A 56,022-nucleotide genomic window follows, 5' to 3' on the forward strand; every position below is an offset into this window, starting at 1 on the left:
AAATCCTCCGCCCTATTCATTAAAACTATTGAAACACAAAAAACCCCAGAAAGGGGCACTTTTTTATCAGTGTCCACTATCTGGGGTATAGTTCACAACTCGGAAGAGGTTTCTTTCATTACTTGCTTTCAATTGATTGGATAACTTTGCGGGCGATATCTGTATAAATTTGTCCGAGCTTATGGTCTTCATTATAAATTGACGGAGCGAAGTCTTCTTCATTCCAATCAGGCTGCTGAAGAGGCAGCTGGCCCAGCACTTCTGTCCGCAGTTCCTCAGCAAGCTTTTTACCGCCGCCTTGACCAAATACGTGCTCTCTTTCACCAGTCAATTGGCTCTCGAAATAGGCCATGTTCTCGATAACACCCAGGATTTCATGCTCAGTACGAAGTGCCATAGCACCCGCCCTCGCAGCAACAAATGCGGCTGTAGGATGCGGAGTTGTCACAACGATCTCCTTGCAGGATGGGAGCATTGTGTGCACATCCAGTGCCACATCTCCTGTTCCCGGCGGCAAATCAAGAAGAAGGTAATCCAATTCGCCCCATTCTACTTCATTGAAGAAGCTGTTCAGCATTTTGCCAAGCATTGGGCCTCTCCAGATAATTGGAGCATTATCTTCTACAAAAAATCCCATTGAGATTACTTTTACTCCAAAGCGTTCAACCGGCAGAATCCTTTCTCCTCTGACCACAGGGCGCTTTGTAATACCCATCATGTCCGGTACGCTGAATCCATAAATATCGGCATCGATCAGACCGACCTTTTTTCCTAAACGGGCCAGGGATACTGCCAGGTTTACAGATACGGTGGATTTGCCGACTCCGCCTTTTCCGCTGGCAATCGCAATAAATTCAGTTTTATTTCCAGGAGAAAGCAGTCCTTTGTCTTCTTCAGCCGCTGTCTCTCTATATTGTGAAAGCACTTCATCAGGAAGCTCGCTGAAGCGTATGCCAACGGTTGCCGCTCCTGCTTCTTTTAGAAGATTGACGATTTGAGTCTGAAACTGAAGCTGTTCAGCTGTACCTGTCTTGGCGATTTGAATCTTGACGCTGACATGGTTCTTTTCTTCCTTTATTTTAATTTCTTCAATGGCGTTAAGTTCGCCCAATGTTCTATGTATAAATGGTTCCTTCAAGCCGTTTAAAGCTTCTTTGACTTTCTGTTCAGTTAACATACATTGCACCCGCCTTCTGAATTCGTTTCCATTTTAGTATAACATATTGAATATTCTATACTGTTAATTCTATCACACCAGGAATACATTCACTATTTCCCTGCATCATTAAAAGAAAAGGCACTTTTCTAAGCGCCTTTTCATTCCCATGTTTCGGTCAGTTCTTTTTCATTGGTGTAGTATCGCATGATTCCATTGTAAATGGAGGCAGCGATTTTATCCTGATATTCATCAGTTTTCAGATTGGCCCGCTCCCCCGGATTTGATAAGAACCCAACTTCTACTAAGACACCTGGCTTTTTGGCGTATTTTAAAATGAAAACATTGTTTAAAGGCTTCGAATTCCGCTTGGTATTCTCCAGGTTGCTGCGGAGTTCGTCCTGTATGAATTTTGCCGCTTTGGCATTTTCCTTAATCCCCGGTGCATAGAAAGTCTGCGCCCCGCTCCACCTGGGGGAAGGAATTGAATTTAAATGAATGCTGACATAAAAATCAGAATTAGAAGTATTTATCATTTCAAGCCGTTTCTTCAGGTCTTCTACTTTTCTCCGGCTGTAGCCCCTGGTTCCCTCTGGTGCGAGGTCTCTGTCTTCCTCCCTCGTCATCAGCACAAGAGCTCCCTGCTCCTGGAGGTAATCCCTAACTTTTAATGATACATCCAATGCGATATCTTTCTCGAGTGCCCCTTCATCGCCTGCCCCGCCATCCGGGCCGCCATGGCCGGGATCAAGCAAAATGATTTTTCCTGTTAAAGGCAGATTCCACGATTCCCAGGAATCATCATCCGTAAAGTCATATTGCAAAATGAGAAAAAGGACAATAAGCCCGATCGCAAACCCGCCTATTTTTAATTTTTTCTTCATTTGTCCCAATCAGTCCCTCCTGCTTATCCTCATTTCAATATATGGGACAAGATGGAGATCTAGAACTTCGATCAGGACACCCCTTTAATCATTGAACTTTTCAGTGGAGACGCAATTTATGCCTTCTCTCCCCTTTATTAAAACCTTCCGACCACCAGCTGTTTACATATTGCTCACACATATAATAAAGGGACTCGCTCATAACCGCTTCCGAACCATGACCCCAATAAAGGAAAAAGTTATATAGGGTATCCACTAAATGCTTATACTCTTTTTCACATCTATGGCGGACCTGATCCAGCGATTCGCCAAAGCGCCCAAAACGACTGTAATTGGCCCCCAGCAAATAGGCTTCAATCGCAACATCATAGCAGGCCTCCTCAATGCCGGCATTCATCATTAGACCGGAGACAAATCTGGAAGAGCCAAAAAATTGCTGCACTTTCTCTTTTAACGCTTTTATCGAAATTTCCCGAAGGACTGATTTTTCATATTTGATTTGCTTTTCTCTTTTTTTCTCTTTAAACGTGTTTATTACAGTCACTGCTTTCTCACCCCTTGAAGATAGTCTTTATCTGCAGCGGGAGAGAAATGCAAAAAGCAGCCGCGAATCGGGCTGCCAATTTTTTATGGGTTTAGTTACGAAAAGCAACAGCCAGAGCTGATGATTTTAAAAACGCTTTTTATCGGATCTGTCCATTTCCTGACATGAGATATTTTCGGGTTGTTAATGCCGGCAGTCCCATTGGGCCTCTCGCATGGAGTTTCTGTGTGGATATGCCGATTTCTGCACCGAAGCCAAGAGCCCCTCCGTCCGTGAATCTGGTCGAAGCATTATGGTACAATGCTGCAGCATCTGTCAGCTGCATGAACTTTTTGGCTGTTTCTCCATTTTCCGTAATAATCGCCTCAGAATGCTTTGTTCCGTATCGGTCAATATGATCGATGGCCTTTTCAAGGCTATCTACGGTTTTTACCGCCAAATCCAGGCTTAAATATTCATTTGCCCAATCGTTCTCGCCCGCTGGCACCACATCAGGCAAGGCCTTTGCCGCAGCCACATCTCCATGTACAGTTATACCGTGCTTCTTCAGAGCTTGTGCAAGCAAATCTTTATGCTGGTTAAGCCATACTTCATGAACAATCAGCGTTTCTGCTGCGTTGCAGACAGCCGGACGGTCTGTTTTGGCATTAACAAGGATTTTGATCGCTTTTTCAGCATCTGCTTCCTTATCCACATAGATATGGCAGTTTCCAACACCTGTTTCAAGAACAGGCACTGTTGCATTCTCAACCACTGCCTTAATAAGGGATGCGCCGCCTCTCGGAATCAAGACATCAATATACTCTTTCATTGTAAACAGCTTCTTTGTCGCTTCTCTGTCTGCTGTGGCTATAAATTGAACAGCTTCTTTAGGTATCTTCGTTTTTCCAAGAGCGGCATGAATGATCTCAACTATAGCCTGATTCGAATTTAGGGCTGATGATCCGCCTTTTAGGATAATGGCATTTCCTGATTTCAAAGCCAGACCTGCAGCATCTGCTGTTACATTAGGTCTTGCTTCATAAATCATGCCGATGACACCCAGCGGAACACGGACCTCTTCCACCTTCAGTCCATTATCCAAAGTCCATTCAGACATCACGTCTCCAACCGGATCGGGAAGTTCAGCTACCTGGCGAAGGCCAGCTGCAAATTCATAAACCCGCTCTTTAGATAATGACAGCCGATCCATATATGCCTCTTCGAATCCTTTTTCCTTCCCGTTTTTTAAATCGGCCATATTGGCTGCAAGAATGGATTCATATCCAGTCTCCAAAGCAGCAGCAACTGTATGGAGCGCTTCGTTCTTTTCTTCCGTTGTTAAAATACTTAATGTTTTGGCAGCCTTCCTGGCCTTTTTTGCCTGTTCTTCTATATTATTTGTTTTAACTGCTGGTGCAGTAGTCATTGAATCCCTCCTATAGTTTAAACAAGTGCCGGCAGCTTAAAGTCGCGGGAACATACAAACGTTTCCTGAGCAATGGCCGGCTCATGCTCTTCATCTGCTGTATGGTCGCTTAACTGCTCGTTTGAATAATTAATGCGGCCGAGACCGATTTCTTTTCCCTCTTCATCCAGAATGCGGACAACTGCGCCATCCTTAAATCGCCCTTTTACTTCCTGAATATCAGAGCGATACAGGTTTTTTTGATGATCCACAATCGCCTCTATCCCATGGGAGCTGATGGTCACCTTGCCTTCAGGGCCTGAGTGGAATGCAATCCATTGCTTCTGATTGTCCAGATTAAATGCATCCGGCTCCGGCTTGAAGTAGGTTCCTTTCGCCTTGCCTTCCACAGCTTCCATTAAGATATGTTCCATACCTGCTTTTCCTAAAAAGGAGTCAATTCCAGCAGCCATCGCAATTTTCACTGCCTGGATTTTTGACTTCATGCCGCCTGTTCCTACAGCACTTCCAGATCCTCCTGCAGCAGCTTCAATTTCAGGTGTAATGCTGTGGACCCTCTCCAGAAGACATGCATCAGGTTTATCATTTGGGTTGCTGTCATATAGGCCGTCAATATCTGATAAAATAATCAATAAATCAGCATCAATCAGACCGGCCACTTTTGCCGCCAGGGTATCATTGTCCCCGAAGCGCAAACGGTCAACCGTAACCGTGTCATTTTCATTTATAATCGGGATGATTCCGCGCTCCAGCAGCACATTCATGGTGTTATGCATGTTGCCATAACGCTTTTCATCGGAGAAATCGCTTCTTGTAATTAAGATTTGTGAAGCTACATACCCATGAGATAAAAAGAGTTCTGAGTAAGATTCCATTAATAAGCCCTGGCCAATTGAAGCTGCAGCCTGTTTTTCCGGAAGGGAAGAAGGACGGTCAAGGCAGCCAAGCTTCCGATAGCCTGCAGCTACAGCACCTGATGAGACAACAGCTGTTTCATAACCAGCATCCTTCAGCTCGACAATTTGCTCTGCAAGTTTTTCAAGCTTTCTGCGGCTGATCTCCCCATGCATGCTTGTTAGTGAGCTGCTTCCGATCTTAATAACAACTCTTTTTATCTGCTTTTCTTTAATCAACATCCAATACCTCCTGTAAACTTATAAATCCCATCTCCCTTAGGAAGTGACAAGGGCGCCTTCCAATTCTTCGCTGATCTCCTTTGAACGTTTAGCGGCATGCTCCACTGCCTGTGTGATGGCTTCGCCTCCATTGTATTTCCTTAAAGCTTCAAGTCCTGAAGCAGTTGTGCCATTTGGAGAGGTCACTTTCTCTCTAAGAGAAGTTGGAGCTTCTTCCTTTTCAAGCACCATCTTAGCTGCTCCAAAAATCGTCTGGGCTACAATTTTTCGCACGGTCTCTTCGTCCATGCCCTTTTGCATCCCAACCCGCTCCATATTTTCCATCAAGTAATAGAAGTAAGCAGGGCCGCTTCCGGCTAATCCCGTAAAAACATCCATCTGGTTTTCATCGATGATATACACTTCCCCCATGCATTCCAGCAATTCCTTAACCAATTCCACATTGGCCAGGCTGGTATTCCTGCCTGCCACGACGGCCGTCGCAGATTCCTGAATCATGCTTGAAGTATTTGGCATCACACGCACAACCTGCTGTCCCGGATTTAAATGGTCTTCCATGAACTCAGTTGTAATGCCTGCCAAAACAGAAAGAATCACCTGGTCAGGATTTAACTTATCTTTAATCGAACGCAGAGCTTCCTCTGCACCTTTTGGTTTCATGGCTAAAATGAATAAATCTATCTGCTCAAATGGAAGCTCGCTTTGCGGCATCGCAATCACACCATACTTATCATGAATCTCTTTCAGTCTGTCTGCATTGCTCTTATTCGTTACAAATACTCGATCGGGTGACATTTTCTCTGCTGTTATGACTCCCGAAATCATTGATTCCGCCATTGACCCTGCACCTAAAAAGGCAATCGTTTTATTGGCTAACATGGACATCCTCCTTTAAATGAACAAACTGTTCGTATAACCGTTCGTATTTTATCAACGTTATCTATCGTAACATGCTCAAATACATATTCAAGGGTATTAGGGAAAGAGGGGAGGATATGGGCGAGATAGTGAATGAAAACGCTAACATCATCTGCCTAAGATTCGCTGAGGCTCTCTCAGCGTGAATAATCCCCTCTCAGGCTCATATTTGCAATAATATAATTTCCATTTTCTCAATAGTGTACAAACAAGACCCGGCCAACTGGCTGAGCTGCGCGAATAAAAAAGCGCCAGATAAATAAAATAAGAAATAAAAAAACTCCCAGCCGAAATAGCTGAGAGCTTTGATAAGCAAATATTAACGCTTTGAGAACTGAGGAGCACGACGAGCACCTTTAAGACCGTATTTCTTACGCTCTTTCATACGTGCGTCACGAGTTAATAGTCCTGCGCGCTTTAATGTTGGACGGAATTCCGGATCTGCTTGAAGCAATGCACGAGCGATGCCGTGGCGGATTGCGCCAGCTTGACCAGTGTATCCACCGCCGTTTACATTTACAAGAATATCGTAGCTGTTAACTGTTTCAGTAGCTACAAGCGGCTGTTTTACAACTTCACGTAAAGCTGCAAAAGGAATGTAATCTGTGATTTCACGACCATTGATGATGATTTTACCGTCGCCTGGAACTAAACGAACACGTGCAACGGAGCTCTTACGACGACCAGTACCAATATATTGAACCTGTGCCAAGTTAATAACCTCCCTAAAAATTATCCACGAAGTTCGTAAACTTCAGGTTGTTGTGCTTGGTGCTTATGTTCGCTACCAGCATATACGTGTAATTTCTTGAACATTTGACGACCAAGAGAGTTCTTTGGAAGCATGCCTTTGATTGCAAGCTCAAGCATTCTCTCAGGGTAGTTTGTACGCATTTCAAGAGCAGTTCTTGTTTTTAGACCGCCTGGGTGCATGCTGTGACGGTAGTAGATCTTGTCAGTAAGCTTTTTCCCAGTAAGTTCGATTTTTGAAGCATTGATAAGAATTACATGATCACCAGTATCAACATGTGGTGTATAAGTTGGTTTATGTTTACCACGTAGAATTGATGCAACTTCACTAGCAAGACGACCAAGAGTTTTGCCTTCAGCATCAATCACGTACCATTTACGTTCGATATTGTTTGAATTCGCCATAAACGTTGTACGCATCAGTTTCCCTCCTAATAATTCCATTCATAATCATTTTTTGGTTTATCTATTCGACACAATAAGTTCCGGGGCTTATCGTGGTTTTAATAATAATACCATATGCTATAATATAACTTTGACAGTCCAATGTCAAGCGAATGTTACACCTGGTTTAGTTGTTTTGAAATCTTTTTTTATGTGAGTTTGGCTTTACAACGCGCCCTCGCGGTTCCTCAATTTTTTTTTCCAAAATTTTAATAAAAAACTTTCCACAAATATAAACCTTGGGGAGGCGCTGTTTTTCCTGCAGCTGATCTGTTTTTTTCCTTAAGAACAGATGGCATGGAATCGGGGTCTCTTTCCCCTGAGCCAACTTCAAGAAGTGTGCCGGCCAGGATGCGGACCATATTATATAAGAATCCGGTGCCTCTAAAGCGGAAGATGAGCATATCCCCATTTTCGTGCACCTCTATCTCCTGAAGTTCCCTGACCTTATCCTCCACTTCCGTTTTAGCGGAGCAGAAGCTGGTAAAATCATGTGTCCCTATTAAATCCGCTGCTGCTTGTTTGATTGCGTCCGTATTTAAGGGATAGGGGTACTGATAGGCATAATGTCGTTTAAAAGGGTCTCTCCTGGATGATCGATGCACAAAGTACCGATATTCCTTCCCTTTCGCATCAAAACGGACATGAAAGTCATCAGGCACTGTCTCAGTCCCTATTATGGCCACCTCATCCGGCAGCAGGGAATTAAGGGCGATTTCCCATTTTTCAATAGGAATATTCAAAGGGGAATCGAAATGGATCACCTGGCCCCTTGCATGGACACCCGCATCGGTTCTGCCTGAGGCAGTGACCTTAATGTCTTCTCCTTTATGAAGCTTCTTTAAGGCCCTTTCCAGCTCTCCCTGAACAGTCCGCTTGCCAGGCTGCACCTGGTAGCCTGCAAAATGGGTGCCGTCATATGTTATATTACATTTAAATCTTTGCATAGGGTCACCTCATTACGTCCTCAGCAGGATTAACACCAGGGTCAGGGCTGCAAGCATTGCAAGCATTGCCGTATCCTTTAGACCCCAGCTAAGCTGCCTATATTTCGTTCTGCCTTCCCCGCCTCTATAGCCGCGTGACTCCATCGCTACAGCAAGCTCCTCAGCCCGCTTAAACGAACTGACAAACAAAGGGATCAAGAGAGGAATAATGGCTTTAATACGTTCTTTAATCGGGCCGCTGGAAAAATCGACTCCCCTGGCTGTCTGAGCTTTCATAATTTTATCCGTTTCCTGCATGAGTGTGGGGATAAAGCGAAGAGAAATCGACATCATTAACGCCAGCTCATGCACCGGAAACTTGATTTTATTCAATGGGGCCAGCAGGCTTTCCAGACCATCCGTTATTTCAATCGGAGTCGTGGTCAAAGTCAGAATGGAAGTCATCAGAATGAGCAGGAAGAAGCGCAATGATATGAAAATCCCCTGTCTCAAACCTTCTTCATAGATTGTAATCCATCCTAAACGGAAAAGAACTTCACCCTCTTTTGTCAAAAACAAGTGGAGGAATAATGTAAAAATAACTAGCAGAAGGACCGGCTTTAACCCTGTATAGATAAACCGGATCGGCACCTTGGATAAAGCAATCATCAAAAAGGTGTAAACCGTCAGTAAGCCGTATGTCAGCATATTATTTGCCAGGAAGACAATGCACACGAATAAGAAAATGAGGACTAGCTTAGAACGGGGATCCATCCTATGCAGGACAGATTCGGCCGGAACATAGCGCCCAAAAATCATTTTATCCATCATTTTGGCGCCCCCCTTTTCATCGCAGCAGCAATCTCATCCGTCAATTCATCCATGGTCAGACATGTCTTAGAGAAACGGATGTTAAGTGAATTTTCCATTTTCAGCTGAAAACGGACAACCTCCGGAACATCGAGGCCAAGCTTAAGCAAGCCTTCCGGAGAAGAAAAGATTTCTTTAGGCGTTCCCTTTCTGTACACTTCTCCATTGTGCATGATGACAATCTGATCAGAATAGCGGGAGGCGTCCTCCATACTATGTGTCACGAGCACTGTCGATAGCCCTCTTGTACCATGCAGGCTGTAGAACATATCCATGATTTCTTTTCTGCCCCGCGGGTCAAGCCCTGCAGTAGGCTCATCCAGGACAATGACATCAGGCTCCATCGCCAGCACTCCGGCTATCGCCACCCGTCTCATCTGGCCGCCTGACAGGTCAAATGGGGACTTGTGTAAAATTTCCTCCGGCAGGCCAACCTGCCTGATGGCCGCTCTTGCTCTTTTTTTGGCTTCCTCTTCTGACACTCCGAAGTTCATCGGACCAAAGCATATATCTTTCTCGACCGTTTCCTCAAACAGCTGGTGCTCAGGAAATTGAAATACGATGCCGACCCTTTGGCGGATTTCCTTCAGGTTTTTCTGTTTCTTTTGCGAGGTGATCAGACGCTCTCCAATCACTACCTGGCCATCAGTCGGTTTAAGCAGGGCATTTAGATGCTGGAGGACAGTCGATTTGCCTGATCCGGTATGACCGATGATTGCCAGAAACGTGCCTGCTGGAATATCGATGGAAACATTTTTTATCGCCAGGCGTTCAAATGGCGTATTGACCTGATACCGGTATTCTACATTTTGGAGTGAGATGTCCATAATTCTTCCACCAACTCTTCTTCAGATAAATAATGCCTTGATAACGGCAATCCTTTTTCTCTTAAGATCTTGCTTAGCTTCACAGGAAAAGGAATATCCAGGCCCAGCTTTACAAGCTCTTCATCCATTTGAAAGATTTCCTCAGGTGTGCCTTCCCGATATAACTGTCCTCTATTCATAACCAGGATGCGGTCAGCCTTTGCAGCTTCCTCCAAATCATGTGTGATGGAGATGACTGTCATATGATAGTCCTGCTTAAGCTCTCTGACGGTTTCAAGCACCTCTTCACGCCCTCTTGGATCAAGCATGGAGGTTGACTCGTCCAGAATAATAATATTCGGCCTGAGGGCGATGACGCCGGCAATGGCCACCCTTTGTTTCTGGCCGCCAGAAAGATGGTGCGGCTCTTGATTGAGAAATTGTGCCATTTTGACTTTCTCCAGTGATTGCGCAACACGCTGAACCATGTCATTTCTTTCAATTCCATGGTTTTCCAAACCAAAAGCCACATCATCCTGTACAGTCGTTCCGACAAACTGGTTATCCGGATTCTGAAAAACCATACCGATCTTCTTTCTGGTTTCCCAAACGGTCTCTTCGGTCAAAGGAATTCCGCCTACTGTAATGCTGCCTTCCAGAGGAAAGTGCAGGCCATTCAGCAGTTTGGCTAGGGTTGATTTCCCGGAACCATTATGGCCAACAATGGCAAGCCATTCCCCTTTCAAAATATTGAAGGAGACATTGTGCAGCGCAAATCCAGTCTCTGCATCGTACTTAAACGAAACATTTTTCAATTCTACCAGCGGCTCGTTCATGTGAAGTCCTCCTCTCAGCTCTGCTTCTCTATTTCAGCTCTGCTCTGATATTTTATCCTAATGAAAAAACCCGCCATTTTTGGCGAGCTTTAAATAGTTCGATAATAGGTTATGTTTCCGGATAGCAAGCGTTGAATGATACCATTCTCCCACACTTGTAATACACAAGAAAATCTGGATTTCTGCTATCTAAGCTTATTGGATGCCTATTATGCCTCCCTATTAAAAGCTCATACTGACGCAGTATGGTGGTTGGTTCTTGCTATAGTATGACTGTTCAGAGACCTCGATTTCCTTATGGTTTATGAACATACTAAATTTAAAAAAGCCTGCACCTCTTTCCGTCAGGCAGTAAACTGCCGGGCGCAAATCTTCTTTCCGGAAGAGGTGCATGAGCTAGACAAGACAGTGTACCAGGTAATGGGGAATCTATTGGTCATCCATCCCTGTATAATAGCTGTACATGCTCATCGTAACGCTCGTTTTTGGCCTGAAATGGGCGTTCCTAACATATTAAGGAAACAGCCGCTTTTATAGAAAAAGGGCAAAGAACAAGTTCAATGAAACCGTCCCGCGCCCTTTCCTTAAAAAATTATACTAACTCGATGATTACCATTGGGGCACCGTCTCCACGACGAGGTCCAAGTTTCATAATACGAGTGTATCCGCCTTGGCGCTCTTCATAACGAGTTGCGATGTCGCTGAATAATTTTTGAACTGCATCCTGGTCAGTTTCAGCGTTAGCTACCTCATTGCGAACAAAAGCAGCTGCTTGACGGCGTGCATGCAAGTCGCCGCGCTTTCCAAGAGTGATCATTTTCTCAACAACTGAACGAAGTTCTTTTGCACGAGCTTCAGTTGTTTCGATGCGCTCATTGATGATTAGATCTGTTGCTAAGTCACGCAGCATAGCTTTACGTTGTGAGCTAGTGCGTCCTAACTTTCTGTATCCCATGAAAGTTTCCCTCCTTTGTTGAAGTCATTCAATCTGCTGAAAGCAAACATATAAAGATGATGAATCAATTCACATCAATCAATCGTCTTTGCGTAAGCCCAGTCCAAGATCTTCTAATTTATGTTTTACTTCCTCAAGTGACTTTCTGCCCAGGTTGCGGACCTTCATCATATCCTCTTCAGTCTTATTGGCTAATTCCTGAACAGTATTGATGCCAGCACGCTTTAAGCAATTGTAAGAACGTACAGATAAGTCAAGTTCTTCAATTGTCATCTCAAGTACTTTCTCTTTTTGGTCTTCTTCTTTTTCAACCATGATTTCGGCATTTTGAGCTTCATCAGTTAAGCCGACAAAGATATTCAAATGCTCAGTTAAGATCTTCGCTCCAAGTGCAACCGCATCTTGAGGACCTGTACTACCGTCAGTCCAAACATCGAATGTTAACTTATCATAGTTAGTCATTTGACCCACACGTGTATTCTCTACCTGATAAGAAATGCGAGATACTGGAGTGTAGATGGAATCGATCGGAATCACACCGATTGGCTGATCTTCTCTCTTGTTTTGGTCAGCTGGTGTATAGCCTCGTCCGCGTCTTGCAGTTAAACGCATGCGCAAGTGGGCATTCGAACCTAGAGTAGCAATATGAAGATCCGGATTAAGGATTTCAACATCGCTGTCATGAGTTACGTCAGCTGCCTTCACTACACCTTCACCCTGAACATCGATTTCCAATGTTTTTTCTTCATCAGAGTAGATTTTAAGTGCTAGTTTTTTAATGTTTAAAATGATAGATGTTACATCTTCTACGACGCCTTCAATTGTTGAGAACTCATGAAGTACCCCATCAATTTGGATCGATGTGACAGCGGCACCTGGGAGTGAGGATAAAAGGATACGACGTAAGGAGTTACCCAAAGTTGTACCATATCCACGCTCAAGTGGCTCGACGACGAACTTGCCGTACTTGGCATCATCGCTGATCTCAACCGTTTCGATTTTTGGTTTTTCTATTTCGATCATCAAAATATACCCTCCTTCAAAACGTCGAAACCCCGGCTAGCAATCTCTAACCGAAATTCCCCCATGTATACGTTCCCGTTTTGTGCACAACAACTGGAATAATTGTTCTGTATAACTAAAAAATTAGTATCATATCCCATTATAGACAAGGATACAAAATCTATACAGAAAAATTATACACGGCGGCGTTTTGGTGGACGACATCCGTTATGAGGAACTGGAGTTACGTCTCTGATAGCAGTAACTTCTAGACCTGCAGCTTGAAGAGCACGGATTGCAGCTTCACGTCCTGCACCAGGTCCTTTAACAGTTACTTCAAGGGTTTTCATACCGTGTTCCTGAGAAGTTTTAGCTGCAGTTTCAGCTGCCATTTGCGCTGCGAATGGAGTAGATTTACGAGAACCTTTGAATCCAAGAGCTCCAGCACTTGACCAGGAAACAGCATTTCCATGAACATCAGTGATAGTTACGATTGTGTTATTGAAAGTAGAACGGATATGTGCAATACCTTGTTCAATATTCTTTTTCACACGACGCTTACGTGTATTAGTTTTACGAGCCATTTAAAGTACCTCCTTTACCGATTATTTCTTCTTGTTCGCTACAGTCTTACGAGGACCTTTGCGAGTACGAGCGTTGTTTTTTGTGTTTTGTCCGCGAACCGGTAAACCACGGCGATGACGTAGACCGCGATAGCTTCCGATCTCCATTAGACGTTTGATGTTAAGTGATACCTCACGGCGAAGGTCACCTTCAACTTTCAATTTGTCGATGATGTCACGGATTTTGTTAAGTTCATCTTCCGTAAGATCACGAACACGAGTGTCTTCAGAAACACCAGCTTCAGCCAAAACTTTTTGAGCTGTAGATTTACCAATACCAAAGATATAAGTTAATGAGATTACTACACGTTTTTCACGTGGAACATCTACACCAGCAATACGTGCCATTGTATAAGCGCACCTCCTTCAATTTAACCTTGTTTTTGTTTATGTTTAGGGTTTTCACAGATAACCATTACTTTTCCACGTCTGCGGATAACTTTACACTTTTCGCAGATTGGTTTAACTGATGGTCTTACTTTCATTATCCTAACCTCCTTAATAGTACGGAGTGCAATGATTATTTAAAACGATATGTGATTCTACCGCGTGTTAAATCATATGGAGATAGCTCAACTGTTACTTTATCTCCAGGTAAAATGCGGATGAAGTGCATACGGATCTTACCGGATACATGAGCTAGCACTGTATGACCATTTTCTAATTCTACCTTAAACATTGCATTTGGCAAAGTATCAACAACTGTGCCTTCTATTTCAATTACATCGTCTTTCGCCATTGAACGATACTCCCTTCTTCAAATCATATACGAATTCATTTACATACTTTGCAAGCGCAAAGCGCAACTTTCCGTTTGTTACACGGCCGGTCTCCTCAAGACTGGTCTGAACTTCTGGAGAGATATAATTAAGCAATTGCAGATGCTGAATGTTCTTTTTCTTTGGGCGATCGAATTTCTTCCTGCCGCCGTCAGCAAGCATAACAAACCTTTCATCCATCAACCTTATAATTATAGCATATTGACCAGCATCGCGCCCGCTTTTGATCAAAACAATTTGACCAGGCTGCGGATTCGTATCAGAACCAACCAATGGAATCACCTGCACCTTAGGCTTTTGTTAATATTTCATAACCGGATTCAGTGATCGCTATTGTATGCTCAAAATGGGCACACCTTTTACCGTCAACCGTTACAACTGTCCAGTTATCGGTTAAGGTTTTAACATAACGACTTCCTGCATTCACCATAGGTTCAATAGCAAGTACCATACCCGGCTTTAAGCGCGGCCCTCTGTTAGGCGGTCCATAATGAGGAATTTGAGGATCCTCATGTAAGTCTTGCCCTACACCATGGCCGACATACTCGCGTACAATGGAAAAGCCATTAGATTCCGCATACGTTTGGATAGCATGGGAGATGTTCGACAAGCGCTCACCCGGTTTTGCTTCTTCAAGACCTTTATATAACGATTCCTCTGTCACATCCATCAGACGCTGAGATTCCTCATTAATTTGGCCAATAGCATAAGTCCAGGCTGAGTCACCATGATAACCGTTATATTTAGCACCAATATCAATGCTGATTATATCACCGTTATTCAAAACTCGATCACCAGGGATCCCATGAACAAGTTCATCGTTAACTGAAGCACAAATGTTGCCGCGGAAACCATTATACCCTTTAAAAGACGGGATTGCATCGTGTTTACGGATAAACTGATCAGCAATATCATCCAATTCGCGGGTTGTGATTCCGGGAACAATATGTTTCTTCAGTTCCTGGTGTGTAAGTGCTACGATCCTGCCGGCCTCACGCATTATATCAAGTTCACGCGGGGTTTTGCAAATAATCATTGTAAGCCCCCGAGCAAAGCATCAAGATCAGAAAATACTTTATTAATATCTTGCTGACCATCAATATTGCGCAGATATCCTTTCGTTTCATAGAAATCAAGCAACGGTTTTGTTTGTTTAATATTAACGTCAAGTCTGTTCTGAACAGTAGCTTCATTATCATCAGCACGCTGATACAGCTCACCGCCGCAGCGATCGCACACTCCGTCCTTCGCTGGCGGATTGAATACTAAGTGATAAGTAGCTCCGCAGTCTTTACAGATGCGGCGTCCGGTAAGACGTTCCATTAGAATGCTCTGATCAACATCAATATTTATGACATAATCAATTTTTTTGTTCAAATCGGAAAGGATGTTTTCAAGTGCATCTGCTTGGGCAACCGTTCTTGGGAAGCCATCCAGCAAAAAGCCTTTTTCGCAATCATCCTTGCTTAAACGTTCACGGACAATGCCGATTGTTACTTCATCAGGAACAAGCTCGCCTTTATCCATGAATGATTTTGCTTTAAGGCCTAGGTCCGTTTCGTCTTTAATAGCCGCACGGAACATATCTCCAGTAGAGATATGAGGGATGCCGTATTTTTGGACGATCTTCTCGGCTTGTGTACCTTTTCCGGCACCAGGGAGCCCCATTAAAACTAAATTCACGTCAATTTCCCCCTAGTCTCTAAATGGTATAAGGGAACGAGACGCCCCCTACAACCAAATTATTTAATGAAACCTTTATAATGACGCTTAACCAGCTGTGCTTCAAGCTGCTTCATCGTTTCAAGTGCAACACCGACAACGATCAGCAGGCTTGTGCCTCCAATTTGCGCAGATTCGGGCAACCCAGCGATATTAATGAAGAATACCGGCAGGATTGAAATGACTGTCAGGAAGAGCGCACCGACCAATGTTAAACGGTATAAGACGCGAGTCAGATATTCCTGCGTGTTATTTCCTGGACGGATGCCCGGGATATAACCGCCCTGCTTTTTCAGATTTTCCGCAACTTGTTCCGGATTTACCTGAATGAAAGCATAGAAATAAGTAAAAGCAATGATTAATGCACTATAAATGACCATTCCGATTGGAGACGTGTAGTCAAATATTTTTTGAATCCAAAGCGTCACATCATTCTGCTCAAAAAAACCTGCAATGGTTCTTGGAGTGATGATAAATGAAATCGCAAAGATTACTGGGATTACACCAGCTGCATTAACTTTTAACGGAAGGTGAGTTGATTGTCCGCCAGCAGAATTTTTCCCTGCTGTTACACGCTTAGCGTATTGAATAGGAATTTTTCTTAATGCCTGTTGGATGAAGATCGTTCCCACGACAATAGCGATGACTGCAACCAGGATAAGCACGACTGTCACAATGCGAAGGAATAGCTGCTCTCCAGCATTTTCAAACTGCTGAGCATAGATCTGGTTAACCGTTGAAGGAATACCAGCTGCGATACCAGCAAAAATGATGATGGAAATACCATTGCCTACACCTTTTGATGTAATCTGCTCACCAAGCCACATTAGAAATGCAGTTCCGGCAGTCAATACTACAGCAATCAATAGATAAGAGGTAATACTCGGATTTTCAATCAGCATTCCGCCTGCTAGGTTATTAAACCCATAAGACATACCGAGAGCCTGGATAAAACCAAGCACGATAGTAAAGTAACGGGTAAACTGAGCTAACTTACGGCGTCCAACCTCACCCTGCTTAGACCATTCCGTAAACTTAGGAACAACATCCATCTGCAGAAGCTGCACAATGATGGATGCCGTAATGTACGGCATGATCCCCATCGCAAGGATCGAGAAGTTCAGGAGCGCCCCGCCGCCGAATGTATTCAGAACACCGAATACATTTAGTTCATCCTGGGCTTTTAATAGATCTGCATTTACGCCCGGTACAGGGATAAATGTACCGATGCGAAATACAATCAGCATTAAAAGGGTGAAAATAATCTTTCGTCTTATATCACCCACACGCATAAAATTGGAGATTGTCTGAAACATTAAATCACCTCAGTTTGACCGCCGGCAGCTTCGATAGCTTCCTTTGCAGCAGAGGAGAATTTATGAGCTTTAACTGTAAGCTTTTTCTCAACTTTGCCTTTTGCAAGAATCTTGATTCCTGCTTTTTCATTGCTTACCACACCAGTTTCGATAAGAAGCTCAGGAGTTACTTCTGCTCCATCTTCGAAACGGTTTAAAGCATCAAGGTTCACAACCGCGTATTCTTTACGGTTGATGTTAGTGAAACCGCGCTTAGGCAAGCGTTGGAATAAAGGTGTTTGACCACCCTCGAATCCAGGACGGACACCGCCGCCAGAACGAGCGTTTTGACCTTTATGACCCTTACCAGCAGTTTTACCATTACCGGAACCGATACCACGGCCTTTGCGTTTGCGTTCTTGACGAGAACCTTCTGCAGGCTTTAATTCATGAAGTTTCATGTTGGCACCTCCTTATTTGTAGAAGAATAGAATTATTTTTCTTTTACCACAACAAGGTGAGCAACTTTGTTGATCATTCCGCGGATAGCAGGATTATCTTGATGCTCAACTGTTTGGTGCATTTTGCGTAAGCCAAGAGCCTTAACTGTTTCGCGCTGGTCTTGCGGGCGACCAATCACGCTGCGAGTGAGGGTTACTTCTAGTTTATTCGCCATTTGATATCCCTCCTTATCCTAACAGTTCTTCTACTGATTTACCACGTAATTTCGCTACGTCCTCAGCACGTTTTAATTGAGTTAAACCGTTCAAAGTGGCGCGAACCATGTTGATTGGTGTGTTAGTACCTAAAGATTTAGATAAGATATCACCAACACCAGCTAATTCTAGAACCGCACGAACTGGACCTCCGGCGATTACTCCAGTACCTTCAGAAGCAGGCTTAAGAAGGATTTCTCCAGCACCGAAGTGACCGATTACCTGGTGAGGAATTGTAGTTCCAACCATAGGTACTTCGACTAGGTTTTTCTTAGCATCTTCAATAGCTTTGCGGATTGCTTCAGGAACTTCCTGTGCTTTACCTGTACCAAAGCCAACGTGACCGTTTTTGTCACCTACTACTACAAGAGCAGAGAAACGAAAACGACGTCCACCTTTAACAACCTTTGCTACACGATTAACCGTAACTACGCGCTCTTCAAGTTCAAGTTTGTTTGGATCAATACGACGCATCTTTTTGTGTCCCTCCTTTGTCTATTAAAATTCTAAACCATTTTCACGTGCTGCATCAGCTAATGCTTGAACACGTCCATGATATAGATAGCCACCACGATCGAAAACGACAGCTTTAACGCCTTTTTCGACTGCGCGCTTTGCAACTAATTCTCCGACCTTAACTGCTGCATCAACGTTGCCAGTTGCATCAAGGTTTACTTCTTTATCTTGTGTAGAAGCACTTGCTACAGTAACTCCGTTTACATCATCAATAAGTTGAGCATAAATGTGCTTGTTTGAACGATACACATTTAAACGAGGACGAGCCGCAGTTCCAGAAAGCTTCGCACGCACACGAGCATGTCTTTTCTTACGAACTGCATTTTTATCAGCCTTCGTAATCATTTCGGTCACTCCTTTCGTTTACCTAAGCGGCATTACTTACCTGTTTTACCTTCTTTACGACGAACATATTCGCCTTCATAGCGGATACCTTTACCTTTGTAAGGCTCTGGAGGACGAACATCACGGATGTTGGCAGCCAATGCACCAACACGCTCTTTGCTAGTACCTTTAACAATGACCTTTGTGTTAGATGGCACTTCAACTTCAATACCTTCTTCAGGCTCGATTTCAACAGGATGAGAGTAACCAACGTTTAAAACAAGCTTTTTGCCTTGTTTTTGAGCACGGTAACCGACACCGATAAGCTCTAGTCCTCTTTCGAATCCTTTTGACACACCTTCAACCATGTTAGCTAGAAGTGCGCGAGTTGTTCCGTGCAATGCGCGGTGTTCTTTCGCTTCAGATGGACGGGAAACGTTGATTACGTTCTCCTCCACCTTGATTTCGATATCCTGGTTAAATGAACGGGAAAGTTCACCTTTAGGACCCTTCACAGTAACAGTGTTATTGTCGATAGTAACAGTAACACCAGATGGAATTTCGATTGGTTTTTTACCTATACGAGACATTTAATTGCACCTCCATTCATGAAAAACTCTATTACCAAACGTATCCTAAAACTTCTCCGCCGACTTGTTTAGCGCGAGCTTCTTTGTCTGTAAGAACTCCTTGAGAAGTAGAAACTAGTGCGATTCCAAGACCGTTAAGTACGCGAGGTACTTCATCAGCCTTTGCGTATACACGAAGACCAGGCTTACTGATACGCTTAAGACCAGTGATAACGCGTTCGTTGTTTGAACCGTATTTTAAGAAAATGCGGATGATGCCTTGCTTGTTATCCTCGATAAGCTCAACATCACGTACAAAACCTTCACGCTTTAAGATCTCAGCAATTTCCTTCTTGATGTTAGAAGCAGGAACTTCTAATTTTTCGTGACGAACCATGTTCGCATTACGGATGCGAGTTAGCAAGTCTGCAATTGGATCTGTCATGACCATTGTTTTTACCTCCTTCCCATACTTGGGGTTTACCAGCTAGCTTTTTTCACGCCAGGAATTTGTCCTTTATATGCTAATTCACGGAAACAAATACGACAAAGCTTAAATTTACGGTATACAGAATGTGGACGTCCGCATCGTTCGCAGCGAGTGTACTCCTGTACCTTGTGTTTAGGCGTGCGTTTTTGCTTCGCAATCATTGACTTTTTAGCCACGTTTTCGCCTCCCTCTATTTAGAGATTACTTTTGGAATGGCATTCCAAATTGAGTTAAAAGTTCACGAGCTTCTTCATCAGTGTTAGCTGTAGTTACGATAACGATATCCATACCACGAACTTTGCTTACTTTATCGTAATCAATCTCAGGGAAGATCAACTGTTCTTTGACACCTAGAGTATAGTTACCACGGCCGTCAAATGACTTCTTAGAGATACCTCGGAAGTCACGTACACGTGGAAGAGATACAGATACTAACTTATCAAAGAACTCATACATGCGCTCTCCACGAAGAGTAACTTTCGCACCGATTGGCATACCTTCACGAAGACGGAAGCCAGCGATAGATTTCTTAGCGCGAGTGATAACCGGCTTTTGACCAGTGATCAATGTTAATTCCTCAACAGCTTTATCTAGTGCTTTAGCGTTTTGAACAGCGTCACCAACACCCATATTGATAACGATTTTTTCAAGCTTAGGTGCTTGCATAACTGATTTATAGTTAAACTTGCTCATTAGAGCAGGAGTAATTTCTTTTGAATGCTTTTCTTTTAGGCGGTTCATCCATTGTACCTCCCTTCTTCTTTAAACTATTTATCTAGAACTTCACCGGATTTTTTTGCAACACGTACTTTTTTGCCATCAACCGTTTTATAGCCTACACGAGTTGGTTCACCAGATTTAGGATCGACAGGCATAACGTTTGATACATGAACAGGTGCCTCTTGGCTGATGATTCCGCCCTGCGGGTTCATCTGAGAAGGCTTAGAGTGTTTCTTTACAATGTTAACTCCTTCAACAAGCACTCGGCTTTGTTTAGGGAACGCTGCAAGAATAACGCCCGTTTTGCCTTTATCCTTACCAGAGATGACCATAACTTTGTCACCTTTTTTCACATGCATCTGTGCGCACCTCCTTAAAGGCAATTTAATTTGTTATTTATAATACTTCTGGAGCTAAAGATACAATTTTCATGAAGTTGTTTTCACGTAGTTCACGGGCAACTGGTCCGAAGATACGAGTTCCGCGTGGTCCTTTGTCATCACGAATAATTACACATGCGTTTTCATCGAAACGAATGTAAGTACCGTCATTACGGCGTACACCGCTCTTAGTACGAACAACTACCGCTTTAACAACATCACCTTTTTTAACAACGCCACCTGGTGTTGCTTGTTTCACTGTACAAACGATAACATCACCGATGTTAGCAGTCTTGCGGCCAGAGCCACCAAGAACTTTAATTGTAAGTACTTCACGAGCACCAGAGTTGTCAGCAACCTTTAAACGTGATTCTTGTTGAATCATGTGTGTAACCTCCCTTCGGGATAAACCTTATTCCGAACAATTAGATAATAACTGCTTTTTCAACTACTTCTACAAGACGGAAGCGTTTAGTCGCAGATAGTGGACGAGTTTCCATAATACGAACGATATCGCCAGTTTTTGCTTGGTTTTGCTCATCATGAGCTTTGAACTTTTTAGAGTACTTAACGCGTTTACCGTAAAGTGGATGCTTTTTGTAAGTTTCGACAAGAACCGTTACTGTCTTATCCATTTTGTCAGAAACGACGCGTCCAGTGTAAACTTTGCGTTGGTTGCGTTCACTCATTGTGCGAACCTCCTCTCAATATCACTTGCTAAAGCCGATTTCTCTTTCACGAATAACAGTTTTCATGCGGGCAATCGCTTTGCGTACTTCACGAATGCGAGCTGTGTTTTCAAGTTGTCCAGTCGCCAATTGAAAGCGAAGGTTGAAAAGCTCTTCTTTTAATGATTTTACTTTTTGTTCAATTTCGGCAGTGGTAAGGTCACGAATTTCATTAGCTTTCATTTGATTCACCACCAATTTCTTCTCGTTTTACAAACTTGCACTTAACTGGAAGTTTGTGTGATGCAAGACGTAATGCTTCACGAGCGATCTCTTCAGATACACCAGCGATTTCGAACATTACTTTTCCAGGCTTAACAACTGCAACCCATCCTTCTGGAGCACCTTTACCGGAACCCATGCGGACTTCTAGAGGCTTTGCAGTGTAAGGCTTATGCGGGAAAATTTGAATCCAAACCTTACCGCCACGTTTCATGTAACGAGTCATTGCAATACGTGCAGATTCAATTTGACGGTTAGTGATCCAAGAAGCTTCAAGAGCCTGAAGACCATATTCACCGAAGTTTACTTCAGTTCCGCCTTTTGATTGACCACGCATTTTTCCGCGGTGTACACGACGATATTTAACGCGCTTTGGCAATAACATATTATTTGCCTCCTTCCCCAGTTTTCTTCTTAGTAGGAAGGACCTCTCCACGATAGATCCATACTTTTACGCCCAATTTACCGTAAGTTGTATCAGCTTCAGCTGTAGCATAATCGATATCAGCACGAAGAGTATGAAGTGGAACTGTTCCTTCGCTGTATGATTCTGAACGAGCGATATCAGCACCGCCTAAACGACCAGATACCATTGTTTTGATACCCTTAGCGCCAGCGCGCATTGCACGTTGAATAGTTTGTTTTTGAGCACGACGGAAAGATACGCGGTTTTCTAATTGACGAGCAATGTTTTCCGCAACCAATTTCGCATCAATGTCTGCTCTCTTAATTTCAAGAATGTTGATATGAACACGCTTGCCAGTTAATGAGTTAAGTGACTTACGAAGTGCTTCAACCTCAGTACCACCTTTACCGATAACCATTCCTGGCTTCGCAGTGTGGATAGTGATGTTCAGGCGATTAGCAGCACGTTCGATTTCTACTTTAGAAACAGAAGCATCGCTTAAACGCTTTGAGATGTACTCACGAACCTTAAGGTCTTCGTGTAAAAGATCAGCATAGTCTTTGCCTGCGTACCATTTTGACTCCCAATCACGGATGACACCGACACGCAAACCGACTGGATTTACTTTTTGACCCACTGATTATCCCTCCTTCTTTTCTGATAAAACGATAGTAATATGGCTAGTGCGCTTGTTGATTTGGCTTGCACGGCCCATAGCGCGAGGACGGAAACGTTTTAAAGTTGGTCCTTCGTCTACGAATGCTTGAGCAACTACTAGATTGTTAACGTCCATTTCGTAGTTGTGCTCAGCGTTAGCTAGTGCAGATTTTAAAACTTTCTCTACGATTGGAGAAGCAGCTTTAGGTGTAAGGTTTAAAATCGCTACTGCTTCGCCTACTTGCTTACCTCGAATTAAATCTACGACTAAACGAGCTTTACGAGGAGCAATACGAACTGTTCTTGCAACAGCTTTAGCTTGCATTAGAATGCCCTCCTCTCATTAACGTCTTGTTTTCTTATCATCATTGCCATGGCCTTTGTACGCACGAGTTGGAGCGAATTCTCCAAGCTTGTGGCCTACCATGTCTTCAGTGATGTATACAGGCACATGTTTACGACCATCATAAACTGCGATTGTGTGTCCGATGAATTGTGGGAAGATCGTAGAACGGCGAGACCAAGTTTTAGTAACTTGCTTGCTTTCTGTTTCGTTAAGCTTTTCGATCTTTGTCATTAAATGTTCATCAACAAAAGGTCCTTTTTTTAAGCTGCGACCCATGATTGAACCTCCCTTCGTGATTGCTCTACGGTTCTTAATTGGAACCGTAGTACAATCCCGTTATTTTTTACGACGACGTACAATAAATTTGTCTGATTTGTTGTTTTTCTTGCGTGTCTTGTAACCAAGTGTTGGTTTGCCCCACGGAGTCATTGGAGACTTACGTCCGATTGGCGCGCGTCCTTCACCACCACCGTGCGGGTGATCGTTAGGGTTCATTACAGATCCACGTACAGTTGGGCGCTTGCCTAACCAGCGTGAACGACCTGCTTTACCAATGTTGATAAGCTCGTGCTGCTCGTTGCCAACCTGACCTACAGTTGCACGGCACTCAGCAAGAATCATGCGAACTTCACCAGAGTTTAAACGAACTAATACGTACTTGCCTTCTTTACCAAGAACTTGTGCAGAAGTACCAGCAGAACGTACTAACTGTCCGCCTTTACCAGGTTTTAATTCGATGTTGTGGATTACAGTACCCACTGGAATATTAACTAGTGGAAGTGCATTACCCACTTTGATATCTGCTTCAGGACCAGACATAACTTCCATGCCCACTTGTAAATTCTTAGGTGCAAGGATGTAACGCTTTTCTCCATCCACATAGTTAATTAGTGCAATATTTGCAGATCGGTTTGGATCATACTCGATTGTGGCAACGCGTCCTGGAATGCCATCTTTGTTACGTTTGAAATCGATGATACGATATTGACGTTTATGACCGCCGCCTTGATGACGAACTGTCAACTTACCTTGGTTGTTACGGCCGCCTTTTCTCTTAACAGGAGCAAGTAAAGACTTTTCTGGTTGGTTAGTCGTGATTTCTGCGAAATCAGATACCGTCATGCCGCGACGACCATTAGAGGTAGGTTTATACTTTTTAATCGCCATTTCGTTTCCCTCCTCTTCTAGTTATAGTAATTTTAAGCTTCAAATAGCTCGATTTCTTGGCTTTCAGCTGTTAATTTAACGATCGCTTTACGGCGTTTGTTAGTGTAACCGCCAAATTTACCCATACGCTTGAACTTACCTTTGTAGTTCATGATGTTAACTTTCTCAACTTTAACGCCAAAGATTTCCTCTACAGCGTCCTTAACTTGAGTTTTGTTAGCTCGTACGTCAACTTCGAACGTATATTTTTTATCAGCCATAATATCAGTAGAACGTTCAGTGATTACGGGGCGCTTAATGATTTCGCGTGCATCCATTATGCAAGCACCTCCTCTACTTTTTCAACCGCTGCTTTCGTCATGATAAGCTTATCATGGTTTAAAACATCTAAAACAGTGATTCCAGAAGCAGACACAACTGTTACACCAGGGATGTTTCGAGCAGATAATGCCACGTTTTCATCTAGGTCAGCAGTTACGATAAGTGCTTTTGAATCAACAGAAAGACCAGTTAATAATCCTTTGAAGTCTTTTGTTTTAGGAGTTTCGAAAGCAAGGCCTTCTAATACTAGGATGTTTTCTTCTAACACTTTAGAAGATAACGCAGATTTAATTGCCAGACGGCGAACCTTTTTAGGTAGTTTGTAGCTGTAGCTGCGTGGTACAGGACCAAATACAGTACCGCCTCCGCGCCATTGTGGTGAACGGATTGAACCTTGACGTGCACGGCCTGTGCCTTTTTGGCGCCATGGCTTGCGTCCTCCGCCCGCTACTTCAGAACGAATTTTAGTTTTATGAGTCCCTTGACGTAAAGAAGCTCTTTGCATAACAACGGCTTCGAATAATACGTGCTGGTTAGGCTCGATACCAAAGATCACATCATTAAGTTCGATATCACCAACTTTTGATCCGCTTTGGTTAAACAATGCTACTTTCGGCATTCTGTTTTCCTCCTTTCCGGTTTAATTATTATGCTTTTACCGCACTTTTGATTTTTACTAATGCTTTTCTAGCACCAGGTACGTTACCTTTGATCAATAGTAAGTTGCGCTCAGCATCAACTTTAACGATTTCAAGGTTTTGTACAGTGATTTGCTCTCCGCCCATACGTCCAGGTAATAATTTACCTTTGAATACACGGTTTGGAGCTACAGGACCCATTGAACCAGGGCGACGGTGGTAACGAGAACCGTGAGCCATAGGCCCGCGAGATTGTCCGTGGCGCTTGATGGCACCCTGGAAACCTTTACCCTTTGAGATTCCTGTTACATCAACAGTTTCGCCTTCTGCGAATATATCAACTTTGACTTCTTGACCAACTTCATATTGTCCTAAATCAGCTCCGCGGAATTCGCGTACGAAGCGCTTAGGAGCAGTGTTTGCTTTAGCAACATGCCCTTTTTCAGGTTTGTTGGATAGCTTTTCACGCTTATCTTCAAATCCAAGCTGGATTGCTTCATATCCATCAGTTTCAACTGACTTCATTTGAAGAACAACGTTTGGAGCTGCCTCAACAACTGTTACCGGGATAAGATCACCGTTTTCAGCAAATACTTGAGTCATACCAATCTTTCTTCCTAAGATTCCTTTGGTCATTTCAGTCACACCTCCTAAGTTTCTTATAATTATTTATTGATTAAAGTTTGATTTCGATATCTACACCAGACGGTAAGTCTAAACGCATTAGAGAATCAACCGTTTGCGGTGTTGGGTTAACGATGTCGATTAGACGCTTATGCGTACGCATTTCGAACTGTTCACGAGAGTCTTTGTACTTGTGAACCGCACGAAGGATTGTGTAAATAGACTTTTCAGTTGGTAATGGAATCGGACCTGAAACAGCCGCACCAGAACGTTTTGCAGTCTCAACAATCTTTTCTGCTGATTGATCAAGAATTCTGTGATCATACGCTTTTAAACGAATACGAATTTTTTGTTTTGCCATTATTTTCCCTCCTTTTCGCCTATTTTAATATAGACATTCTCCGTGAAAATTTCCCACACACTCGCCATGGCAAAGCGGCCGGGTGTGTCAGCAACCTTTCACATCATCGCAGTCAAAGACCAACATTGTCTATTATACAGAAACAATAAATGAAATGCAACATGTATATGTTATTTCTTTATGTTTCGCACACTTTTACTATTATAACTGCTGAGTATGAAGTTTTCAATAGTATGCGAAGAAGTCTAAATATTTGATTTAGGTAATTCAGGATGACTTCAGCCGGGTTGTTTGGAGAAGTGATTATACTATAGAAGAAAGTAATTTATATTAGATGCTTTCCATGATCATGATTGGTTCAGCAGCAGAGAATGAAGTGATTCGTTAAATTTGTTTCCACTCCTTAGTATAAGTCCCGTGATTTACTTATGAAGAAACTTTTGGTTATTAAGATATTTAGATGTAAGTAAATATATAGAGACAAGTTTTCCAAGTGTGAAATCTTATAAAAAAACAAAAAAACAGATGGGTCGTCACCCATCTGTTTTTATCTATTACAATTACTCTTGGATTGTAGCAACTACGCCAGCGCCTACAGTACGTCCACCCTCACGGATAGAGAACTTAGTACCTTCTTCGATAGCGATTGGAGCAATTAGTTCTACAGTCATTTCGATGTTATCTCCAGGCATAACCATTTCTACGCCTTCAGGAAGATTACAGATACCAGTTACATCAGTTGTACGGAAGTAGAACTGAGGACGGTAGTTTGTGAAGAATGGAGTGTGACGTCCACCTTCTTCTTTTGAAAGAACGTATACTTCAGCTTTGAACTTAGTGTGTGGAGTGATAGAACCTGGCTTAGCAAGTACTTGTCCACGTTGGATATCTTCACGTGCTACACCACGAAGAAGGGCACCGATGTTGTCACCAGCTTCAGCATAGTCAAGAAGCTTACGGAACATTTCTACACCTGTTACAGTAGTTGATTTTGGCTCTTCAGCAAGACCGATGATTTCAATAACGTCACCGACTTTAACTTGTCCACGCTCAACACGTCCTGTAGCAACAGTACCACGGCCAGTGATTGAGAATACATCCTCAACAGGCATCATGAAAGGCTTATCAGTGTCACGAGTTGGAGTTGGGATGTACTCATCAACTGCAGCCATAAGCTCTTCGATTTTAGCTTCCCACTCAGCATCTCCTTCAAGAGCTTTAAGAGCAGAACCTTTGATTACTGGGATATCATCACCAGGGAATTCGTACTCAGAAAGAAGGTCACGAACTTCCATTTCTACTAATTCAAGTAGTTCTTCATCGTCAACCATGTCACACTTGTTCATGAATACAACAAGGAAAGGTACACCAACCTGACGAGAAAGAAGGATGTGCTCACGAGTTTGTGGCATTGGGCCGTCAGCAGCAGATACTACTAGGATACCGCCGTCCATTTGAGCAGCACCAGTGATCATGTTTTTAACATAGTCAGCGTGACCTGGGCAGTCAACGTGTGCATAGTGACGGTTTTCAGTTTCGTACTCAACGTGTGCAGTTGAGATTGTGATTCCACGCTCGCGCTCTTCTGGAGCCGCGTCGATTTGATCGTATCCGCGTGCTTCACCGCCGCCTTTTTTAGAAAGAACAGTTGTGATAGCTGCAGTTAAAGTAGTTTTACCATGGTCAACGTGTCCGATTGTACCGATGTTAACATGGGGTTTTGAACGGTCGAATTTAGCTTTTGCCATTTGAAAAATCCTCCTTCAGATTATAAAAGTTAAGTAATTTTTGCTGTGGAGAGGTTTCCCTTCCCACAGCGCTATTTGCCTACAATAGTAGTTATACTTTATTAAAAAGGTAAAATCAATTATTCACCTTTATTTTTTTTGATGATTTCTTCAGAAATTGATTTAGGTACTTCTTCATAATGGTCAAAGTGCATAGAGAACACTCCACGACCCTGTGTGCTAGAACGCAGTGACGTTGCATAGCCAAACATTTCAGAAAGCGGAACCATCGCACGAACAACTTGCGCATTACCGCGTGCTTCCATACCTTCTACACGACCACGACGAGAAGTAACATTACCCATTATATCTCCCAGGTATTCTTCTGGAATAATTACTTCTATTCTCATAATTGGTTCAAGAATAACCGGGTTACATTTTGATGCAGCATTTTTAAGCGCCATAGATGCAGCGATTTTAAACGCCATTTCAGATGAATCGACATCATGGTAAGATCCATCAAACAATCTTGCTTTAATATCCACTAATGGATACCCAGCAAGTACACCACGATCAAGTGAATCTTCAAGACCGGCTTGTACAGCAGGAATGTATTCACGCGGAACCACACCACCAACAATGCCGTTTTCAAATTCGAATCCTTTTCCTTCTTCGTTAGGAGAGAACTCAATCCAAACATGACCGAATTGTCCGCGTCCACCGGATTGACGAGCGAATTTACCTTCAACTTGTGCTGAACCGCGGAATGTTTCACGATATGCAACCTGAGGTGCACCAACGTTAGCTTCCACTTTAAATTCACGTCTCATACGGTCAACTAGGATATCAAGGTGAAGTTCACCCATACCCGCGATAATAACCTGTCCAGTTTCCTGATCAGTATGCGCGCGGAATGTTGGATCTTCTTCTTGAAGTTTTTGAAGAGCAGTTGTCATCTTATCTTGGTCAGCCTTAGACTTAGGCTCAATAGATAATTGGATAACTGGCTCCGGGAATTCCATTGACTCAAGAATTACAAGATTCTTTTCATCACATAGAGTGTCACCAGTTGTAGTGTCTTTCAGCCCTACAGCTGCAGCGATATCTCCAGCATGCACTTGTGAAATCTCTTCACGGGAATTAGCGTGCATTTGCAGGATACGTCCTACACGTTCGCGCTTTCCTTTAGTAGAATTTTGCACATATGAACCTGAGCTCAAAGTACCAGAGTATACACGGAAGAATGTAAGTTTACCAACATAAGGGTCGGTCATAACTTTAAATGCTAAAGCAGAGAATGGCGCGTCATCGCTTGATGGACGAGTAACCTCTTCATCTGTATCCGGAAGTGTACCTTTAATAGCTGGCACATCTAATGGAGATGGAAGGTAATCAATTACTGCATCAAGCATTTTTTGAACACCTTTATTTTTGAAAGCAGATCCACAGATTACAGGGTAGAATTCAACATTAACAGTACCTTTACGAATAGCCGCTTTTAGCTCATCGTTAGTGATTTCTTCACCGCCAAGATACTTTTCCATTAATTCTTCATCAAGTTCTGCTACCGCTTCAATTAGCTTTTCACGGTACTCTTCAGCTTGATCCTTGTATTCCTCTGGAATTTCACGATCTTCGATATCAGTACCTAAGTCATTACCGTAGAACGTAGCTTTCATTTCAATAAGGTCAATGATGCCTTCAAACTGATCTTCAGCCCCGATTGGCAATTGGATTGCTGCTGCATTTGCTTGTAAACGATCATGAAGTGTCTTCAATGAGTACAAGAAATCTGCACCAAGTTTATCCATTTTATTTACGAATACCACACGCGGTACTCCGTAAGTTGTTGCCTGACGCCAAACTGTTTCAGTTTGCGGCTCAACACCAGATTGAGCATCAAGTACAGCTACCGCACCATCAAGTACACGTAATGAACGTTCAACCTCTACTGTGAAGTCTACGTGTCCAGGTGTATCGATAATGTTTACGCGGTGGCCTTTCCACTGTGCAGTTGTCGCTGCAGAAGTGATTGTGATGCCACGCTCCTGCTCTTGCTCCATCCAGTCCATCTGAGATGCACCTTCGTGAGTTTCACCAATCTTATGAATACGACCAGTGTAGTAAAGAACACGTTCAGTGGTAGTTGTTTTACCGGCATCAATGTGAGCCATGATGCCGATATTGCGAGTATTTTCTAAGGAGAACTCTCTTGCCATTGGGTCTTTCTCCTTCCTAGTATGAGTGTTATTTTAGTTAAGCTGAAATCTTACCAGCGGTAGTGAGCAAACGCTTTGTTTGCTTCTGCCATTTTGTGTGTATCTTCACGTTTCTTCACTGATGCACCAGTATTGTTAGCTGCATCAAGAATTTCGTTAGCTAAACGCTCTTCCATTGTTTTCTCACCGCGAAGACGAGAATAGTTCACTAACCAGCGAAGACCTAGTGTAGTACGGCGATCTGGACGCACCTCAACTGGTACTTGGTAGTTTGCTCCACCTACACGGCGTGCTTTTACTTCAAGTACAGGCATGATGTTTTTAAGCGCTTGATCGAATACTTCCATTGGCTCTTTGCCAGTACGTTCGCTAATGATGTCGAATGCAGAATAAAGAATTGCTTGTGATTTACCTCTCTTACCGTCAACCATCATTTTATTAATGAGGCGGCTAACAAGCTTTGAGTTATAAATCGGATCAGGCAATACGTCTCTTTTTGCTACAGGACCTTTACGTGGCATGGATTTTTCCTCCTTTCAAAAATCTTTATCTATTTAATAGAATTATTTTTTTGCTGCTTTTGGACGCTTAGCACCGTACTTAGAACGGCCTTGCATACGGTTGTTAACACCAGCAGTATCTAAAGCGCCGCGCACAATGTGGTAACGTACACCCGGTAAGTCTTTTACACGACCTCCACGGATTAACACTACACTGTGCTCTTGCAAGTTGTGTCCGATACCAGGAATGTAAGCATTAACCTCGATACCATTTGTTAAACGAACACGTGCATACTTACGCAATGCTGAGTTCGGTTTCTTAGGAGTCATTGTACCAACACGAGTACATACACCACGCTTTTGAGGTGAAGCTACATTAGTTTGTGCTTTCTTAAAGCTGTTGTAACCTTTGTTTAGCGCAGGTGAATTAGACTTCTCAGATTTAGTTTGACGCGGCTTGCGCACTAATTGATTAATAGTAGGCATTTGTTTTTCCTCCCTTCGAATTTGTTTAAGCCCACACATCCAGGTGGTTCATTTTGATGCAAAAACAAAGTTCTTGCAGATAGCAATCTACAAAAACAGTTTTTAAAAAGATATGGCAACAGCTGCTGCCCCAACTTCGATTCCGCATGCTTTACCGAGCTTTTTCATCGAATCAACATACACAATCGGAACGTCCATCTCATTCGCTGTACTAACCACTTTAGCTGTAACCCTAGGATCAGCATCACTGGCGACTACGACTTCATCGATTGTTCCCAGTTTGAGAGCTTTGACCGTTTGCTTTGTTCCTACAATAAAACTTTTTGCCTGCAATACTTTATCATAAGACATTTACGACATCCTCCAAAGTATCCGGTGAATAGGAGCACCTTTGCTATAGTACCATCTTCATTTTTCGATGTCAACAAGCAAAATGATTTTTATTTCATTTATTTACTTTAAAATGCGGTACTTGCTGGTAATAAGCAAGCACCGCAATTATTAAATTATTCTACAGTAACAGTATCTTCAGCAGTTTCCTCGTTTGTATAAGGCTCTGCTCTTCTGTAGCGCTGCATACCTGTTCCGGCAGGAACAAGCTTACCAATAATTACATTCTCTTTCAGGCCAAGAAGCTCATCGCGCTTGCCTTTAATCGCTGCATCGGTAAGAACTCTTGTCGTCTCCTGGAAGGATGCTGCAGATAAGAATGAATCTGTTTCAAGAGATGCTTTTGTGATACCAAGCAGAACCGGACGTCCTGTTGCAGGCATTTTGCCAGCAAGAAGGGCTTTTTCGTTGGCGTCTGTAAATTGATGGATATCAAGCAGAGTACCTGGCAGTACATCTGTTTCTGCCGCATCAATTACACGCACTTTGCGAAGCATCTGGCGTACCATTACCTCGATGTGCTTATCGCCAATTTCAACACCCTGCATGCGGTATACCTTCTGAACTTCACGCAGCAAGTATTCTTGAACAGCTGTTACATCTTTTACTTTAATTAATTCTTTAGGGTCAATAGAACCTTCAGTCAATTCCTGTCCACGGACTACTTCATCATTTACAGCTACTTTTAAGCGGGCTGTATAAGGTGCTGTATACGTCTTGGACTCCACTTCACCCTGAACAACAATCTCATGCTGACGGTCACGGCCTTCATTGATGCCAACTACCACACCATCAATTTCAGAAATGACTGCCTGACCTTTAGGGTTACGCGCTTCGAAGATTTCCTGGATACGCGGTAAACCTTGAGTGATATCGTCTCCTGCTACCCCACCGGTATGGAACGTACGCATTGTTAACTGCGTACCTGGTTCACCGATGGATTGGGCAGCGATGATACCTACTGCTTCACCAACTTCAACCTCTTGTCCGGTTGCCAGGTTGCGGCCGTAGCACTTCTTACAAACCCCATGACGTGTGTTACATGTGAACGCGGAACGGATCCATACTTTTTCGATGCCGGCTGAAACAATTTCAACTGCAATATCTTCAGTGATCAATCCGTTTTCAGCTACAATAACTTCATCTGTCTCAGGATGCCTGATATTTCTTCTTGCATAACGGCCTATCAGACGCTCTTCAAGCGCTTCAATGACTTCAGTACCATCTTTAAGAGATGCGATCAGCAAGCCGCGGTCAGTTCCACAATCATCATCACGAACGATGACATCCTGCGCTACGTCAACAAGGCGGCGAGTCAGGTAACCTGAGTCAGCTGTTTTAAGGGCTGTATCAGCAAGACCTTTACGGGCACCGTGTGTAGAAATAAAGTACTCGAGTACTGTTAAGCCTTCACGGAAACTTGATTTAATCGGTAATTCAATGATACGTCCAGCCGGGTTGGCCATGAGTCCGCGCATACCAGCTAACTGAGTGAAGTTGGATGCGTTACCACGGGCACCGGAGTCACTCATCATGAAGATTGGGTTGGATTTATCCAATGACTTCATCAATTTTGCCTGGATATTATCCTTCGCCGCACTCCAGATTGAAATGACACGATCATAACGCTCATCTTCGGTAATAAGACCGCGTCTGAACTGTTTCATGACATTATCAACCTTGCTTTGTGCTTCGTGGATAATTTCCTGCTTCTCGCCCAATACCACGATGTCAGCTACACCAACCGTGATGCCGGCTTTTGTGGAGTATCTGAATCCAAGGTTTTTCATGCGGTCAAGCATTTTAGACGTTTCAGTGATTTTGAAGCGTTTGAAGACTTCCGCAATGATGTTTCCAAGGATCTTTTTCTTAAACGGATCTATTAGAGGCATTTCCTTGATAACAGCAGCTACATCAGTAGCAGGCTCTACAAAGTATTTCTCAGGAGTTTCAATCTCAAGGTTTTCTTTTGTAGGCTCGTTGATATATGGGAATGTCTCAGGCAGAATCTCGTTGAAAACAAGCTTACCAACCGTAGTTAATAAAAGCTTTTTATTTTGTTCTTCAGTGAATGTCTGGTTATTCAAGGATCCAGCATGGACAGCTACTCTTGTATGCAAATGAACATAGCCATTCTGATAGGCAAGCAGTGCTTCGCTTGTATCATTGAAGATCATGCCTTCTCCGACAGCGCCGGCTCTTTCAAGTGTCAGGTAGTAGTTACCTAAAACCATGTCCTGTGAAGGGGTAACAACTGGCTTACCGTCTTTCGGGTTCAGGATGTTCTGTGCTGCAAGCATCAGCAAGCGGGCTTCTGCCTGCGCTTCTGCTGAAAGCGGCACGTGAACAGCCATTTGGTCACCGTCAAAGTCTGCGTTGTATGCAGTACACACAAGCGGGTGAAGACGAATAGCGCGTCCTTCCACCAATGTCGGTTCAAACGCCTGGATGCCGAGTCTGTGAAGAGTTGGGGCACGGTTAAGCAATACAGGGTGCTCTTTAATGACACTTTCAAGAACATCCCAAACTTCCGGCTGCACTCTTTCGATCTTGCGTTTTGCAGACTTGATGTTGTGGGCTAAGCCTTTTTCCACCAATTCCTTCATAACGAATGGCTTGAATAATTCCAATGCCATTTCTTTCGGAAGTCCGCACTGGTACATTTTTAAGTTTGGTCCTACGACGATAACCGAACGTCCTGAATAGTCAACACGCTTACCAAGCAAGTTCTGGCGGAAACGTCCCTGCTTCCCTTTAAGCATATGCGACAGGGATTTTAACGGACGGTTTCCTGGTCCTGTTACCGGTCTTCCGCGGCGGCCGTTATCGATTAGCGCATCTACTGCTTCCTGAAGCATGCGCTTTTCGTTTTGAACAATAATGCTTGGAGCACCAAGGTCCAATAAACGCTTTAGGCGGTTGTTGCGGTTGATTACACGGCGGTACAGATCATTTAAGTCGGAAGTGGCAAAACGTCCGCCATCCAGCTGTACCATCGGACGAAGCTCCGGAGGAATAACCGGAAGAACGTCAAGAATCATCCAGGATGGCTCATTTCCAGAGCCGCGGAAAGCTTCAAGAACTTCCAGGCGCTTAATAGCACGAGTGCGTCGCTGGCCCTGGGCAGTTTTCAGTTCCTCTTTAAGGGTATCTACTTCTTTGTTGAGGTCTATGTCAGAAAGAAGTTTCTTAATGGATTCAGCACCCATGGATGCCTGGAACTTGTTTCCGTACTTTTCACGGTATGCACGGTATTCTTTTTCGGAAAGCAGCTGCTTCTTTTCAAGAGCCGTATCGCCAGGATCCGTTACAACATAAGAAGCGAAGTAAATAACTTCCTCAAGTGCACGCGGAGACATGTCCAGCACAAGACCCATACGGCTTGGGATGCCTTTGAAGTACCAAATGTGGGATACAGGGGCTGCAAGTTCAATGTGGCCCATTCTTTCACGGCGCACTTTTGCACGTGTTACTTCAACGCCGCATCGATCACAGACAACGCCTTTGTATCGAACACGCTTATACTTTCCGCAGTGACATTCCCAGTCTTTCGTCGGTCCGAAAATGCGTTCGCAGAATAAACCGTCTTTTTCGGGTTTTAATGTACGATAGTTGATCGTTTCAGGCTTCTTAACCTCACCATGTGACCAAGAGCGTATCTTATCCGGTGAAGCAAGACCTATTTTCATATACTCAAAATTATTTACATCTAGCAAGGGGCCTACCTCCCTTTTGATCTCCGGGTTTTACCCTTATTGCTCAAACAGCAGCGAATGTGCCAATAATATCCCCAGCAGCCTCCGCCATTTAAGGCGGAGCGCCCAGGGATTTAGGAATTTTATATTAAATTATTCTTTCGTAACTACCTGCTCTTCGTTTTGCGTTTCCGGAGCGATTGTTAATGATTCAGCCTGCTGAACATCATCTTCATCTTCCATGTCGCGCATTTCAATTTCTTTTTCATCGCCAGAAAGGATCTTAACATCCATACCTAAACTTTGAAGTTCTTTGATTAGTACCTTGAATGACTCCGGTACGCCAGGTTCAGGAACATTTTCGCCTTTGACGATTGATTCATAAGTCTTAACACGTCCAACGACGTCATCGGACTTAACCGTTAAGATTTCCTGAAGTGTATAGGCAGCACCATATGCTTCAAGTGCCCAAACCTCCATCTCACCGAAACGCTGTCCGCCGAACTGAGCTTTACCGCCCAATGGCTGCTGCGTAACAAGAGAGTAAGGTCCTGTTGAACGGGCATGGAGCTTGTCATCTACCATGTGCGCCAGTTTGATCATATACATGACACCTACTGATACACGGTTGTCAAACGGCTCGCCTGAACGTCCATCATAAAGGACAGTCTTTGCATCACGTGCCATCCCTGCTTCTTCGATCGTTGCCCACACATCTTCCTCGCGTGCACCATCGAATACAGGAGATGCTACGTGAATGCCTAGTGCTCTGGCAGCCATACCAAGGTGAAGCTCAAGCACCTGTCCGATGTTCATACGCGATGGAACCCCAAGAGGGTTTAACATGATGTCTACTGGAGTGCCATCCGGCAGGTAAGGCATGTCTTCTTCCGGTAAAATACGGGAGATAACACCTTTGTTACCGTGGCGTCCGGCCATCTTGTCACCTTCAGAGATTTTACGCTTCTGAACGATATATACACGCACAAGCTGGTTAACACCTGGAGGAAGTTCATCTCCATCTTCCCTGTTAAACACTTTAACATCGAGTACGATACCGCCTCCGCCGTGTGGGACGCGAAGGGAAGTATCACGGACTTCACGTGCTTTTTCACCAAAGATAGCGTGCAATAGCCTTTCTTCAGCTGTCAGTTCAGTTACCCCTTTAGGAGTTACTTTACCAACAAGAAGGTCGCCGTCTTTTACTTCCGCACCTGTGCGGATAATTCCGCGTTCGTCCAGATTGCGCAGTGCATCTTCCCCAACGTTAGGGATATCTCTTGTGATCTCTTCAGGTCCAAGCTTTGTATCGCGTGATTCTGATTCATATTCTTCAATGTGGATAGATGTATAAACATCATCTTTTACAAGGCGCTCACTCATAATGATCGCATCCTCGTAGTTATATCCATCCCATGTCATGAACGCGACAAGTACGTTGCGTCCAAGCGCTAATTCACCAAGTTCCATGGAAGGTCCGTCAGCAAGGATTTCCCCTTTAGTTACACGGTTGCCTACAGCAACGATTGGGCGCTGGTTGTAGCAAGTTCCCTGGTTGGAACGGATGAATTTAAGCATTCTGTATTTATCAAGATCGCCTTTCACTTCCTGGCCATCCACATTTTGAATGCGGCGAACCCAAACTTCGCGCGCTTCTACATGCTCAACAATTCCCTCATGCTTACAGATAACTGCAGCACCTGAGTCTTTACCAGATACATATTCCATACCAGTACCAACTCTTGGCGCTTCCGGCTGCATCAAAGGCACAGCCTGACGCTGCATGTTCGCTCCCATAAGGGCACGGTTGGAGTCATCGTTTTCCAGGAATGGAATACATGCTGTCGCAGCAGAAACTACCTGCTTAGGCGATACATCCATGTAGTCGACACGGTCGCGTTTCACAACTGTGTTTTCACCTTTGAAACGGGCAACTACTTCTTCGTCAAGGAATGAACCGTCGTCACCAAGAAGCGCATTCGCCTGGGCCACTACATAGTTATCCTCTTCATCAGCTGTCAGATAGTCGATGCGGGATGTAACTTTTCCGGTTTCAGGGTCAATTCGGCGATATGGTGTTTCAATAAATCCGAAACGGTTTACCTTCGCAAATGAAGATAAGGAGTTAATCAAACCGATGTTTGGTCCCTCCGGCGTTTCAATCGGACACATACGGCCATAGTGAGAGTAGTGAACATCACGTACTTCGAAGCCGGCACGTTCACGTGTCAGACCGCCTGGTCCTAACGCAGAAAGACGGCGTTTATGTGTCAGTTCAGCAAGCGGATTTGTCTGGTCCATGAACTGGGACAACTGAGAGCTTCCAAAGAACTCTTTAATTGACGCAATAACAGGACGGATATTAATCAGCTGCTGAGGTGTAATAGTATTTGTATCCTGGATGGACATTCTCTCGCGGACCACACGCTCCATACGGGAAAGACCGATACGGAACTGGTTCTGCAATAGTTCTCCGACTGAACGCAGACGCCTGTTTCCAAGATGGTCAATATCATCTGTATCTCCTACAGCATGCAGAAGGTTAAAGAAATAACTGATTGATGCAATGATGTCAGAAGGTGAAATGTTTTTCACTGCTTCTTCAACGTAGGCATTGCCGATTACATTGATGACTTTTTCGCCATCTTCATTAGGCGAATAAATCTTAATAGACTGAAGCAATACTTCATCATCTACTACTCCGCCTAAAAGGCTTACGGTTTTAAAGCCGATATCCTTCTCCAGGTTAGGAAGAATTCTGTCTAATGTGCGGCGGTCAAGCGTAACGCCTTTTTCCGCAATGATCTCCCCAGTCTCTGGATCCACAAGCGTTTCAGCCAATTTTTGACCGAACAGGCGATTTTTAATATGAAGCTTCTTATTGATCTTATAGCGTCCAACATTCGCCAGGTCATAGCGCTTTGGATCGAAAAATCTTGAGACAAGCAAGCTTTTCGCATTTTCAACCGTTGGCGGTTCGCCCGGACGAAGACGCTCATAAATTTCAAGTAGCGCTTTGTCTGTACTTTCAGTATTATCTTTTTCAAGAGTGTTGCGAATGTACTCGTTGTCTCCAATCAAATCGATGATCTCTTGATCAGAGCCGAACCCAAGTGCACGCAAAAGAACCGTAACGGGCAGTTTCCGAGTACGATCTATTCTGACGTATACGACGTCCTTGGCATCTGTTTCATACTCAAGCCAAGCGCCGCGGTTCGGGATTACGGTTGCTGTAAAGCCTTTTTTCCCGTTTTTATCAAGCTTTCCACTGAAATATACGCTCGGTGAACGTACTAACTGGGATACAATGACACGTTCCGCTCCGTTAATAACGAACGTACCTGTCTCTGTCATAAGCGGGAAGTCACCCATAAAGACATCCTGGTCTTTAACTTCGCCTGTTTCTTTGTTTACAAGACGCACTTTCACACGTAAAGGTGCAGAATATGTAACATCTCGTTCTTTCGATTCCTCAACGGAATATTTTGGTTCGCCAAGGCTGTAATCAATAAATTCAAGCGACAAATTACCAGTAAAGTCTTCAATCGGAGAAATATCATGGAACATTTCTCGTAAACCCTCATCAAGAAACCATTGATAAGAAGAGGTTTGGATTTCGATTAGATTTGGTAATTCTAAAACTTCACTGATTCGTGCGTAACTTCTACGTTGGCGGTGTCGTCCATACTGAACTAGTTGACCTGTCAACTGATTCACCCCTCAAATCAAGCGTTATTGTTGCTAATAGCAATTTATATCACCTTATAAGAAAAGCTAAAGAGCGCCTGCCTATCGGCAACAAGCATAAGACCCTGAACCGATGGCGCAAAAAGCCGCCAGCGAACTGGCTTAGAAGCCGGACTTTTCCCAAAAAAGTACAGGGACGCAAGCCAAACCTCCATTCTTATAAGACAAAAAGAAAAAGGGTTTTCACTTCAAAAACCACATTTTCACAATACGACTATTATTTTGTTAGCTTTCCCATTAAAACCAAATTTATACAACTATTAGATAAATTTAGTTATAAATAGAAATATAATATGTTGGCATTTTACAATACTATCATAGCAAAAAAGTCAAGTCAATCTTTTTTTGCTCTTAAAATGAAATAGCCTTTTTTCTTTTCTGCCGTCTCCACTTCGCCGAATAACTCTGTCAGTTTATCAATGGCCGATGGTGCACCCTGCTTCTTCTGGATAACAACCCATAGCTCACCTCCAGAAACCAGCGAGTTAAAACTTTGTTCAAAAATATCATGAACAACCTTTTTCCCGGCGCGGATCGGCGGGTTTGTCAGAATGGCCGCAAACTTATTGCCTTTTGTACTTTCAAGGCGGTCACTTTCATAGATTTGCACATTTTTAATGCCGTTCAATTCAGCATTTTCTTTCGCAAGTCCAAGTGCCCTCTCATTTACATCAACCATATGAACTGTCCGTGCAGGCATCAGCTTTGCTGCAGTCAGCCCGATGGGCCCGTATCCGCAGCCGACATCAAGAATGTTGCCTTTTGCTTCCGGCTCTTCAAAAGTCTCAATTAATAATCTTGAACCAAAATCCACTTCACCCTTTGAAAAAACACCATTATCTGTTTTAAAGCGGAATGGATACTCCTTTAGAGTATAACTCCAGGTTTTAGGGCTGCTTTCAACTTTTTGCGTTTGGGAATAGTAGTGTTCAGACATGAAATCACCTCCAGGGAGAATATATAAGAAGAAAATAGGAGAATCACAATTAAGTGGTTTCGAAGGAATTATATAGGATTGCCCACCAAAAAGCAAAAAGGTTGCCGAAAAGCGGAAGCGCCTTGTCCTCCCCCGGCACCTCAAGGGACAGGGGCTCCTCCTAAACGCTATGCTTTTAGTCATGCGATGATAAAGCCGACGAACCGTTCCTTGTTTAGTAGACAGTTCCCACAGAACAAAATTATACATTTTACAGCAAAACAAAAAGCCCGCTTAAACAGCGGACTTTTCATAAATGTTATTACTTAACTTCAACGCCAGCTCCAACTTCTTCAAGCTTAGCTTTAACTTCTTCAGCTTCTTCTTTAGAAACGCCTTCTTTAAGAGCTTTTGGAGTGTTGTCAACAAGTTCTTTTGCTTCTTTAAGTCCAAGACCTGTGATTTCACGTACCACTTTGATAACTTTGATTTTTTGGTCGCCTGCAGAAGCAAGAACAACGTCAAATTCAGTTTTCTCAGCAGCAGCGTCTCCACCAGCAGCTCCGCCCATTACAGCTACAGGAGCAGCAGCAGTTACACCAAATTCTTCTTCGATAGCTTTTACTAAGTCGTTAAGTTCTAAAACAGTCATATTTTTAACTGCTTCAATGATTTGTTCTTTAGTCATGATTATGTTTCCTCCTTATTTTTGGTTTGAATCTATTAGGTTAACGCTAAAATCAACTTACGCGCCTTGTTCTTCTTTTTGATCTGCAACAGCTTTTGCAGCAAGAGCAAGATTGCGGATAGGTGCTTGAAGTACGCTGAGTAGCATAGAAAGCAAGCCTTCGCGTGATGGTAGTTCAGCAAGAGCTTTGATATCTTCTACTGAAGCGACGTTTCCTTCGATTACACCTGCTTTAATTTCAAGTGCTTCGTGCTTTTTCGCGAAATCATTAAGGATTTTCGCTGGAGCAACTACATCTTCTGTGCTGAACGCGATTGCGTTAGGTCCAGTTAAAGCTTCGTTTAAACCCGAAAGTTCAGCAGCTTCAGCAGCACGGCGAGTCATTGAATTCTTGTATACTTTGAATTCTACGCCAGCTTCACGAAGCTGTTTACGAAGTTCAGTAACTTCAGCAACAGTAAGACCACGGTAGTCAACAACAACTGTTGATAAACTTGATTTAAGCTTATCAGCAATTTCTTCTACGATTTGTTTCTTTTGTTCGATAACGCTGCTCATCCTTACACCTCCTGTAGAATTTCTACATTCATACCGTCCCAATAAAAAACCTCCATGACTTTGCAGACATGGAGGAAGTATACAATAGCAAGAAAAAGCAATTCTATCGTAATACCTCGGCAGGAAATTAAGCAATTAGGCACCTGCTGTCTACGGCACAAATGTTATTATATTTTAACAACAAAATACATATTACAGCATGTATTTTAGAATGTCAATTGTTATTATTTTACTGCAACAGATGAAGGATCTACTTTTACGCCAGGTCCCATAGTAGAAGTAACAGAAACGTTCTTCATGTAAGTTCCTTTAGCAGCAGCAGGCTTCACTTTCATCATTGTATCGAAAATAGTGTTGAAGTTTTCAACAAGCTTTTCGTCTTCGAAAGATACTTTACCGATTGGCACGTGGATGTTACCAGCTTTGTCAACACGGTATTCAACTTTACCTGCTTTGATTTCGTTAACTGCTTTTTGAACGTCAAAAGTAACTGTACCAGTCTTAGGGTTCGGCATTAAGCCTTTAGGTCCTAATACGCGGCCAAGTTTACCAACTTCACCCATCATGTCAGGTGTAGCAACGATTACATCAAAGTCGAACCAGCCTTGGCTGATTTTGTTGATGTATTCAGAATCACCTACGAAATCTGCTCCAGCAGCTTCTGCTTCTTTCGCTTTTTCACCCTTAGCGAAAACAAGAACGCGCTGAGTTTTACCAGTTCCGTTTGGAAGAACAACCGCTCCACGGATTTGCTGGTCAGCTTTCTTAGGGTCAACTCCAAGACGGAATGCTACCTCAACAGTTGCATCAAATTTCGCAAAATTAGTTTTCTTCGCAAGTTCAATCGCCTCAGCAATTGGGTAAGCCTTTGAAGAATCAACAAGCTTCGCAGCTTCTGCGTACTTCTTACCTTTTTTAGCCATTTTTATTTCCTCCTTGATTGTGGTTTTAGCGGAATAACCTCCCACGAGTAAAAGCGGAGGCGCCTCGGTCAAAGGCGCCTGCTCTAGACAGAACAAAGGTTGCGAGTGAAACAAAATTCAGCGTCGCAACCTCATCCCTAAATCTGCTTCATGCATGGATTAGTCTTCGATAACGATACCCATGCTGCGTGCAGTACCTTCAACCATACGCATTGCAGCTTCTACACTTGCAGCGTTTAGATCGGGCATCTTTGTTTCAGCAATCTCGCGTACCTTGTCACGCTTGACTGTTGCTACTTTATTACGGTTTGGTTCACCAGAACCAGACTCGATTCCAGCCGCCTTCTTAAGAAGAACTGCAGCAGGAGGAGTTTTCGTAATAAATGTAAATGAACGGTCTTCAAAAACCGTGATTTCAACAGGAATGATTAAGCCAGCTTGTTCAGCTGTGCGAGCGTTAAATTCCTTACAGAATCCCATGATGTTAACACCTGCTTGACCTAGTGCCGGTCCTACTGGTGGTGCAGGGTTTGCTTTACCTGCAGGGATTTGCAGCTTTACAAGTTTGATTACTTTTTTAGCCACGAGACACACCTCCTTAAAGTCCGTGATGTGGTAATAGGGAAAATTCCCTCCCACTCAACTTATAGTCTTTATATTAAGATAAAGAACTTTTAACAATTGTCCAGTCTCTTTGTCCGAGACATACTGACCTTTGAAATATTATCACTTTTCAAAGGCAATTTCAAGTTTTTTTACAAAGATATATAAAAGTACTTTCAGCAGGCTGCTTCTTACAGTTTTTCAATTTGTGAAAAATCAAGCTCAACCGGAGTGTCACGGCCAAACATGTTAACAAGCACTTTAATCTTCGCCTTATCTTTATCAATATCTTCAATGGTACCTGTGAAGTTCGCAAATGGACCTTCTTTCACCTGAACTGTTTCACCGATCTCAAAGTTAATATCAAAGCGGGCTTCTTCAACACCCATGTGCTTAAGAATGTTCGTAACTTCTTCCGGCAATAGCGGGGTCGGCTTTGAGCCAGAACCTGCTGAACCTACGAATCCAGTTACACCCGGAGTATTTCTTACTACATACCAGGAATCATCCGTCATCACGATTTCCACTAGTACATAACCAGGGAAGACTTTGCGCTTCACTACTTTTTTCTTGCCGTTTTTCAATTCTGTTTCTTCTTCTTCCGGAACTACCACGCGGAAGATCTTATCTTGCATACCCATTGATTCAACACGCTTCTCCAGATTGGCTTTGACTTTATTTTCATAGCCGGAGTACGTATGAACAACATACCAATTCTTTTCCATTTATGAGGACTTGTTCGTCCTTCCCTCCCTGTATTCAACAATTTATATTTTTGACCAAATTAAAAAACCCGTTTCCGGGCTTTGCAAATGTTTCCTGTGTTATTCTCCATTATACCATGGAAACTCAGGGGTTATTCAAGAATTAAACGAATCAATTCAGAAATTCCCAGGTCAATCACTGCAAAAAACAGAGCGAAGAACGTAACTGTAGCAAGAACGGTAACAGTATAGTTTGTCAGCTCTTTGCGTTTAGGCCAGCTGACCTTTCTCATTTCCCGGCCAACTTCACGGAAAAAATTCACGATGCGCTGCATTTCGTAACCCCCAACTTTCAAGAGATATATCCTTTAACAAGAAGCGAAAGCGGCTTCAAAATCAAACCAATCTTCCAGTCTGCATAAAACGCTCAGGCTTCAGACTATTAAAAGAGCAAACTTCTTATCTATATAATCACTTTGTTTCTTTATGGATCGTATGAGCGCTGCATGTGCTGCAGAACTTCTTCAGCTCCAGCCTTGCAGAATCATTTTTGCCCGCAGTGGAATAATTTCTGGAACCACATACAGAGCAAGCCAAAATTACCTTTTTAGTCATATTTCCACCTACTAAGTCACATTACGCCCTTAAAACTTTAACACGCACCCCAAAACATGTCAATAACTGCAAAAAAAGCAAGGTGTTGGGAAATTCTGTCTACAGGGAAAATTCACGCACTTCCAAATATCTTTCCAGCTTTCTTTTCACCCGCTGCAGGGCGTTGTCAATTGATTTAACATGGCGGTTCAGTTCTTCGGAAATTTCCTGATAGGACTGCCCATCCAAGTAAAGGGCAAGCACCTTTCGTTCAAGGTCACTCAGAAGCTCTGACATTTTCACTTCAATGTGATCAAATTCTTCCTGGTTGATAATCAGCTCTTCAGGGTCCATAACCTTCGCCCCAGATATTACATCCATAAGCGTCCTGTCCGATTCCTCATCATAAATGGGCTTGTCCAAAGACACATAAGAGTTTAGCGGAATATGCTTTTGGCGGGTCGCTGTCTTGATGGCGGTTATGATTTGCCTGGTGATGCACAGCTCGGCAAACGCTTTAAATGAAGACAGCTTGTCCTCTTTAAAATCGCGGATCGCCTTGTATAAGCCGATCATTCCCTCTTGTACAATATCCTCTTTATCTGCGCCAATCAAAAAATAGGATCTTGCTTTTGCCCGGACAAAATTGCGGTACTTATGAATCAGATAATCAAGAGCCTCACTCTCGCCCTTATGCACGAGCTCAACTATTTCTTCGTCCTCAAGCTGGATAAAGTCTATAAGATTTTCGTCGATTGTCTTGAAGTCAGCACTCACTAGGATCCCCCCGACCGTACAAGCATGGTTAGAAATATTATACAGCACGGTTTTTTCAAGCGTCAACCGCTCATTGTCCTCCTCTGCGCCATTTTTCAAAAATTTCTGCCACTTCATCACTGAGAGGTATCTTGGATACAGGCTTTTTCTGCTGAATTTTTTTTACTTTTTTTTCAATGCTGTTTTCAATCAAATTCATTTCATTGAGAAGCTCCCTTGCTGATTTTCTTAGGGCTCCCTGGCCAAATATGACCCATTGCTCTGTGAAATCGGAGGTTGCCACATGAATTTGGGTTTTAATATTGCTGAGATCGATAGCCATTTTTTCAATGCGTTCATCGGCCGTTTCATTATTTCTTGTAAAAATAACTTCGACCTTAGAATCCTTAAACTTTTTTTCCGTGCCCTTTACATAATGGGCATCAAACACGACAATCACTTTGTACCCGGAATATCCCTGGTACTCGGCCATTTTTTCAATCAGGCGGTCTCTGGCTGACGATAAATCCTTGTTTTTGAGCTCCCTGAGTTCTGGCCAAGCACCAATTATGTTGTATCCGTCAACAAGAAGGATGTCCATTTCTATCCCTCAAGCGGGTGCCGTTTCCGATAAACCTCATACATGAGCAGCGCAGCAGCAACTGATGCGTTAAGGGAAGTAACGTGTCCAGCCATGGGCAGGTTAATGAGAAAATCACATTTATCGCGAATCAGTCGGCCCATCCCTTTCCCTTCGCTTCCAATTACAAGACCTAACGGCATCGTTCCATCCATCTGACGGAAGTCTTGTTTCCCTTTTGCATCGGTACCGGCTATCCAAACGCCTCTTTCTTTTAATTCATCAATGGTTCTGGCCATATTCGTAACCCGGACAACCGGGATATACTCGATCGCTCCTGTGGAGGCTTTAGCTACAGTTGCCGTGAGCCCGACCGCTCTTCTCTTCGGAATAATGATCCCATGTGCTCCGACTGCATCTGCCGTTCTCATGATGGACCCGAGATTATGCGGATCTTCTATCTCATCCAGCAGTAAAAAGAAAGCTGCTTCGTTTTTCTTTTCTGCAGCAGCAAACAAATCATCGATTTCTGCATATTGATAAGCAGCAACCTGTGCGATGACACCCTGATGATTACCCTCTGCCATCCCATCTATTTTTTTCTTGGGAACGAACTGGACCAATACCCCGGCGGACTTCGCCAAACCGATTACCTGCTGCATCTGCCCGCTTTGCGAACCTTCTGCAATAAAAATCTTATTAATATCCCTCTCTGACTTTAATGCTTCAATAACGGGATTCTTCCCAATGATAAAATCCTGGCTCATTTTGCCGCTCCTCCTTTCCTGTTCTCAACTAAATGTATGGATTCCAGAATCAGCTCTTCCATCCGCTCCTGTCTTTTCGACAAAAACAAATAGCCGATCAGAGATTCAAAAGCTGTGCTGTACCTGTATGTTTGGACATCTGTATTTTTCGGCACCGAACCGGACTTTGCATTTCGCCCCCTGCGGACTACTGCCAGTTCTTCCTCGGTCAGCCGTTCAGAGTCCATTAATTCATGAATGATTATGGACTGGGCCTTTGCAGAAACATATCGGGTTGCCTCCTTATGGAGAAAATGAGGCCGAACCCGTCCATTTTGAAGGAGATGGTGGCGTATATAGGTTTCAAATACCGCATCTCCCATATACGCCAAGGCAAGACTATTCAATTGTTTTTCATCTATTTTGTTTTCATAGTGAAGCATTGCTTAGCCTCTTTTCCATCTGATTCCCTGCGGTGTATCTTCAAGGATAATATTCATTTCTTTCAGCTGATCGCGGATTTTGTCTGCCAGATCGAAATTACGATCTTTTCTGGCCTGCTGCCTCTGCTCAATCAGCTGTTCAATTTCTTCATCCAGAAGGACAGCATTTGTTTCTTCAAGAGAAAGACCCAATACATCAAACAGCGTTTCAAATTTTTTCGTAAAAGCATCGATCACTTCAACAGCTGTGTTTTTCTCCATCAGATAATAATTCGCAAGCTTAGACAGTTCGAACAAAATAGATACGGCATTGGCTGTATTGAAATCATCATCCATATCTTGAATGAACTGTTCATGAAGAGCGGTTATTTTATCCAGCCACTCCTGGTTATTATCAGTCAGGTTCACACTTGCTTCTTTGCGGTGCTGCAAATTATGATAAGACGTTTTAATGCGCTCCAGCCCTGTGCGGGTATTTTCCAGAAGCTCATCACTGTAGTTAATCGGATGTCTGTAATGTACGGACAGCATGAAAAATCTTAGAACCTGCGGGTCATGCTTTTGGATAATGTCATGAACCAGGACGAAATTCCCCAGTGATTTAGACATTTTTTCGTTGTCGATATTAATATAGCCATTGTGCATCCAATAGCGGGCAAACGTTTTGCCTGTCAATGCTTCCGACTGGGCGATCTCATTTTCATGATGCGGGAAAGCCAGATCCTGTCCGCCGGCATGAATATCAATCGTGTCCCCGAGGTATTTCTTTGCCATAGCCGAGCATTCAATATGCCACCCCGGCCTTCCTTGCCCCCAAGGGCTCTCCCACGCGATTTCCCCTTCCTTCGCTGTTTTCCATAGAACAAAGTCAAGAGAATCCTGTTTCTTTTCGCCGACGGCAATGCGGGCACCGACCCTCAGCTCATCAATCGACTGATGGGACAGCTTACCGTACTCATCGAACTTACGGGTATGGTAATAAACATCCCCTTCTGATTCATACGCGAAGCCTTTATCAATCAATGTCTGGATAAACTCAATAATGATATCAATGCTTTCTGTCACTCTCGGGTGGACATCAGCCTTTCTGCAGCCCAGTGCAAAAACGTCTTCGAAGTAGGCATTAATGAATCGTTCCGCGATATTCGGAACATCCGTTCCCAGTTCATTAGCTACGCGGATCAGCTTATCATCCACATCAGTAAAATTGGAGACATAATGAACATCGAAGCCGCGGAATTCAAGATATCTGCGCACTGTGTCAAATACAATCGGCGGGCGTGCATTCCCTATATGGATATAGTTATAAACGGTAGGACCGCACACATACATTTTCACTTTTCCCTCTTCTAGGGGAATAAAATCTTCTTTTTGACGAGTAAGTGTATTATAGATTTGAATGGCCATGAATCTGGCTCCTTTCTTTCCTCAGCGTTTCGACTTCGCCTTTTAATTCCTGCAGCTCCTTCTCCAGTTCCTTAAACCGGTCTGCAATTGGATCGGGAAGATCACAATGATTTAAATCCTTATTAATTTTCACTCCATCCCTGACTTTCACTCTTCCAGGAATGCCGACTACAGTTGAATTGGGCGGAACCTCATGAAGGACAACAGATCCTGCACCTATCTTAGAATTCTCCCCAATTGTAATGGAACCCAAAACCTTCGCACCTGTTGCGATCAGCGCGTTGTCCTTAATAGTAGGATGCCGCTTGCCTTTTTCCTTTCCGGTTCCCCCAAGTGTCACACCCTGGAAAACCGTTACATTATCACCGATTTCACAAGTTTCCCCGATGACAACCCCCATGCCATGGTCGATAAAAAAGCGTCTGCCGATCTTTGCTCCCGGGTGAATTTCAATTCCTGTGAAAAAGCGGCTGACCTGGGAAACAACTCTTGCAAGAAAATAAAACTTCCTTTTAAAAAGCGCGTGGGCCATGCGATGCGACCAGACAGCATGCAATCCTGAGTAAGTTAATACTACTTCCAAATAACTTCTTGCTGCCGGATCCTGTTCAAATACCACTTCGATATCTTCCTTCATTCTTGCAAACATTGTTCATTTCCCCTCCTGACATAGGTCTCGATCTCTATTTTTATTTTTCTAAAGCTTTTCCCCTAAAATATTTCTCTGCCCATAAAAGCAGGTTTTAAAATATAAAAAAGCGCCTCTGCCACAATCGGACAGAGACGCTTTATGCGCGGTTCCACTCTGTTTAGGCTTCATAAGCCTCAACTTTAACTTGTTAACGGATAAGTTTCCGCTCAAATCTAATAGGAAGCCGGGGCATCCGTTCAAATTGAGGCTCTGAGGTGCATTTCAGAAAAAGGAGAGGCTTAAACCACTTTCAGCCGGTGATGGTTCTCTCTAAAAAGCATCTTTTTCCTTACTTTTCCTCTTCAACACTTTTCGATATAGAATAATTTACTTAATACTATATTACATTTTCTCCAAGATGTTAACCAATAATGCTCATTAATCGAGTTTTTACTTTTTCTTTTCCTAAAAGCTCGATGGCCTGCGGCAGATCCGGCCCATGGGTTTGGCCAGTAGTAGCCGAACGGATTGGCATGAACAGTTTCTTGCCCTTGTGCCCTGTTGATTTTTGCACAGCCTTCATGGCCGCTTTAATTTCATCCGCTTTGAACTCTGCCATATTGTCAATTTCCTGCAGGAAAGCAGACAGCACTTCAGGAACCTGCTCTTCAGCCAGAACTTCCTTCGCTTCTTCATCAATTGTCATTTCTTCTGTAAAGAACAGTTCTGAAAGCTCAGCAATTTGAGCGCCAAAGCTCATTTTTTCCTGGTAAAGAGTGATTAGGCTTCTAACCCAATCTTCATTTTCCTGCTGCCAGTTTTCACTGATCTTCCCTGCCTTTACCAGGTGAGGGGCTGAAATGGCCACAAGACGGTCCTGATCAAGCTTTTTCATGTACTGGTTATTCATCCATTCAAGCTTCTGCTTATCGAAAAGGGCAGGAGATTTTGATAATCTGCTTTCATCAAAAATATCAATGAATTCTTCTTTGGAGAAAATTTCTTCCTCGCCTGCAGGAGACCAGCCAAGCAAAGCAATAAAGTTAAAGAGCGCTTCCGGCAGGTAGCCGAGCTCTTCATACTGTTCAATGAACTGGATAATCGTCTCGTCCCGCTTGCTCAGTTTTTTGCGGCTTTCATTGACAATCAGAGTCATATGGCCAAACGTCGGAATGTCCCAGCCTAATGCTTCGTATATCATCTGCTGCTTAGGCGTATTGGAGATATGGTCATCTCCGCGCAGGACATGAGAAATTTTCATAAGGTGGTCATCCACTGCTACGGCAAAGTTATAAGTAGGAGTGCCATCCTTTTTGACAATGACAAAATCGCCAAAGCCTTCAGATTCGAATGACACTTCGCCTTTTACCATGTCATTGAATGTCAATTCCCTGCCTTTTGGCACTAAGAAGCGGATGCTTGGCTTTCTGCCTTCTGCTTCCAGTGCAGCTTTTTCATCCTCTGTCAGATGACGGCATTTTCCTGAGTAAGCAGGAGTATCGCCTTTTGCAGATTGAGCTTCACGCTCTGCCTCCAGCTCCTCTTCCGTACAATAGCATTTATAGGCATGGCCTTTGTCGAGCAATTCCTTGTAGTATGTTTCATAGATATGATTTCTCTCAGATTGGCGGTAAGGGCCAAATTCGCCTTCATGGTCGATGCTCTCGTCCCAATCCATGCCAAGCCATTTTAAATAGTGAAGCTGACTTTCTTCGCCGCCTTCAATATTCCGTTTCTTATCTGTATCCTCAATGCGGATGATGAATTTCCCGCCTTTGCTTCTTGCAAATAAATAGTTAAAAAGCGCCGTTCTTGCATTTCCGATATGCAAATGTCCAGTCGGACTCGGAGCATAGCGGACGCGGATTTCATTTGACATACTAACTGCCTCCTTAAAATCTTAACGATAAAGTGAAACTCAATCAGTGGGATATGCCGCTGACACAAACGATAGGACTCTTATTTGCTCATTTAGTCACCTTTCCCGCCACTGATTGCTAGTTGAACCATTCGGGCCTTTACGGGCAGTTTAACTCCCGCGTATCTCCCTTGGAATCTTCTGAGCCCAAAAACGGGAATCTTACTGCCCGTTAGACTGCAATAAGCTATATTTTAACACTCAGGTTTTTCTTCTGAAAGGTAATTTTACTGGCTCCCTTTCTTTTTCAGCAAAACAGCGGCCTGGGAGGCAATTCCCTCTCCCCGCCCTGTAAATCCAAGCTTTTCTGTAGTTGTTGCTTTCACATTAATATTTTCTTTCTCGGTCTCCAGAAGCTCTGCAATCCGCTCCTGCATTTTCCCGATATGAGGAGCCATTTTCGGCTTCTGGGCAATGATGGTGCAGTCTGCATTGACCAGCTCATACCCTTTTTCTTTTACGATTCCCCACACATACTCGAGCAGCTTCGCAGAATCGGCATCCTTGAATTCAGGATCGGTATCAGGAAAATGCCGCCCAATATCTCCTTCTCCAATTGCCCCAAGGCAGGCATCGGCCACTGTATGCAGCAGGACATCTGCATCTGAATGCCCCAGCAGTCCTTTCTCATATGGTATTTCAATACCCCCGATAATCAGCGGGCGTCCTTCCGCAAACTGATGAACATCAAAACCTTGTCCAATCCGAAACATGATACAATCTCCTTTACATATGACTTCTTTTCTTTATAATTGCTTCCGCAAAGTAAATATCTTCTGGTGTAGTCAGCTTAATATTATCGTAACTTCCTTCAACAATCACCACTTCATTGCCTAACCGCTCCACGAGGCTGGCATCATCCGTTCCCAGGAAGCCGTCTTCCTCGGCCTTGCGGTGTGCCTCAAGCAGGGAAGAAACACGAAAGGCCTGTGGAGTTTGAACAGCCCACAGGCAGGAACGTTCAAGAGTTTCTGTAATTAAATTCCCGTCAGCTTTTTTAACAGTATCCTTCAGCGGTACTGCAAGAACAGCAGCTCCTTTTTCCCAGGCTGCTTTCACCAGCGGCTGCAGTAAATCCCGGGTAATAAAAGGGCGGGCAGCGTCATGAACCAGCACTACTTCCTCACCCGAAGCCGCCTTTGCCGCATTATAGACACTATGCTGCCTTTCCTTCCCGCCTTCTGCCATGGCAGCCACTTTCGTAATCTGATGCTCTTTTAACAGAATGCGTATTTCTTCCTCATCCTGAGGATTGATTGCCAGATAAATGCCCGTACACTCCGGGTCACTTTCAAAAACTCTTAACGTATGTATAAACACTGGGACATTCCCGATTTCCAGGAGAAGCTTATTCTTTCCGGCTCCCATTCTTTTCCCCTGCCCGGCCGCCGGGAGAATCACTTGATAATTCATATTATGGCTCCTATCTCCTAAGAAAAGCGCAAGCACCTTGCTCACGAAGGAACGCAGACTAAGAACGCCACGTCCTGTAGCAACGTCTGCATGAACCCTATCCTGGGGGCCTCAAGTTCAAGATGAGCCTTTCGAAAAGGCATCCTTTGCCTTTTTGGGAGGATCGGCTTGTGACCTCGAGGGGGTAGGCGCTGGAGCTTAACAATTCTATAAGATCAATGTATTTCTTACCTTCTTAAAAAAGCAGGAAAAAGGCAGGGAAAGCAATCTCCCTGCACATTCTGTCCTACTTTCTATTATACATTATAAAGCTTTTTCCAGAAGCTTAGGTTTTGCAAAGATCATTCGTCCAGCTGATGTCTGCAGAACACTTGTGACAAGAACATCGATATGTTTGCCAATATAATTTCTTCCTTCTTCCACCACAATCATCGTGCCGTCGTCCAGATAAGCAATCCCCTGATTCTGTTCCTTGCCGTCCTTAATAACCTGTACCTTCATTTCTTCGCCTGGAAGCACAACCGGTTTGACGGCATTTGCCAGGTCATTAATATTGAGGACCGCCACTTTTTGCAGTTCACAAACCTTGTTTAAGTTAAAATCATTGGTCACAACAACGCCATTCGTTAGCTTAGCCAGCTTTACGAGCTTGCTGTCCACCTCTTGGATTTCTTCAAAATCCCCTTCATAGATTTCCACATTAATCGAAAGCTCTTTTTGGATTCGATTCAGAATATCCAGACCCCGTCTGCCGCGGTTGCGCTTTAATACATCTGAAGAATCAGCAATGTGCTGAAGCTCTTCGAGTACAAACTGAGGAATGACAATCGTACCTTCCAGAAAGCCAGTCTGACAGATATCAGCAATGCGGCCATCGATAATAACGCTGGTATCAAGGATCTTGAGTGAGTTTTTAGCTACAGCTTCAGGTTCGGGGTCTTCTTCACTGCTCTTCTTTTTCTTGCTTGAAATTAAACTTAAAAGCTCATCCCGCTTTTTAAAGCCAACCTGAAATCCGAGATAGCCGAACAGGAGCGTCAGCACAATCGGAGCAACGGTATTCAGAATCGGGACCTCAATCGCATTTAGTGCATATCCGATTAAAAAGGCAATGACTAATCCAAAAACCAGGCCGACACTTCCAAAAATAATATCTGTTATAGGTACTTTTACCAGTGATTCTTCTGCCCATCTCACGAAGTTGACGACATGATCAACCGCCCAAAAAGTTAAAAGATAAAAAATAATAGCACCTAAAATGGCGGACACATATGGATTATTTAAAAGAGGAATGTCATCTAAACTGATTAATTTTAATAAGTCAGGAATCAAAAATATACCCAGCGTTACCCCGATAATAAGGAAGCATGCCTGTACAATACGTTTTAACATTCCTTCACCTCCTTTTAATCATTATAAACAAATTCACAAAATTGAAACCCTGAATCCGGGGGATTTTCAATTTTTCCCTAATAATTATTTCACGATAGTAAAGAAACGTCTTTATACTGCTTAAATTTTTACTTTTACACACTTTAAGGGTAGCACCATTGGCAATAAACTGTCAAATAATTAACTTATCATTTTAGCATAACTAATTACATAGTTCAATGGTCTCTTTATAGCTGACGGTCCGCAAAAACCTGCTCTTTTATGAGCTTAAGTCCTTCTTTAATTTTCCTGGCCCTTACCTCACCGATTCCTTCTACCTCATCGAGCTCCTCAACTGTCGCCGTGATGATATTCGGAAATTCTTCAAACCGATTAATCAGATTATCGATAATAATCGGCGGAAGGCGGGGAACTTTATTCAGCATCCGGTAGCCGCGGGGGCATTTGAATTCTTCTGTATGAATATACCCGTTGTAGCCAAGAAGCTTAAGAATGACAGAGTCTTCGAGCATTTCTCCTTTTGATAGCTCCTGAAGCTTAACAATTGCATTCCTTGAGTCGATGTCCCTGGATTGAGCATAGTCTTTTATAATCCATTCTGCTTCTCGTTCAAGCTCCATCAGCAGCTCATTCATTTGGAGCCGAATCAGCCTTCCTTCAGTACCCAGTTCGCTTAAGTAGGTGAGCAGCTCATTTTTAATGCGCAAAACCATTTCAATATTATGAAAAACATGCAGGATGTCACTATATGTAACAAGCTCTTCAAATTCCAGGATGCTAAGGTTGCCGATGCTCTGTTCAAGAACGACCTTATACTTTTCAAGAGTCTGCACGGCTACATTCGCCTTTGTTAAAATGACGCCAATATCACGCAGCGCATAGCGTGAATGCCCTTTATAAAGGGTAATGACATTGCGTCTCTGGGAAATGGCAATCACTAATGCGCCTGTTTGCCGGGCAACCCGCTCAGCCGTCCGGTGCCGCATGCCCGTTTCGGTAGAAGGCACACCAGGATCGGGAGCCAGCTGCGCATTAGCAATTAGAATCTTGTTCCCTTCTTCATTTAAAATAATAGCTCCATCCATCTTGGCCAGCTCATACAAATAGCTTGGCGAAAATGGGCAATTAATTTGGAACCCGCCATCAACAAGGTTACTCAACTTATCCTTTGAACCCAATACAATCAGCCCGCCTGTATTGGCGCGAAGAACATTATCAATTCCTTCCCTGATAGGCGTACCCGGAGCCATGAACCGAAGGATTTCACTCATCGTTTTTTCGCCCATTTTTTTAGTCTCCATCTTTATCCCCCTAACGCGGCCTTTAGCGCTTCACCGACTGAACTTACTCCGATTAGTTCAATTCCTCCCGGTGCGCTCCAGCCGCCAAGATTGTTCGCCGGCAGGATAACCCGCTCAAAACCCAGCTTGGCCGCCTCCTGCACTCTTTGTTCTATTCTTGATACTCTCCTGACCTCTCCTGTGAGCCCTACTTCTCCAATGATGCAATCTGTTGCCTTTGTTGGCTTATCCCGAAAGCTTGACGCAATGCTCACAGCAATGGCCAAATCAATTGCCGGTTCATCAAGCTTTACTCCGCCAGCGACTTTTAAGTAAGCATCCTGATTTTGCAGAAGCATCCCGACCCGTTTTTCCAAAACCGCCATCAGAAGCGGAACCCGGTTATGATCAATTCCTGTCGCCATTCGTCTTGGATTTCCAAAGCTTGTCGGGGAAATCAGCGCCTGAATTTCAACCAGGACTGGCCTCGTTCCTTCCATCGAAGCAACGACTGTTGAACCTGCAGCTCCCTGTGACCGCTCTTCCAGGAAAATTTCTGACGGATTAGCCACTTCCTCAAGCCCAAATTCCTTCATTTCAAAAATGCCCATCTCGTTTGTTGAGCCAAATCTGTTTTTCACCGCCCGCAGGATCCGGTATGTATGATGGCGTTCACCCTCAAAGTACAAAACCGTATCAACCATATGCTCCAATAGTCTTGGACCGGCAATGGACCCTTCCTTTGTAACATGCCCCACGATAAAAATGGCAATTCCCTTCGTTTTGCCGATGCGCATTAGCTCAGCGGTACATTCCCGCACCTGAGAAACACTGCCAGGAGCCGATGTCACTTCGGGGTGAAAGATCGTCTGAATAGAGTCTATAATGACAAAGTCAGGACTCACTGAATCAATCGTTCTGCTTATTTCATCAAGGCTGGTTTCCGAGTAAACAAGCAGACTGTCTGAAGAAACACCTAAGCGGTCAGCACGCAGTTTCGTCTGACGCATGGATTCTTCCCCTGATATATAAAGAACAGAATGCTTCCTGTTCGCCAGCTGTGATGACACTTGAAGAAGAAGCGTTGATTTCCCGATGCCCGGATCTCCCCCGATAAGAACAAGGGAGCCTCTAACAATTCCTCCCCCAAGGACACGGTTTAATTCTATTAAATCGGTATATATGCGTGGTTCACTGACTGTTTCAATGGATGTAATCGGTGTAGCTTTCGCCGCAATGGCCGAGCCCTGCGAATGAGCAAAAGCGCCTCTTCTCGTTGAAGCAGGCTTCTCCACCTCTTCCACCATCGTATTCCATTGGCCGCACCCCGGACATTTCCCCATCCATTTCGGCGATTCATAGCCGCATTCCTGGCACATGAATTTCGTTTTTCTTTTAGCCATACTTCTTCCCCTCTCTGTACACATTCATCCAGCCGCATTAAAGGAAATCTTAATATTACCGGCC

The 56,022-nt window shown here is 43.6% G+C and carries 70 protein-coding genes and 2 other annotated features; all 70 genes read right to left on the reverse strand.

The window, feature by feature from the left end; translation table 11 throughout:
* Positions 1-118 precede the first annotated feature (118 nt).
* Complete coding sequence (locus DFO72_RS25615; protein WP_113885225.1) at positions 119-1,177, reverse strand: Mrp/NBP35 family ATP-binding protein; 1,059 nt, start codon at positions 1,175-1,177, stop codon at positions 119-121.
* Between the two features lie 140 nt (positions 1,178-1,317).
* Positions 1,318-2,040, reverse strand: coding sequence for an N-acetylmuramoyl-L-alanine amidase CwlD (gene cwlD / locus DFO72_RS25620; RefSeq protein ID WP_113885266.1), 723 nt, complete (start codon positions 2,038-2,040; stop codon positions 1,318-1,320).
* A 100-nt stretch (positions 2,041-2,140) separates the two neighbouring features.
* Positions 2,141-2,584: a YbaK family protein gene (locus DFO72_RS25625; protein ID WP_113885226.1), complete on the reverse strand. Its 444-nt coding sequence runs from the start codon at positions 2,582-2,584 to the stop codon at positions 2,141-2,143.
* Between the two features lie 139 nt (positions 2,585-2,723).
* Positions 2,724-3,992, reverse strand: coding sequence for a glutamate-5-semialdehyde dehydrogenase (locus DFO72_RS25630; protein ID WP_113885227.1), 1,269 nt, complete (start codon positions 3,990-3,992; stop codon positions 2,724-2,726).
* A 17-nt stretch (positions 3,993-4,009) separates the two neighbouring features.
* On the reverse strand, positions 4,010-5,128 hold the full coding sequence (gene proB, locus DFO72_RS25635) for a glutamate 5-kinase (RefSeq protein ID WP_113885228.1): 1,119 nt from the start codon (positions 5,126-5,128) through the stop codon (positions 4,010-4,012).
* A 36-nt stretch (positions 5,129-5,164) separates the two neighbouring features.
* Positions 5,165-6,007 carry a pyrroline-5-carboxylate reductase gene (proC, locus tag DFO72_RS25640; RefSeq protein WP_113885229.1) on the reverse strand — a complete coding sequence of 281 codons (843 nt, stop codon included), beginning with the start codon at positions 6,005-6,007 and terminating at the stop codon, positions 5,165-5,167.
* 358 nt (positions 6,008-6,365) lie between these two features.
* Positions 6,366-6,758, reverse strand: coding sequence for a 30S ribosomal protein S9 (gene rpsI / locus DFO72_RS25645; protein ID WP_009336614.1), 393 nt, complete (start codon positions 6,756-6,758; stop codon positions 6,366-6,368).
* Positions 6,759-6,778: 20 nt separating this feature from the next.
* Entirely contained in the window at positions 6,779-7,216 is a 438-nt protein-coding gene (rplM, locus tag DFO72_RS25650; RefSeq protein WP_009336613.1) for a 50S ribosomal protein L13, read from the reverse strand.
* Positions 7,217-7,449: 233 nt separating this feature from the next.
* Entirely contained in the window at positions 7,450-8,187 is a 738-nt protein-coding gene (gene truA / locus DFO72_RS25655) for a tRNA pseudouridine(38-40) synthase TruA (protein WP_113885230.1), read from the reverse strand.
* A gap of 12 nt (positions 8,188-8,199) precedes the next feature.
* Positions 8,200-8,997, reverse strand: coding sequence for an energy-coupling factor transporter transmembrane component T family protein (locus tag DFO72_RS25660; RefSeq protein WP_113885231.1), 798 nt, complete (start codon positions 8,995-8,997; stop codon positions 8,200-8,202).
* Positions 8,994-9,863, reverse strand: a complete 870-nt coding sequence (locus DFO72_RS25665) for an energy-coupling factor ABC transporter ATP-binding protein (protein ID WP_113885232.1) — start codon at positions 9,861-9,863, stop codon at positions 8,994-8,996. The genes DFO72_RS25660 and DFO72_RS25665 overlap by 4 nt, the downstream gene beginning before the upstream one ends.
* A complete protein-coding gene (locus DFO72_RS25670) occupies positions 9,839-10,678 on the reverse strand; it encodes an energy-coupling factor ABC transporter ATP-binding protein (protein ID WP_113885233.1) in 840 nt (279 codons plus the stop codon). Before DFO72_RS25670 ends, DFO72_RS25665 begins: the two co-directional genes overlap by 25 nt.
* Before the next feature lie 592 nt (positions 10,679-11,270).
* Positions 11,271-11,633 (reverse strand): 50S ribosomal protein L17, encoded by a 363-nt coding sequence (rplQ, locus tag DFO72_RS25675; protein WP_009336608.1) that lies wholly within the window; start codon positions 11,631-11,633, stop codon positions 11,271-11,273.
* Positions 11,634-11,711: 78 nt separating this feature from the next.
* A complete protein-coding gene (locus DFO72_RS25680) occupies positions 11,712-12,656 on the reverse strand; it encodes a DNA-directed RNA polymerase subunit alpha (RefSeq protein ID WP_009336607.1) in 945 nt (314 codons plus the stop codon).
* A gap of 173 nt (positions 12,657-12,829) precedes the next feature.
* Positions 12,830-13,219: a 30S ribosomal protein S11 gene (rpsK, locus tag DFO72_RS25685; protein WP_053433176.1), complete on the reverse strand. Its 390-nt coding sequence runs from the start codon at positions 13,217-13,219 to the stop codon at positions 12,830-12,832.
* A gap of 21 nt (positions 13,220-13,240) precedes the next feature.
* Positions 13,241-13,606: a 30S ribosomal protein S13 gene (gene rpsM, locus DFO72_RS25690; RefSeq protein WP_009336605.1), complete on the reverse strand. Its 366-nt coding sequence runs from the start codon at positions 13,604-13,606 to the stop codon at positions 13,241-13,243.
* A 23-nt stretch (positions 13,607-13,629) separates the two neighbouring features.
* Positions 13,630-13,743, reverse strand: a complete 114-nt coding sequence (rpmJ, locus tag DFO72_RS25695; protein WP_000868344.1) for a 50S ribosomal protein L36 — start codon at positions 13,741-13,743, stop codon at positions 13,630-13,632.
* Between the two features lie 35 nt (positions 13,744-13,778).
* The gene (gene infA / locus DFO72_RS25700) at positions 13,779-13,997 is read right to left on the reverse strand and encodes a translation initiation factor IF-1 (RefSeq protein ID WP_009336604.1); all 219 of its coding nucleotides are present in this window, start codon (positions 13,995-13,997) and stop codon (positions 13,779-13,781) included.
* Positions 13,975-14,310, reverse strand: coding sequence for a KOW domain-containing RNA-binding protein (locus tag DFO72_RS25705; protein ID WP_113885234.1), 336 nt, complete (start codon positions 14,308-14,310; stop codon positions 13,975-13,977). Before DFO72_RS25705 ends, infA begins: the two co-directional genes overlap by 23 nt.
* 16 nt (positions 14,311-14,326) lie before the next feature.
* The gene (map, locus tag DFO72_RS25710) at positions 14,327-15,073 is read right to left on the reverse strand and encodes a type I methionyl aminopeptidase (RefSeq protein WP_113885235.1); all 747 of its coding nucleotides are present in this window, start codon (positions 15,071-15,073) and stop codon (positions 14,327-14,329) included.
* On the reverse strand, positions 15,070-15,720 hold the full coding sequence (locus DFO72_RS25715; protein ID WP_009336601.1) for an adenylate kinase: 651 nt from the start codon (positions 15,718-15,720) through the stop codon (positions 15,070-15,072). The genes map and DFO72_RS25715 overlap by 4 nt, the downstream gene beginning before the upstream one ends.
* Before the next feature lie 59 nt (positions 15,721-15,779).
* On the reverse strand, positions 15,780-17,075 hold the full coding sequence (gene secY / locus DFO72_RS25720) for a preprotein translocase subunit SecY (RefSeq protein ID WP_113885236.1): 1,296 nt from the start codon (positions 17,073-17,075) through the stop codon (positions 15,780-15,782).
* The gene (gene rplO, locus DFO72_RS25725) at positions 17,075-17,515 is read right to left on the reverse strand and encodes a 50S ribosomal protein L15 (protein ID WP_009336599.1); all 441 of its coding nucleotides are present in this window, start codon (positions 17,513-17,515) and stop codon (positions 17,075-17,077) included. The genes secY and rplO overlap by 1 nt, the downstream gene beginning before the upstream one ends.
* Before the next feature lie 32 nt (positions 17,516-17,547).
* The gene (gene rpmD, locus DFO72_RS25730) at positions 17,548-17,730 is read right to left on the reverse strand and encodes a 50S ribosomal protein L30 (protein ID WP_009336598.1); all 183 of its coding nucleotides are present in this window, start codon (positions 17,728-17,730) and stop codon (positions 17,548-17,550) included.
* A gap of 13 nt (positions 17,731-17,743) precedes the next feature.
* Positions 17,744-18,244: a 30S ribosomal protein S5 gene (rpsE, locus tag DFO72_RS25735; RefSeq protein ID WP_009336597.1), complete on the reverse strand. Its 501-nt coding sequence runs from the start codon at positions 18,242-18,244 to the stop codon at positions 17,744-17,746.
* A 24-nt stretch (positions 18,245-18,268) separates the two neighbouring features.
* A complete protein-coding gene (rplR, locus tag DFO72_RS25740; RefSeq protein ID WP_035332285.1) occupies positions 18,269-18,631 on the reverse strand; it encodes a 50S ribosomal protein L18 in 363 nt (120 codons plus the stop codon).
* 32 nt (positions 18,632-18,663) lie between these two features.
* Complete coding sequence (gene rplF / locus DFO72_RS25745) at positions 18,664-19,200, reverse strand: 50S ribosomal protein L6 (protein WP_113885237.1); 537 nt, start codon at positions 19,198-19,200, stop codon at positions 18,664-18,666.
* Positions 19,201-19,231: 31 nt separating this feature from the next.
* Positions 19,232-19,630: a 30S ribosomal protein S8 gene (gene rpsH, locus DFO72_RS25750; RefSeq protein WP_113885238.1), complete on the reverse strand. Its 399-nt coding sequence runs from the start codon at positions 19,628-19,630 to the stop codon at positions 19,232-19,234.
* A 29-nt stretch (positions 19,631-19,659) separates the two neighbouring features.
* Entirely contained in the window at positions 19,660-19,845 is a 186-nt protein-coding gene (gene rpsN / locus DFO72_RS25755; RefSeq protein ID WP_009336593.1) for a 30S ribosomal protein S14, read from the reverse strand.
* 25 nt (positions 19,846-19,870) lie between these two features.
* Complete coding sequence (gene rplE / locus DFO72_RS25760) at positions 19,871-20,410, reverse strand: 50S ribosomal protein L5 (RefSeq protein ID WP_009336592.1); 540 nt, start codon at positions 20,408-20,410, stop codon at positions 19,871-19,873.
* A gap of 26 nt (positions 20,411-20,436) precedes the next feature.
* Positions 20,437-20,748 carry a 50S ribosomal protein L24 gene (gene rplX / locus DFO72_RS25765; protein ID WP_009336591.1) on the reverse strand — a complete coding sequence of 104 codons (312 nt, stop codon included), beginning with the start codon at positions 20,746-20,748 and terminating at the stop codon, positions 20,437-20,439.
* A 37-nt stretch (positions 20,749-20,785) separates the two neighbouring features.
* A complete protein-coding gene (gene rplN, locus DFO72_RS25770) occupies positions 20,786-21,154 on the reverse strand; it encodes a 50S ribosomal protein L14 (RefSeq protein WP_009336590.1) in 369 nt (122 codons plus the stop codon).
* A 40-nt stretch (positions 21,155-21,194) separates the two neighbouring features.
* The gene (gene rpsQ / locus DFO72_RS25775; RefSeq protein WP_009336589.1) at positions 21,195-21,458 is read right to left on the reverse strand and encodes a 30S ribosomal protein S17; all 264 of its coding nucleotides are present in this window, start codon (positions 21,456-21,458) and stop codon (positions 21,195-21,197) included.
* Between the two features lie 21 nt (positions 21,459-21,479).
* A complete protein-coding gene (gene rpmC / locus DFO72_RS25780; protein WP_009336588.1) occupies positions 21,480-21,680 on the reverse strand; it encodes a 50S ribosomal protein L29 in 201 nt (66 codons plus the stop codon).
* Entirely contained in the window at positions 21,670-22,104 is a 435-nt protein-coding gene (rplP, locus tag DFO72_RS25785; protein ID WP_009336587.1) for a 50S ribosomal protein L16, read from the reverse strand. Before rplP ends, rpmC begins: the two co-directional genes overlap by 11 nt.
* 1 nt (position 22,105) lies before the next feature.
* On the reverse strand, positions 22,106-22,762 hold the full coding sequence (rpsC, locus tag DFO72_RS25790) for a 30S ribosomal protein S3 (RefSeq protein ID WP_113885239.1): 657 nt from the start codon (positions 22,760-22,762) through the stop codon (positions 22,106-22,108).
* 3 nt (positions 22,763-22,765) lie between these two features.
* Positions 22,766-23,107 (reverse strand): 50S ribosomal protein L22, encoded by a 342-nt coding sequence (gene rplV, locus DFO72_RS25795; RefSeq protein ID WP_009336582.1) that lies wholly within the window; start codon positions 23,105-23,107, stop codon positions 22,766-22,768.
* Positions 23,108-23,125: 18 nt separating this feature from the next.
* The gene (gene rpsS / locus DFO72_RS25800; protein ID WP_009336580.1) at positions 23,126-23,404 is read right to left on the reverse strand and encodes a 30S ribosomal protein S19; all 279 of its coding nucleotides are present in this window, start codon (positions 23,402-23,404) and stop codon (positions 23,126-23,128) included.
* 60 nt (positions 23,405-23,464) lie between these two features.
* Entirely contained in the window at positions 23,465-24,295 is an 831-nt protein-coding gene (gene rplB / locus DFO72_RS25805) for a 50S ribosomal protein L2 (protein WP_113885240.1), read from the reverse strand.
* Between the two features lie 32 nt (positions 24,296-24,327).
* On the reverse strand, positions 24,328-24,612 hold the full coding sequence (rplW, locus tag DFO72_RS25810; RefSeq protein ID WP_061793795.1) for a 50S ribosomal protein L23: 285 nt from the start codon (positions 24,610-24,612) through the stop codon (positions 24,328-24,330).
* On the reverse strand, positions 24,612-25,235 hold the full coding sequence (rplD, locus tag DFO72_RS25815) for a 50S ribosomal protein L4 (RefSeq protein WP_113885241.1): 624 nt from the start codon (positions 25,233-25,235) through the stop codon (positions 24,612-24,614). Before rplD ends, rplW begins: the two co-directional genes overlap by 1 nt.
* A gap of 28 nt (positions 25,236-25,263) precedes the next feature.
* The gene (gene rplC / locus DFO72_RS25820; protein ID WP_009336573.1) at positions 25,264-25,890 is read right to left on the reverse strand and encodes a 50S ribosomal protein L3; all 627 of its coding nucleotides are present in this window, start codon (positions 25,888-25,890) and stop codon (positions 25,264-25,266) included.
* A 40-nt stretch (positions 25,891-25,930) separates the two neighbouring features.
* A complete protein-coding gene (gene rpsJ / locus DFO72_RS25825) occupies positions 25,931-26,239 on the reverse strand; it encodes a 30S ribosomal protein S10 (protein WP_009336571.1) in 309 nt (102 codons plus the stop codon).
* 560 nt (positions 26,240-26,799) lie between these two features.
* A complete protein-coding gene (gene tuf, locus DFO72_RS25830) occupies positions 26,800-27,987 on the reverse strand; it encodes an elongation factor Tu (protein WP_113885242.1) in 1,188 nt (395 codons plus the stop codon).
* 119 nt (positions 27,988-28,106) lie between these two features.
* Positions 28,107-30,185 (reverse strand): elongation factor G, encoded by a 2,079-nt coding sequence (gene fusA / locus DFO72_RS25835; RefSeq protein WP_113885243.1) that lies wholly within the window; start codon positions 30,183-30,185, stop codon positions 28,107-28,109.
* A gap of 50 nt (positions 30,186-30,235) precedes the next feature.
* Entirely contained in the window at positions 30,236-30,706 is a 471-nt protein-coding gene (gene rpsG, locus DFO72_RS25840; protein ID WP_113885244.1) for a 30S ribosomal protein S7, read from the reverse strand.
* Between the two features lie 42 nt (positions 30,707-30,748).
* Positions 30,749-31,171: a 30S ribosomal protein S12 gene (gene rpsL / locus DFO72_RS25845; RefSeq protein ID WP_009336562.1), complete on the reverse strand. Its 423-nt coding sequence runs from the start codon at positions 31,169-31,171 to the stop codon at positions 30,749-30,751.
* A 102-nt stretch (positions 31,172-31,273) separates the two neighbouring features.
* The gene (locus tag DFO72_RS25850) at positions 31,274-31,522 is read right to left on the reverse strand and encodes a 50S ribosomal protein L7ae-like protein (RefSeq protein WP_113885245.1); all 249 of its coding nucleotides are present in this window, start codon (positions 31,520-31,522) and stop codon (positions 31,274-31,276) included.
* Positions 31,523-31,677: 155 nt separating this feature from the next.
* On the reverse strand, positions 31,678-35,277 hold the full coding sequence (rpoC, locus tag DFO72_RS25855; RefSeq protein ID WP_113885246.1) for a DNA-directed RNA polymerase subunit beta': 3,600 nt from the start codon (positions 35,275-35,277) through the stop codon (positions 31,678-31,680).
* A gap of 132 nt (positions 35,278-35,409) precedes the next feature.
* Positions 35,410-38,964 carry a DNA-directed RNA polymerase subunit beta gene (rpoB, locus tag DFO72_RS25860; protein WP_113885247.1) on the reverse strand — a complete coding sequence of 1,185 codons (3,555 nt, stop codon included), beginning with the start codon at positions 38,962-38,964 and terminating at the stop codon, positions 35,410-35,412.
* 373 nt (positions 38,965-39,337) lie between these two features.
* Entirely contained in the window at positions 39,338-39,940 is a 603-nt protein-coding gene (locus DFO72_RS25865; RefSeq protein ID WP_113885248.1) for a class I SAM-dependent methyltransferase, read from the reverse strand.
* Between the two features lie 301 nt (positions 39,941-40,241).
* Positions 40,242-40,607: a 50S ribosomal protein L7/L12 gene (rplL, locus tag DFO72_RS25870; RefSeq protein WP_009336551.1), complete on the reverse strand. Its 366-nt coding sequence runs from the start codon at positions 40,605-40,607 to the stop codon at positions 40,242-40,244.
* A gap of 57 nt (positions 40,608-40,664) precedes the next feature.
* The gene (gene rplJ / locus DFO72_RS25875; protein ID WP_009336549.1) at positions 40,665-41,165 is read right to left on the reverse strand and encodes a 50S ribosomal protein L10; all 501 of its coding nucleotides are present in this window, start codon (positions 41,163-41,165) and stop codon (positions 40,665-40,667) included.
* Positions 41,166-41,199: 34 nt separating this feature from the next.
* Positions 41,200-41,339, reverse strand: a sequence feature (ribosomal protein L10 leader region).
* A gap of 50 nt (positions 41,340-41,389) precedes the next feature.
* Positions 41,390-42,133 carry a 50S ribosomal protein L1 gene (gene rplA / locus DFO72_RS25880; RefSeq protein WP_319805559.1) on the reverse strand — a complete coding sequence of 248 codons (744 nt, stop codon included), beginning with the start codon at positions 42,131-42,133 and terminating at the stop codon, positions 41,390-41,392.
* A gap of 114 nt (positions 42,134-42,247) precedes the next feature.
* Complete coding sequence (gene rplK / locus DFO72_RS25885; RefSeq protein ID WP_009336545.1) at positions 42,248-42,673, reverse strand: 50S ribosomal protein L11; 426 nt, start codon at positions 42,671-42,673, stop codon at positions 42,248-42,250.
* 209 nt (positions 42,674-42,882) lie between these two features.
* A complete protein-coding gene (gene nusG / locus DFO72_RS25890) occupies positions 42,883-43,416 on the reverse strand; it encodes a transcription termination/antitermination protein NusG (RefSeq protein WP_009336543.1) in 534 nt (177 codons plus the stop codon).
* Between the two features lie 131 nt (positions 43,417-43,547).
* Entirely contained in the window at positions 43,548-43,730 is a 183-nt protein-coding gene (gene secE / locus DFO72_RS25895) for a preprotein translocase subunit SecE (RefSeq protein ID WP_113885251.1), read from the reverse strand.
* Between the two features lie 136 nt (positions 43,731-43,866).
* Positions 43,867-44,010 (reverse strand): 50S ribosomal protein L33, encoded by a 144-nt coding sequence (rpmG, locus tag DFO72_RS25900; RefSeq protein ID WP_009336538.1) that lies wholly within the window; start codon positions 44,008-44,010, stop codon positions 43,867-43,869.
* A 99-nt stretch (positions 44,011-44,109) separates the two neighbouring features.
* A complete protein-coding gene (sigH, locus tag DFO72_RS25905) occupies positions 44,110-44,766 on the reverse strand; it encodes an RNA polymerase sporulation sigma factor SigH (RefSeq protein WP_009336536.1) in 657 nt (218 codons plus the stop codon).
* Positions 44,767-44,836: 70 nt separating this feature from the next.
* On the reverse strand, positions 44,837-45,346 hold the full coding sequence (locus DFO72_RS25910; RefSeq protein WP_113885252.1) for an NYN domain-containing protein: 510 nt from the start codon (positions 45,344-45,346) through the stop codon (positions 44,837-44,839).
* 2 nt (positions 45,347-45,348) lie between these two features.
* On the reverse strand, positions 45,349-46,092 hold the full coding sequence (rlmB, locus tag DFO72_RS25915; protein WP_009336532.1) for a 23S rRNA (guanosine(2251)-2'-O)-methyltransferase RlmB: 744 nt from the start codon (positions 46,090-46,092) through the stop codon (positions 45,349-45,351).
* Positions 46,089-46,514, reverse strand: a complete 426-nt coding sequence (locus tag DFO72_RS25920; RefSeq protein ID WP_113885253.1) for a Mini-ribonuclease 3 — start codon at positions 46,512-46,514, stop codon at positions 46,089-46,091. Before DFO72_RS25920 ends, rlmB begins: the two co-directional genes overlap by 4 nt.
* Positions 46,515-46,517: 3 nt before the next feature.
* Positions 46,518-47,921: a cysteine--tRNA ligase gene (gene cysS, locus DFO72_RS25925; protein WP_113885254.1), complete on the reverse strand. Its 1,404-nt coding sequence runs from the start codon at positions 47,919-47,921 to the stop codon at positions 46,518-46,520.
* Positions 47,902-48,570 carry a serine O-acetyltransferase gene (cysE, locus tag DFO72_RS25930; RefSeq protein WP_113885255.1) on the reverse strand — a complete coding sequence of 223 codons (669 nt, stop codon included), beginning with the start codon at positions 48,568-48,570 and terminating at the stop codon, positions 47,902-47,904. Before cysE ends, cysS begins: the two co-directional genes overlap by 20 nt.
* Positions 48,571-48,697: 127 nt before the next feature.
* Positions 48,698-48,927, reverse strand: a binding site (T-box leader).
* A gap of 46 nt (positions 48,928-48,973) precedes the next feature.
* Entirely contained in the window at positions 48,974-50,431 is a 1,458-nt protein-coding gene (gene gltX / locus DFO72_RS25935) for a glutamate--tRNA ligase (protein ID WP_113885256.1), read from the reverse strand.
* Between the two features lie 266 nt (positions 50,432-50,697).
* Positions 50,698-51,183: a 2-C-methyl-D-erythritol 2,4-cyclodiphosphate synthase gene (ispF, locus tag DFO72_RS25940; RefSeq protein WP_113885257.1), complete on the reverse strand. Its 486-nt coding sequence runs from the start codon at positions 51,181-51,183 to the stop codon at positions 50,698-50,700.
* 13 nt (positions 51,184-51,196) lie between these two features.
* Positions 51,197-51,883 (reverse strand): 2-C-methyl-D-erythritol 4-phosphate cytidylyltransferase, encoded by a 687-nt coding sequence (gene ispD, locus DFO72_RS25945; protein WP_113885258.1) that lies wholly within the window; start codon positions 51,881-51,883, stop codon positions 51,197-51,199.
* Positions 51,884-52,186: 303 nt separating this feature from the next.
* Positions 52,187-53,275, reverse strand: a complete 1,089-nt coding sequence (locus tag DFO72_RS25950; protein WP_113885259.1) for a PIN/TRAM domain-containing protein — start codon at positions 53,273-53,275, stop codon at positions 52,187-52,189.
* A 227-nt stretch (positions 53,276-53,502) separates the two neighbouring features.
* On the reverse strand, positions 53,503-54,576 hold the full coding sequence (gene disA, locus DFO72_RS25955) for a DNA integrity scanning diadenylate cyclase DisA (RefSeq protein WP_113885260.1): 1,074 nt from the start codon (positions 54,574-54,576) through the stop codon (positions 53,503-53,505).
* Between the two features lie 2 nt (positions 54,577-54,578).
* The gene (radA, locus tag DFO72_RS25960) at positions 54,579-55,958 is read right to left on the reverse strand and encodes a DNA repair protein RadA (protein WP_113885261.1); all 1,380 of its coding nucleotides are present in this window, start codon (positions 55,956-55,958) and stop codon (positions 54,579-54,581) included.
* Positions 55,959-56,022: the final 64 nt, after the last annotated feature.

The organism is Cytobacillus oceanisediminis (genome assembly GCF_004366035.1).
GTDB classification, from domain to species: Bacteria; Bacillota; Bacilli; order Bacillales; family Cytobacillaceae; genus Cytobacillus; species Cytobacillus oceanisediminis_C.

Coding starts and splice junctions, on each gene's coding strand:
- DFO72_RS25615 (WP_113885225.1), bottom strand. CDS start 1,177: ATGTTAACTGAACAGAAAGTCAAAGAAGCTTTAAACGGCTTGAAGGAA.
- cwlD (WP_113885266.1), bottom strand. CDS start 2,040: ATGAAGAAAAAATTAAAAATAGGCGGGTTTGCGATCGGGCTTATTGTC.
- DFO72_RS25630 (WP_113885227.1), bottom strand. CDS start 3,992: ATGACTACTGCACCAGCAGTTAAAACAAATAATATAGAAGAACAGGCA.
- proB (WP_113885228.1), bottom strand. CDS start 5,128: ATGTTGATTAAAGAAAAGCAGATAAAAAGAGTTGTTATTAAGATCGGA.
- proC (WP_113885229.1), bottom strand. CDS start 6,007: ATGTTAGCCAATAAAACGATTGCCTTTTTAGGTGCAGGGTCAATGGCG.
- rplM (WP_009336613.1), bottom strand. CDS start 7,216: ATGCGTACAACGTTTATGGCGAATTCAAACAATATCGAACGTAAATGG.
- truA (WP_113885230.1), bottom strand. CDS start 8,187: ATGCAAAGATTTAAATGTAATATAACATATGACGGCACCCATTTTGCA.
- DFO72_RS25660 (WP_113885231.1), bottom strand. CDS start 8,997: ATGATGGATAAAATGATTTTTGGGCGCTATGTTCCGGCCGAATCTGTC.
- DFO72_RS25665 (WP_113885232.1), bottom strand. CDS start 9,863: ATGGACATCTCACTCCAAAATGTAGAATACCGGTATCAGGTCAATACG.
- DFO72_RS25670 (WP_113885233.1), bottom strand. CDS start 10,678: ATGAACGAGCCGCTGGTAGAATTGAAAAATGTTTCGTTTAAGTACGAT.
- rplQ (WP_009336608.1), bottom strand. CDS start 11,633: ATGGGATACAGAAAGTTAGGACGCACTAGCTCACAACGTAAAGCTATG.
- DFO72_RS25680 (WP_009336607.1), bottom strand. CDS start 12,656: ATGATCGAAATAGAAAAACCAAAAATCGAAACGGTTGAGATCAGCGAT.
- rpsK (WP_053433176.1), bottom strand. CDS start 13,219: ATGGCTCGTAAAACTAATACACGTAAGCGTCGTGTGAAAAAGAATATT.
- rpsM (WP_009336605.1), bottom strand. CDS start 13,606: ATGGCACGTATTGCTGGTGTAGATGTTCCACGTGAAAAACGTGTAGTA.
- rpmJ (WP_000868344.1), bottom strand. CDS start 13,743: ATGAAAGTAAGACCATCAGTTAAACCAATCTGCGAAAAGTGTAAAGTT.
- infA (WP_009336604.1), bottom strand. CDS start 13,997: ATGGCGAAAGACGATGTAATTGAAATAGAAGGCACAGTTGTTGATACT.
- map (WP_113885235.1), bottom strand. CDS start 15,073: ATGATTATTTGCAAAACCCCGCGTGAACTTGATATAATGCGTGAGGCC.
- secY (WP_113885236.1), bottom strand. CDS start 17,075: ATGTTTCAGACAATCTCCAATTTTATGCGTGTGGGTGATATAAGACGA.
- rplO (WP_009336599.1), bottom strand. CDS start 17,515: ATGAAACTTCATGAATTAAAGCCTGCAGAAGGTTCTCGTCAAGAACGC.
- rpmD (WP_009336598.1), bottom strand. CDS start 17,730: ATGGCGAATAAACTAGAAGTAACCCTCACTCGCAGCGTGATTGGTCGC.
- rpsE (WP_009336597.1), bottom strand. CDS start 18,244: ATGCGTCGTATTGATCCAAACAAACTTGAACTTGAAGAGCGCGTAGTT.
- rplR (WP_035332285.1), bottom strand. CDS start 18,631: ATGATTACGAAGGCTGATAAAAATGCAGTTCGTAAGAAAAGACATGCT.
- rplF (WP_113885237.1), bottom strand. CDS start 19,200: ATGTCTCGTATAGGTAAAAAACCAATCGAAATTCCATCTGGTGTTACT.
- rpsH (WP_113885238.1), bottom strand. CDS start 19,630: ATGGTCATGACAGATCCAATTGCAGACTTGCTAACTCGCATCCGTAAT.
- rplE (WP_009336592.1), bottom strand. CDS start 20,410: ATGAACCGCCTAAAAGAAAAGCATTCAAAAGAAATTACTCCTGCTCTA.
- rplX (WP_009336591.1), bottom strand. CDS start 20,748: ATGCATGTGAAAAAAGGTGACAAAGTTATGGTCATCTCTGGTAAGGAT.
- rplN (WP_009336590.1), bottom strand. CDS start 21,154: ATGATTCAACAAGAATCACGTTTAAAGGTTGCTGACAACTCTGGTGCT.
- rpsQ (WP_009336589.1), bottom strand. CDS start 21,458: ATGAGTGAACGCAACCAACGCAAAGTTTACACTGGACGCGTCGTTTCT.
- rpmC (WP_009336588.1), bottom strand. CDS start 21,680: ATGAAAGCTAATGAAATTCGTGACCTTACCACTGCCGAAATTGAACAA.
- rplP (WP_009336587.1), bottom strand. CDS start 22,104: ATGTTATTGCCAAAGCGCGTTAAATATCGTCGTGTACACCGCGGAAAA.
- rplV (WP_009336582.1), bottom strand. CDS start 23,107: ATGCAAGCTAAAGCTGTTGCAAGAACAGTTCGTATTGCTCCTCGTAAA.
- rpsS (WP_009336580.1), bottom strand. CDS start 23,404: ATGGGTCGCAGCTTAAAAAAAGGACCTTTTGTTGATGAACATTTAATG.
- rplB (WP_113885240.1), bottom strand. CDS start 24,295: ATGGCGATTAAAAAGTATAAACCTACCTCTAATGGTCGTCGCGGCATG.
- rplW (WP_061793795.1), bottom strand. CDS start 24,612: ATGGATGCACGCGAAATCATTAAGCGCCCCGTAATCACTGAACGTTCT.
- rplD (WP_113885241.1), bottom strand. CDS start 25,235: ATGCCGAAAGTAGCATTGTTTAACCAAAGCGGATCAAAAGTTGGTGAT.
- rplC (WP_009336573.1), bottom strand. CDS start 25,890: ATGACCAAAGGAATCTTAGGAAGAAAGATTGGTATGACTCAAGTATTT.
- rpsJ (WP_009336571.1), bottom strand. CDS start 26,239: ATGGCAAAACAAAAAATTCGTATTCGTTTAAAAGCGTATGATCACAGA.
- tuf (WP_113885242.1), bottom strand. CDS start 27,987: ATGGCAAAAGCTAAATTCGACCGTTCAAAACCCCATGTTAACATCGGT.
- fusA (WP_113885243.1), bottom strand. CDS start 30,185: ATGGCAAGAGAGTTCTCCTTAGAAAATACTCGCAATATCGGCATCATG.
- rpsG (WP_113885244.1), bottom strand. CDS start 30,706: ATGCCACGTAAAGGTCCTGTAGCAAAAAGAGACGTATTGCCTGATCCG.
- rpsL (WP_009336562.1), bottom strand. CDS start 31,171: ATGCCTACTATTAATCAATTAGTGCGCAAGCCGCGTCAAACTAAATCT.
- DFO72_RS25850 (WP_113885245.1), bottom strand. CDS start 31,522: ATGTCTTATGATAAAGTATTGCAGGCAAAAAGTTTTATTGTAGGAACA.
- DFO72_RS25865 (WP_113885248.1), bottom strand. CDS start 39,940: ATGTCTGAACACTACTATTCCCAAACGCAAAAAGTTGAAAGCAGCCCT.
- rplL (WP_009336551.1), bottom strand. CDS start 40,607: ATGACTAAAGAACAAATCATTGAAGCAGTTAAAAATATGACTGTTTTA.
- rplJ (WP_009336549.1), bottom strand. CDS start 41,165: ATGAGCAGCGTTATCGAACAAAAGAAACAAATCGTAGAAGAAATTGCT.
- nusG (WP_009336543.1), bottom strand. CDS start 43,416: ATGGAAAAGAATTGGTATGTTGTTCATACGTACTCCGGCTATGAAAAT.
- secE (WP_113885251.1), bottom strand. CDS start 43,730: ATGCAGCGCATCGTGAATTTTTTCCGTGAAGTTGGCCGGGAAATGAGA.
- rpmG (WP_009336538.1), bottom strand. CDS start 44,010: ATGACTAAAAAGGTAATTTTGGCTTGCTCTGTATGTGGTTCCAGAAAT.
- DFO72_RS25910 (WP_113885252.1), bottom strand. CDS start 45,346: ATGGACATCCTTCTTGTTGACGGATACAACATAATTGGTGCTTGGCCA.
- rlmB (WP_009336532.1), bottom strand. CDS start 46,092: ATGAGCCAGGATTTTATCATTGGGAAGAATCCCGTTATTGAAGCATTA.
- DFO72_RS25920 (WP_113885253.1), bottom strand. CDS start 46,514: ATGCTTCACTATGAAAACAAAATAGATGAAAAACAATTGAATAGTCTT.
- cysS (WP_113885254.1), bottom strand. CDS start 47,921: ATGGCCATTCAAATCTATAATACACTTACTCGTCAAAAAGAAGATTTT.
- cysE (WP_113885255.1), bottom strand. CDS start 48,570: ATGTTTGCAAGAATGAAGGAAGATATCGAAGTGGTATTTGAACAGGAT.
- gltX (WP_113885256.1), bottom strand. CDS start 50,431: ATGTCAAATGAAATCCGCGTCCGCTATGCTCCGAGTCCGACTGGACAT.
- ispF (WP_113885257.1), bottom strand. CDS start 51,183: ATGTTTCGGATTGGACAAGGTTTTGATGTTCATCAGTTTGCGGAAGGA.
- ispD (WP_113885258.1), bottom strand. CDS start 51,883: ATGAATTATCAAGTGATTCTCCCGGCGGCCGGGCAGGGGAAAAGAATG.
- DFO72_RS25950 (WP_113885259.1), bottom strand. CDS start 53,275: ATGTTAAAACGTATTGTACAGGCATGCTTCCTTATTATCGGGGTAACG.
- disA (WP_113885260.1), bottom strand. CDS start 54,576: ATGGAGACTAAAAAAATGGGCGAAAAAACGATGAGTGAAATCCTTCGG.
- radA (WP_113885261.1), bottom strand. CDS start 55,958: ATGGCTAAAAGAAAAACGAAATTCATGTGCCAGGAATGCGGCTATGAA.